The organism is Paenibacillus sp. FA6 (assembly GCF_051550225.1).
Classification (GTDB): domain Bacteria; phylum Bacillota; class Bacilli; order Paenibacillales; family Paenibacillaceae; genus Paenibacillus_AQ.
The window spans coordinates 519042-576712 of sequence record NZ_CP188820.1 but is presented as its reverse complement, the minus strand read 5'-3'; the positions used below and the strand labels follow the sequence as shown (position 1 = coordinate 576712).

Here is a 57671-nt window from a genome sequence, read left to right as displayed (position 1 = left end):
TGTACCGTTTGGACCCATGATGGCGTGAACTTCTCCGCCTTTCATCTCCAAGTTGATACCTTTTAGTATTTCCTTACCTTCAATTGATGCTTTAAGTCCTTCGATGACGAAATTTGTAGTCATATTTGTTATTCCCTCCGTTTTTTATATTGGTTAAAAAAATAAAAGCTATATTTGGAATCGTATTCTCTCTCCAGTTTCAAGTATGAGTTACGTTCTTTATACTTATTCTAAACTAAATCCAAATGATTCTCAATGATTCTCACTTATTTCTTTTTATTAAAGTAATTATCCATCTATTATTAATGACTCCTTCACAAGGAAAATGGACTTGGCCAAGTGGATCAGCCAAGCCCAACTATCATTATTTATTCATATGGGCAACTCTTTGCTTAATTTATCCTAATAATGAACGAAGCATCCACATATGCTTCTCGAAGTCACCCTTGATACCAGTCAGAATATCTGCTGTTACATGATCAGTGGCTTGCTCTGCCAATTGGATGCCTTCAATTAATTCTTCCGACACCGTAGCTAAATCTTCAATCATATTTTGCACCATTTTACCCGCGTCCTCATTACCCTCAGCTTCTTGAATTGTAGTCATATCCAGGAATTCCTTCATCGTCGCCACTGGACTTCCTTTAATAGTCAATAAGCGTTCTGCCACTTCGTCCATCTTCAAAGTGATATCATTATATAATTCTTCGAATTTCTCATGTAATGTAAAGAATTTATCACCACGGACATACCAATGATAATTATGTGCCTTTACATATAATACGTTTAAGTTAGCTACTTGTTGATTTAACACTTGTTCTAAAGTTGTCTTTTGTGTTTTAGCTGAAGTTGCCTTTACCATATTAATCGCTTCCTTTTCTATAATTGAATTAGATAAGATTTGCTCATAACTATATCTTACCCCTATCCCATGCCATTTGAAACATTGGAGCACCATTCAGTATTTTATATTGTACAAATGTTGAAGTATCTCTCTTAAGACCTACGACATATGGACTATTTTTTTTCCCATTTTAATGGTATAGTCTATAAACGATATAAGATTTCAATGATAGGCTGGGGGACATATGAATATCAGACAAGACAATGAGGATATAGGTTATTTATTCAATGTCGATATATTAATCAAGAACCAATCCAATGCTATTGCACTTCAATTGTTAATTGAAATGATGAATCAAAGTGAACATATTTTGGATTTCAGAGTCAAATCCGGAATGAAGCTTGGTGGAATTATAGATACCCTTCTGGAAATAAAGAATAATCCACCGACCACTCAAACGAATATACCCAACTCCACAGCATCCAATCACAATAAAATTGGTAAAGGGGAAAAGTCGGTATCTCAATCTAGGGTAGTAAAACCTATAATTCAGCGCTCCACTCCAAAGCTTATTTCTCCAAACACAAAACCAATTGAAGACCCTAGGAACTGGATTAGGTCATGTATTATAGACAATCGACTAGTACGTTTGACAGCAAATCGGCAGGGTCAACACTTCAATATTCCATGTCGTATATTGAATTTCGATGAAGAAAAGCAATATATTAATATTTATCATGTTGATGAGAAACAAGTTTATAGCTTTAACCTAAATGAAATTGATTCCTTTGATAGTTAGACTATTTTAGTATTCAGTAGGATCATTAATAAACGGCTGCGTCGTCCATTATTAAGGACAGCACAGCCGTTTATTATATTGGATGATCATTTCTTCGATTGAACAATCGCTAATAAGAAGTAAATCCAACCCGCAATGAAAGCTACTCCACCTAGAGGCGTAATGGCTCCCAGTACTTTAATACCACTGATACTTAATACATACAAGCTACCCGAGAATAACATTATTCCAACTATAAATAAGCAACCTGCCCAGTACAGCTTTCTAGATTCTCCGATCTGCCCTGCCGTTAATCCGAGAAGTATAAGAGCAAGCCCATGAATCATATGATATTGTACACCTGTCTCATATACACCTATTGCCGCTTCACCAATTCTAGGCTCCAATAAATGAGCCCCGAAAGCCCCAATCATAACAGAGAGGGCCATCAATATAATTCCCCACTTCATAAATCCTTGTCGCAAGAAAGTCCAACTCCTCTACCTATAATCTAAACCTCTTTAGCTATGATAACGTATACCTTAATCCTTTGCCACCTTCCTTTCTTTAGGAGGGATAAATAACAATCCTTGATTTTTCCAGTCAAATATGGAAAAGTATTAGTATATTGAAATTTGTTAAGGAGAGATCAACGATGGACCCCATTGAATTACATCGTCCAACACCTGAACTAGCACCAATACCCCTCAAACATTCTGGGCTTGGTATCGCTTCCTTTGTTCTAGCTATAGTCAGTTTATTAGGCTATATAGCTTCTGTAGCCCTAATAGGCGCCAAGATCTCACCATATTTAAATGGTGAAGGGCTTCCCGCTTCAAGTGAGGAACTGTTTCAGATCGTAGGTGGCGTTGTTTTACTCGCTTTATTATTCGTATTATTAAATGTGATTGGTTTTGTTCTAGGTATTATTGGTGTAGTCTTAAAGAATAGAATGAAAATATTTGCGATATTCGGCTTGATTATGAATGGTGTCATCGTGCTATGTCTAGCTTTACTTTTTATTATCATTGTTATAAACGCTACAATTTAATCAATACATGATAAGGGAGAATCACATGCCAAATATTAAAATTTTCGTAGATAGTACAAGTGATTTACCCACCTCTTGGATTGAACAATTCAATATTGGCATCGTGCCTTTATACGTCGTCTTTGGAGAACAATCGTTGAAAGATGGCTTAGAGATTACGCCCGTTGATCTTTATCAGAAGGTTTCCGAGAATGGAACCCTACCGAAAACGGCTGCACCCTCACCTGCTGACTTTATTGCTGCATTCACTCCCTACATAGAACAAGGTGATCAGATTCTATTCATCAGTCTTTCTTCAGAGCTTTCTGCAACTTATCAGAATGCAATCATCGCTGCTGATGATTTCCCAGCAGACCAGATTACTGTATTCGATTCTTTGAACTTATCTTCCTCCATTGCGCTTTTAGTTATGAAAGCCGTTCACGCTGCTGAATCCGGGAGCTCATTGGAGGAAATCGTCACACTGCTGGAAGTTGTAAGACCTGAAATAGAAGCCGAGTTTGTTGTAGATACGCTCGAATACCTCTACAAAGGCGGGCGCTGCTCTGGTATGCAAAACCTCATCGGTAGCCTTCTAAAGATTCGTCCTATTATTAAAGTATCAGAGGGTAAAATGACTCCATCCGTTCGGGTTCGCGGTAAACGTGAAAAGGCTGTGGATATGCTATTACAAAACGCCCTTAATAAGAAAGACCTCATGGATCAGGATCTCATTATCGTCGTTCACTCCCTAGCAGAAGATGACGCCCTTCGTGTTCAAGCCAGTCTTCAACAGCACACGGAGGCTAAAGTAGTACTTGCCACCGCAGGCTGTGTCGTTTCTTGCCATTGTGGACCGCAAACCATTGGTATCATGTATTCCAAGAAACCCCAATAGATGTAGTTCAAAAAGTCCTCTTTTGATCACGAAGCATAGCAGGAGGAGTATTCGACATCGAAGATTGAATTCAGCCGGTCCTTCCGGTGCTCACGTAGGTACTGCCTACGCTCCGCTCCTCACTCCCTTGCTTCATCCAATCTTCTCGGTGCTGAAAACCTGACTTTTTGAACTCGAACTAATAAATAATTTCGAGAAACGACTTCACGGATCTATTACAGATCTGGGAGTCGTTTTTGTGTATTCGATGGTGAGCTTCAGATTTATTCCCGTTCTTCCTCACATATCATGCCTTCCAGTGAATATACTTACTTAACAACTATACTTACCGCATATTGCAGTGGGAGGTGCTCCGTCATGTCAATGTCACACCAACCTTATTCGTTCGTCGTTTCCCGCGAAGACTGGTCTCTACACCGAAAAGGCTATCAAGACCAAGTTCGGCATCAACAAAAAGTACGAGATGTCATTAAACAAAACTTGCCTGATCTCATTACTGAAGAGAATATTATCATGTCCGACGGCAAACAGATCATCAAAGTTCCAATCCGAAGTCTGGATGAATATCGTTTTATTTATAATTATCAGAAGCAGAAACACATCGGACAGGGTGATGGGGAAAGCCAGGTTGGAGATATACTCGGCCGTGATCCTGTACAGAAGCCTGGCAAGGGAGACAAAGCAGGTGATCAACCGGGATTAGATACTGTTGATGCCGAGATCAGCATTGAAGAGATTGAGAATATGCTTTTTGAAGAATTAGCCCTTCCCAACTTACAACAGAAAGATAAGGAGCAGATCGAGACCCACAAGATTGTATTTAATGATGTTCGTAAAAAGGGTATGATGTCTAATCTCGATAAGAAAAGAACGATTCTAGAAAATTTAAGAAGAAATGCTACAACTGGAAATCCTGGCATTCACGGTATTAATCCAGATGACTTAAGGTACAAAACATGGGATGACATTGTCGTTCCTGAATCCAATGCGGTCATCATCGCTATGATGGATACCTCTGGGAGCATGGGTTCTTTTGAGAAATATTGCGCTCGCAGCTTCTTCTTCTGGATGAATCGGTTCTTGCGTAAGCAATATGAAAAGGTTGAGATTGTGTTCATCGCACATCATACAGAAGCTAAAGAAGTTACCGAGAATGAGTTCTTCACACGCGGTGAAAGTGGCGGTACCATCTGTTCATCAGCCTACCAGAAAGCGCTTGAGATTATTGATCAGCGATATCCCCCTGCTAAATTCAATATTTATCCTTTTCACTTCTCAGATGGAGATAATCTATCATCCGACAATGAACGTTGTGTAAAATTAATTGGTGAGTTACTCAAAGTAAGTAATGTATTCGGTTATGGGGAAGTTAATCAGTACAATCGAAGCAGCACCTTGATGTCTGCCTATCGCAATATAAAAGTAGAACAATTTATGTATTATGTCATTAAGGAGAAGGGCGAGGTATATCAAGCATTGAAGAGCTTCTTTCAAAAACGTGAGGGTGTGCAGAGTTAATATAACAGACATTTCTAAGCCACATGGAGTATTAACTTACATGTGGTTTTTTTCGAATTTTTCTCTCCTCCTCACCATATTTGAATTCTATCAATCTTATCTTATAATTATTGATTAATTCATTCTCAGACAGCGACGTAGCAGTCTTGCCTCTCCCCACTTTCTCTTCTTTTATTACATTAGGAAATAAATAATTGTATCCGCTGTTTTCAATCATATCCTCCATATTGTAATCTTCCTCTCTTATAGTAAGAAAAATCCTTACTGGCTCTTCATTTTCGAACAAAATAACTTCCTCATTCCCACTCGCTAAGGTTTGTTTCCATTTAATAGTTTTATCACTACCAATACCGCCTTCAAAACCAAATCCATCAAATTCAACAATAACTTTATCATCTACAATCATTCTCTGACCATTGATTTCATACTCCAAGTAAAAAGGAAACTCTCCATAAGTATATGTAGGTTTAGGAGGATTTTTTTCAAATAAAGAATAAGTATATATTAAAATCCAAGGGCCTGTAGTACATGCGACTGTAAGAAGCATGGCTATTAATAAGACTATTAGTGATCGCTTCAGTTAATATCCCTCCAATTTATTATATACTGAGTTCCCTTCTATGATAGTTAGTTGAATGAGGGTTGAAATTACAAGTCCTTGTTTAATACCCAAGAGCCTTAAATTCATTAATGCAAGGAAATTTGCTACTACAGTAATTAACACTAACTCCATATGAATGTTCTCCTTACTTAATGTTATCGAGATCTTTTTTCAACTCTTATAGATCCTTATCGTTCCAAATCCAATCATGATAATATTTAATTTTTGGATACATGTATCTAGCTAGATGTAGAGATATACTACCCGCTTGGGTATTTATGTATATAGATTATATCGTCATATAGCTAAAAAAAATAAACCACACGGAGTATATACTCACATGCGGTAATAGTTTCTCTAATCACTCACTACTTTTCACCATATAAAACTCGCTGGGTCTGTCTCCCTACATAACCATAACTGGCAAGACAGCCTAACCGGGTATATTTAGGTTTATGTTCTAGTAACTCGCCTTCCAATGAATAAAAACAATATTGTGTCTCATAATCATCGAAGAAACCATAATCAACACTTGCTTCTTTTAAAGTCACTGCCTGATTACCTATAGTTTCGAAATAGCCCTGTTTCCAACCTTGAAAATTCACTTGAAATTATATCGTGGTAATGGATTGAACCTTCCACTTTGTTATTACAACATTCTCATAATGAAGAACATCTAATATATCTTGAGAGAGTAAATGTAATTCATCCATTTTTTCAGATTTTTTTATAACTCGAATCATCGCTCTTCGAATATTCCATTAATTGATATGGAGAAATCTCACGGCTATTATTAGAATAAGACCAGTGGCTTAAGAGGGATTTAATGCCCATAATATTTGATTCAAACAAATTAAAGTCAGGTTCATTATAGATATCCTCAATATTTTGCCACTTCATAGAATCACCTCTAAATTTAGAACCCAGGAGATAATTGTCTCCCCTTCATTAGGGAACTCGATCCTCATTTTAATGTTATCATATTAAAAAGAAACCACAATACGAGTGTTACTCGCATTGTGGTTAGATAATTTTTGTTCTACTCCAGTCTACTTGAAGTTCCTGCCCTAATATCGATTTCAAATTTCTCCTCAGGCAAGCCGAGATCTTCTGTCGTGTACATTATATAATGAGAAGAATTTTTCGTCGTTTCAAGCATCACCCAGTGATTAACCTCACTAACCCCAATTGCTGCAATCTTACGCAACTGAACATCAACTGGAATGTACATTTCCTCTCCCGAGCCAACATCCTTTAGGTAGAGCCTCGCATGACTGTTTTTTTGAAATAAATTAATTAAATCAATTCGATATTCATACTTTTCGTCTGTTGTGATCTTTATTGAGTCACTTTTTATCTTTTCGTTCGCCCAACCGTGAGTACTGACGCTTTGAATCAGGGCGGCAGAGAGTAGCGTTGATATCACTAGGACAACACAGATTCCAACATAATCTAATCCGCTCGTTGGAGCCCACCCTTTAATGAGTAATATAGTTAAAAATACAGCGAACAATAGAATTGGAATACCCGCACCACCTAATGTGGTAGTTCCTATAATATCCATTCCACGTTGGAAATATGCTGTTGATCCTAGAAGAAACCAAACAAATGATGAAGCACTAAATATTATTATTGCTATCAATATAAGCCGGAACCATACTCGCATACTTGCCCCTCCTTTTGAATGAACAAACATTAGCACAACTATCTCTCTAATATTGGCTCAATATATTATTTCTAGATGTCTATGTTGCTGTGCATAATTGAATGAGCTTGAATTTTGGTGCCGAATTTCTCAGCATCTTTGCCCCGCACATTATCTGCACCTTTAAATTTGCGTGTAAAAGGAGACCATAATGACCACTCACTTCCTCCAAAATCTCCTTGGACTGCATCCCTTTCATTCCTTTTCCTTTTACTTATCTATCCATTCTTGCGTAGTAGGTACCCGATATTAGCCGGATACATGGCTCACCTTACTCCAATTTATAAGATTATTAACTGAATACTCATGCTATCATGTGAGTACAGTTTATTCGGGGAAATAGTTATTGGCGGATTGTAAGTATGGATTCAGTGCATTCGGCACTAGGTAGCCCACAAAAAAAATTTCCTTGAAAGGCACGAAGCCAATCAAGGAAATAAATGTATAAATCTTCAATTTCTAAAATCCTTATAATGCTCAACCTTTTGTGCAAAATCACAAGCCTTTTCAAAATCACCACTTGTATAAAGTCTAGTTAATGTGGTACCCTCTTCCTCCCAATCAGGACCATACTGTAGCAGGTAATCTACGAACGATTCATAATATAATTTGTTTCTTTTATCTAAAAATATCAGTCTCTGATACAGCTTAATTACACAAGGTATCGGAAGAAAAAAGTGCTCATTTTCATAATCTATCACTTCTTCCAAACAGTCTGTATCGTTGGTATTCTCAATTTCCGAGAATAAATTATCAGATAAAGATTTAAGAATATTCCTCATGTTCTTTACTTCTTTATGTTCAAACTGCGACCAATCTTTATTTATTAACAAACATATTTGTTCAACTATGTCTTGAAGAGCCATGTTTTATGTTCTCCTCTCATATTATTTTGGATAATACGTAGAAACTCTTATAATTCCATCGTATTCCTTAGCAGTATAACCTACAGTACTTCCGTTAACTTGCACTGTCCGTTCAATTGTTTTCGAGGAACTCGGGAATTTCACTCCAGCTTTAATCGCAGATTGCACATCAGTAAGTATACCTGATTCGATTTCATCCATTGTACCGACATTCCGTACACTTCCTGTTCTATGTCCACTTTCACGATAACCATGCTCACTATTTATTTCTACTTTTATTCCTCCAACTTTGAAAGTGCGTTTTAGAGTAGCCCCTTCACCTTTTGTGCTGATTGGAGAGAGTTTACTTTTAACCGTACCATTAGAAGTCTTGGTACCTCTTTTACCTGCACTGCCACCTGCCATTCCCATACCGAGTAACGCGATATATTCTGCTTCTTTCGATTTAAAATAAGCACTTACTAGCTGTTCTCTTGCCCAATCCGAATTGCCTGCGTTATTAGTATAGGCACTAGTTCCCGTTAACAAGTCGTATAAGTAATTGTAACGATTTTCGTCCATGATGGAATAGAAATCGTAATGATTCTGTAAAAAACCTTATGTAACTTATAATTTAAATTATTTCTGTTTGAATTCGTTCTCTCCCTAGCATCGTTCAGTAAGCCTCTAAGTTCCTGTATGTCATAGGGTTCAAATTTAAAATTTCCACTCGGATCCGTATACCTCAACGGATTATTCTCCACATACGTATACAAATTCAACGTCTGAGGATTCTTAATATCCCCTTCATACGTATCCTCATTAATAAGCCGTCCAACGCTCGAATCCAAGTAACGTGCTCTCGCATACGTATACCCGCTATTAAAATCCAATCCTAACCCGGTGTAGCCAAACAAGTTGTCTGGTCCTGCCCAGTTCATATCAAACTTCTCTGGATCTTCCGCTACGCCGAATTCATCGTAGTGATAACGTGCTGAGACACTTCCATCTGCGCCTAGAAGGCCAATCGCACTTCCACGAACATCACTCATGTAATACAGTGTCTTCGGTGTGGTATTGCCTGCGGCTCCACTTGCTCCTGGGGTTGGTTCCCAATCGGTACTTGCATCTGCACTTGGCAGATAGCTCATGCTGATTCGTTCTCCACCAGCTCCGTAGACATAAGACTGCTTCCACTTGTTCCCGCTCGCATCCGTTGCCATTAATGGCTCTGGTAAACTTAACGTTATATCGTTAGCGAAGTAGATATCCATCTGTTGCTTCTTGTATTGTGGTTCCCAACCATCTCGCAACCCTGCTGGATTCGTGTTTGGGTAATTGCTCTTCTTCGTACCCGTGCCCAACGTAGAGTATTCTACAGTTACGAATTAATTTGAAAAAACCGTAAGATAACGAAGATAACAAACAACAGGTCAATCATGGTAGTATCTGACCATAATCGACCTGTTTTATGTAACGCTTTAGCGTTAATTAGGTTATACTTTTCAAGCATTTACGTGCGTACAAAGGAAATCAAGAAATTCTTGTAGCGGTATTACATGGGTTAAGTGTGTTATTGGTTGCATGATGAGTTCATTCGACACTGGGTAGCCCCCACCTAAAAAAGAAACCTTGAATGGCATTAAGCCAATCAAGGTCTTGTTGTACTAAATTTCAATTAAATTCCAAAGTTCTAATATACTTTTCTCATCAATTCGACCTTCCCTGAACAATTCCTCTGATGTCAGAAATGATTGAGTAAAACTATCTTTTCCTCTTGTTAAGTAGTATCCTTCTTTGTTTGTACTAATCCAGTACTCTTCATCTTGATAATAAAATTGGAACTCTTCGCCCCATCCTACTCGTTGGACTAATTCATTATACTCCAAATTCAAACACTCCTTTACTTACTCCTACTTGGATTGCCATCTTTATCATAAGTCCATGTATGTTCGTGTGGAGCTTCCGGATGAGTTTTAGGATTCTTATGATGAGTATAATCTACGTCTCTTACAGCCTTTCCATCAGACCCATACCATCTTCTCGTTAGTATTTCACCAGTTTGCTTGTCTAAGATATCCACCGATGAATTTGGTGTCCCATTTTTAGGATTTGGAACTGGTGTAGTAGTCGTATGGCTTGAAGTAGGCGTAACATCAATGGTCTTACCTTTATTAGATGTCAACATCTGTTTCGGAATATTACCCTTACCCTTAGAAGTCTTGTTACCTACATTTCTTTTACCTCCAATGCCACCTGCCATTCCCATACCGAGTAACGCAATATATTCTGCCTCTTTCGATTTAAAATAAGCACTTACTAGCTGTTCTCTTGCCCAATCAGAATTACCTGCATTATTAGTATAGGCACTAGTTCCCGTTAACAAGTCGTATAAGTAATTGTACCGGTTTTCGCCCATGATGGAATAAAATTCGTAATGATTCTGTATAAAATTCTTGTGTAACTGATAATATTTGTTTGTTCTGCTAGATTTCGATAACTTCCTAGCATCATCCAGTAAAATATTAAGTTCTAAATAATCAGAGGTTTTAAATTCGTAATAATGCCCACTCGGATCCGTATACCTCAATGGATTATTATACACATACGTATACAAATTCAACGTCTGCAGATTCTTAATATCCCCTTCATACGTATCCTCACTAATAAACCGTCCTACTTCAGAGTCAAAATAACGCGCACGAGCATAAGAATGACCGCTATTAAAGTCATATCCTAACCCAGTATAACCGAACAAGTTATCCGGTCCCGCCCAGTTCAAGTCGAACTTCTCTGAGTTTTTCGCTACCCCGAACTCGTCATAGTGGTATCGCGCTGAAACATTTGTCAGTGACCTTCTCGCCCTCCATATCGCATTAGGGTATTCTACAGTTGCGATAGATTTGAAAAAACCGCAAGAAAACGAAGGTAACAAATAACAGGTTAATCATGCTGTTATCTGACCATAAACAACCTGTTATTTGTAACGGTATTACGTTATCTAGGGTATATTATTCAAGCTTTCCTTGTGCGTACAAGAGAAATCAATAAAATTTTTGTAGCGGTATTACATGAGTTAAGTATGTTTTTGGTTGAATGGTGGGTTCATTCTGCACTGAGTAGCCCTCACCATAAAAAAAGAAACCTTGAAAGGCATGAAGCCAAACAAGGTTAAATTGAACTATTCCACCAGATATATTATAAAGGGTTTTGCTTTTCCTTCTACAACTACTTCTGTCACTTCTTCTTGCCAAAAAGGCAATATAACACTGGAAAAACCATCAATAACTGCTTTTTGGGATAATAAATCTTGACTCAAAAAATCCTTGTAGCTATAAATAAATAACACATATCCATCTTTATTAAGCCAATCCAAGTCTCTCATCCAGTCATTATAACTATCTATACTGCGAGATGGAAAAGGAAATTGAAAAACACTTGACATTGTAGTTAAAAAATCTGGTAATTGCTGAACATCACTGCTGTCTATCTCAGCAATATATAAAGAGTTGTCATTTTCAATCATTTTCTTGATATCAATCATTTCGTTGAATGAAACGTAATGTATTTTGTTTTCCATAGTTAATCCCCTTTTAATTAACTCTAATAAATTCTGGTAATTCCGTTGGACTTTTTATATCTCCATAATGGCTATCGGTATAATAAATTGATCCATCTGAACCTTTAACAAACCTTTCTGCATCTCTGCTTGCACCTGTTTTGTTATTCACATCAAACTCTTTGTAAGTAATAGGTTTCCCAGATGAATCTGTCGCGGGAAGCTTACCATTACTATTTTGGTAAGTACCACCCGCTTTTGTTCCTGTAGTTTGCCCTGCGACATTACCATTCCAACCATTTTTGCTATATTGGTTATAAGAATTTTGAACGTTACTCGGCAATTTATTAATGCTACTAGAGGCAATAGAATTTCCCGTGCCCTTAGAAGACTTGTTACCTACACTTCTTTTACCTCCAATGCCACCTGCCATTCCCATACCGAGTAACGCAATATATTCTGCCTCTTTCGATTTCTGGAAATCACCTAATAATTGTGCTTTTGCCCAGTCCGATTTTCCCGCAATATTACCATAGATACTAGTTCCCGTTATCAAGTCGAATAAGTAATTGTAACGGTTTTCACCCATGACGGATTTAAAGTCGTATCGATCCCGTATGGTATCCTTGTGTAACTGATAATATTTGTTTGTTCTGCTAGATTTCGATAACTTCCTAGCATCATCCAGTAAAATATTAAGTTCTAAATAATCAGAGGTTTTAAATTCGTAATAATGTCCACTCGGATCCACATACCTCAACGGATTATTAGCCACATACGTATACAAATTCAACGCCTGCGGATTCTTAATATCCCCTTCATACGTATCCTCACTAATAAAGCGTCCTACTTCAGAGTCAAGATAACGCGCACGTGCGTAAGAATGACCACTATTGAAGTCATATCCTAACCCAGTATAACCGAACATGTTATCCGGTCCTGCCCAGTTCAGATCGAACTTCTCTGGATCTTTCGCTACCCCGAACTCATCATAGTGGTAACGTGCTGAGACACTACCATCTGCGCCTAGGAGGCCTATCGCACTTCCACGAACATCACTCATGTAATAGAGTGTCTTCGGTGTGGTGTTGCCTGCGGCTCCACTTGCTCCTGGGGATGGTTCCCAATCAGTACTTGCATCTGCACTTGGCAGATAGCTCATACTGATTCGTTCCCCACCAGCTCCGTAGACATAGGACTGCTTCCACTTGTTCCCGCTCGCATCCGTTGCCATTAATGGCTCTGGTAAACTTAACGTTATATCGTTAGTGAAGTAGATGTCCATTTGTTGCTTCTTGTACTGCGGTTCCCAACCATCTCGCAATCCTGCGGGATTACTGCTTGGGTAATTACTCTGCTTCATACCCGTACCCAACGTTATGCTCATGGATACGCGATTGCTATCTCCATCATAACCATACGAAGTCTGATCTCCCGAGTAGTTCGTGTTCCCGATGAGACGGTTGGCTCCATCCCAACGATTAGATTCTATCGTCTGTGGACCAGAAAGTGCCATACTCATCAGACTATTTAGAGTATCCAGACTATCTAATGCTGTCGGATCGATTCCATATACATTCGCCGTAACGCTCAATCCAGTTAATGGGTCAACAACCCCTGGATCGATGACGCCTCCAATACTTGCATTTGGATCTACAATGCCTGTTGCATTGGGATCGATACCTACGTTCGGATCAATTTCCAACCCATACACACTATCCAATACTCCTGAATTGATAGCGTTACTCATTGTCGATGTAATCCCCATCCGCAGACTATTCATCGCAGCTACACTATCGATTCCGACGACGTCTAGCAAATTCCCACGTAGATCGTACGTGTAATCTCTATAGTCGCTTCCCTTGGACCAACTCATCAGTTTATTCGCTGCATCGTAGGTATAATCCTCTGTGGAGAGGATACCAGCATCATTGACCGCTACACTCAAACGGTTCCCTACAGCATCATAGCTGTAATTCGTTGTTGCACTGTTTAACTTCTGCACTTGGGTCAATTGGTCCAAGGCATCGTACATGTAATCTACTATTTCTGCAGGCTGTGTAGCACCTGTTGGGTTATCTTCATCACTTCCACCTGACTGGCGTTCGCTATGAAGTTGGTTCCCTGCTGGGTCATAGGTGTACTTCAATTGTTCTAGTAATGTGCTGCCAGGACCTTGATGCTGAATCTCTAGAACTTGTCCCACCGCATCGTAGTTATATGTGCTTTGCGTGTTGTTCGGTAGAGATTTACTAGCTAATCTACCATTGGCATCATAGGTATAGTTCGTCTTCAGACCTGTTCCATCTGTGACTTCTTCAATCTGACCGGATTTATCGTATGAATAACTGACTACGGTGTTGTCTGGATAGATGATCCGACTACGGTCACCCGTCGCTGTCCATTCATAACGAATGTTCTTATCGTTTCCATCAATGACTTCCGTTAGACGATTTAGAGCATCGAAGGTATAACGGGTGTCACCTGAACTATCTTTCATTAATGTACGTCGACCTGCAAGGTCATAACTGTAACTTACCTGTTGACCATCACCGTATATAATTTGATCTAGACGGTTAACAGCATCATAGCTGTATGAGGTCGCTAACTGATCTGGATATAGTGGTCGCATTATCCCTTTGAAACTTTGCGAACTCTTCACGTCCATCACGACCCGCATACCGTATCAATCGCTTCAACAATTTACATAGTTGCGATTGATTTGAAAATCCGCGAGAAAAAAAGATAACAAAAAATAGGTCAGTCATGTTGATGAATGACCATAATCGACTTTTCTAATGTATCTGTATTGCGTTATTTAGGTTATAAAATTCAGGCATGACCGTGCGTACAAACGGATTGAAGAAATTCTTGTAGCGGTATTACATGGGTTAAGTGTGTTATTAGTTGAATAGTAGGTTCAATCGGCACTGGCCCCCCTTATAAAGTGGTTGTACGTACTATTTAATTTGTTAAAACATCATATAGAGTTTACGAGCACTATGTCTATCCAGTAAATTATTTTAGGTTTATTCGTCACTAGGTAGCCCCACCAAATAGAGAAAACCTTGAAAGGCATTAGCCAATCAAGGTTTCAAAGGTGTTCCTACCAATTTCCTCTCTCAAAATCTGGATTATCTATTTCTTTGATATATACTGATATCCATAAAACTGTTTGTTTAACGGGGTCTGTTTCAAGGTAAACTCCTTTAGAACTACAATACACTTCTTCAAAATCATCATATACAAAACTTGGCTCTAGCTTTATAACATCATCAATATGCATTCCAACCCTAATTTTATTAAATAAAGCACCTTTATAGTTACTTGTAGCAGTTATTTTAAATAACTTACCATTTAATAAATTAAACCATAAATCTATTGAGTTATCTATTTCATACCTTATTAAATATTTCCCTAATAGTTTCGGTTGTTTACCATATTGTTCTATCATTGAATAGAACTCATTGATGTGGCTATATAGCTTTATACCTCCCATTCCTTCCCAAGGGACGATAGGTGCTTGTAAATCAATCAAATATATTACCTCCCTGTAAAAATAATAGTAGCATTTTCCTTTCCATCAGTTTTATAAGTGTTCTTTGTTCCATTTACAATTTTAATTGTACCCTGGTCACTAGTACTAATTTTTATATAAGGATTATCCCCATGTCTGCCTCCACCAGGTGAGACTTGTAATTGTGTTATATTTCTCCCGTTACCAGGATTATTGATTTGAATTATTTGTGCACCAGAGCGTGATTTAGTAGAGGCTTTTACAGTAACATTATAACCTTGACTCTTTAAAATTCCAGCAATTTCATCCACACTTTTCCCACTAAATACACTCGGGTTTGATTTTATTGAGTTAACAGTAACTCTACCATTACTAATAACATTACCTATACCCTTAGAAGTCTTGTTAACTACATTTCTTTTACCTCCAATGCCACCTGCCATTCCCATACCGAGTAACGCGATATATTCTGCTTCTTTCGATTTAAAATAAGCACTTACTAGCTGTTCTCTTGCCCAATCCGAATTGCCTGCGTTATTAGTATAGGCACTAGTTCCCGTTAACAAGTCGTATAAGTAATTGTAACGATTCTCGTCCATGATGGAATAGAAATCGTAATGATTCTGTAAAAAAACCTTGTGTAACTTATAATTTAAATTATTTCTGTTTGAATTCGTTCTCTCCCTAGCATCGTTCAGTAAGCCTCTAAGTTCCTGTATGTCATAGGGTTCAAATTTAAAATTTCCACTCGGATCCGTATACCTCAACGGATTATTCTCCACATACGTATACAAATTCAACGTCTGAGGATTCTTAATATCCCCTTCATACGTATCCTCACTAATAAACCGCCCAACGCTCGAATCCAAGTAACGTGCTCTCGCATACGTATACCCGCTATTAAAATCCAATCCTAACCCGGTGTAGCCAAACAAGTTGTCTGGTCCTGCCCAGTTCATATCAAACTTCTCTGGATCTTCCGCTACGCCGAATTCATCGTAGTGATAACGTGCTGAGACACTTCCATCTGCGCCTAGAAGGCCAATCGCACTTCCACGAACATCACTCATGTAATACAGTGTCTTCGGTATGGTGTTGCCTGCGGCTCCGCTGGCTCCTGGGGTTGGTTCCCAATCGGTACTTGCATCTGCACTTGGCAGATAACTCATACTGATTCGTTCTCCACCCGCTCCGTAGACATAAGACTGCTTCCACTTGTTCCCGCTCGCATCCGTTGCCATTAATGGTTCTGGTAAGCTTAGCGTTGTATCGTTCGTGAAGTAGATGTCCATTTGTTGCTTCTTGTACTGCGGTTCCCATCCATCACGCAACCCTGCTGGATTGGTGCTTGGGTAATTACTTTGTTTCGTACCCGTACCCAACGTTATGCTCATGGATACGCGATTGCTATCTCCATCATAACCATAGGATGTCTGATCTCCCGAATAGTTGGTGTTCCCAATTAGACGGTTGGCTCCATCCCAACGATTGGATTCGATCGTCCGTGGACCTGTTAAGGCCATACTATTTAGGCTAGCTTGGCTATTTAGCGCTGCCGGATCGATTCCGTATACATTCGACGTAACACTCAATCCAGTTAATGGGTCTACTACCCATGGATCAATGACGCCTCCAACACTTGCGTTTGGATCTACAATGCCTGTTGCATTCGGATCGACTACTACTCCTCCTCCGATACTTGCATTCGGATCAAGGCTCAGCCCGGTGTTCGGGTCAATTCCCAATCCATACACACTATCCAATACGCCTGAATGGATAGTGTTACCCATTGTCGAAGTAATCCCCATCCGCAAACTATTAAGAGCCGCTGCGCTATCGATTCCGACGACGTCTAGCAAATTACCACGTAGATCATACGTGTAATCTCTATAGTCGCTTCCCTTGGACCAACTCATCAGTTTATTCGCTGCATCGTAGGTATAATCCTCCGTGGAGAGATAACCTGCCTCATTGACCACTACACTCAAACGGTTCCCTACTGCGTCATAGCTGTAATTCGTTGTTGCACTGTTCAATTTCTGTACTTGGGTCAATTGGTCCAAGGCATCGTACATGTAATCTACTATTTCTGCAGGCTGTGTAGCACCTGTTGGGTTATCTTCATCACTTCCACCTGACTGGCGTTCGCTATGAAGTTGGTTCCCTGCTGGGTCATAGGTGTACTTCAATTGTTCTAGTAATGTGCCCCCAGGTCCTTGGTGCTGAATCTCTAGTACTTGTCCCACCGCATCGTAGTTATACGTGCTTTGCGTGTTGTTCGGTAGAGATTTACTAGCTAATCTACCATTGGCATCATAGGTATAGTTCGTCTTCAGACCTGTTCCATCTGTGACTTGTTCAATCTGACCGGATTTGTCATATGAATAACTGACTACGGTGTTGTCTGGATAGATGATCCGACTACGGTCACCCGTCGCTGTCCATTCATAACGAATGTTCTTATCGTTTCCATCAATGACTTCCGTTAGACGATTTAGAGCATCGAAGGTATAACGGGTGTCACCTGAACTATCTTTCATTAATGTACGGCGACCTGCAAGGTCATAACTGTAACTTACCTGTTGACCATCACCATATATCATCTGATTCAGACGGTTAACAGTATCATAGCTGTATGAGGTCGCTAACTGATCTGGATATACCATGGATGTCTGATTCCCATTGGCATCGTACGTAATACGAGTTATTTCTTGTAATGGATTCACAGACTGTTCCACTTGATTCAATTTATTGTAGCTATAAGATGTGACATGTCCTAACGCATCGGTCTTCGTAAGGAGATTACCCAATGCGTCATACGTATAACTCGTAGCATTCCCTGCTGCATTGGTTACTTTCGTCAAGCTTCCAAGAATGTCATATTCGAACTGGGTTTCTTGGTTTTTCGCATCTAGAATGAGATTGACTTGACCCAGTGCATCATAGGCATAGGTCGTCTCATGACCTAAGGCATTTCTTATGCTTGTATTACGATCAACGACATCATATTCATAATGTGTCTTGCTACCGCTTGGCTCTTGCACATCTGTCACACGTCCACGGGTATCACGAGTCATCGTTGTCTTGCGATTCATCGGATCAATACTTCCGACTTCAAGTCCCCGTTCATCATAGATCGTCTGCCACTTCGTATTCTCTATCATCGTGGAGAGGGTATTCCCATTCTTATCATATTCATATTGGGTCGCGATGCCTAAAGCATCTGTCTTCGTTGTTAATCTACCTAATGCGTCATAATCGTACCAAGTAATATTGCCAAGCGGGTTCGTTTCTTTCTTTAATTGCCCGTTCGCATCATATTGATACAGTGTAGTGGCTCCGATCGCATCTGTGACCGTGATCAACTGATTCCGGCTGTTATACGTATAGTGTGTCGTATTCCCTTTGGCATCCGTAGATGTCAATTGGTTACCCGCAGCATCGTACGTATATGACGTCACATGCCCTTCAGGATCCGTTGACTTCACCATCTGACCCATGCTGTCATATTGATACTTCGTTACGCCACCATTCTCATTCTGCTCTTCTATGACATTCCCAACGGCATCATAGACCGTAGCTCTCGTATGTTGAAGTGCGTCTACTATGGATGTCAGTCGGTTCACATCGTAATCATAAGTAGTCGTTCCACCTGAAGCATTACGCTGGGTTATGACATTGCCATTGTCGTCATAAGTCGCACTTGATGTCTGCTGTAGTGCATCTTCTTGAGCAATCATACGCCCCTTCAGATCGTATTGTATCTTACCGAGGATACCTTGCGTGTCACTCGTCTCCGTTACTCTGTGTAGAGGATCACGGGTCACTTGGGTTACGTACCCCGTTGGATCTTGAATAGCTTGGACGAATCCAGCCGTATCATTGGTAATGGTCGTAATTGCCCCTAAGGCATCTTTCATTGCCGTTGGGATACCGCGACTATCATGATCAACCGTTGTGATATTCCCTAAAGTATCGACGGTTTCCGTAAGATTTCCGGTCCCATCATAACTGTAAGTGTTCGTGTAGCCGAGGGAATCAATAACCTCGACAGGTCTATTCATGGCATTATAACGAATCATAGTAGATTCGCGATTACCATCCACGGACTGTAGAACATTCCCTCGTTCGTCGAATAACATTTGCTGAATGCTGCCATTCCCATCCTTTACAGTAATCAATCGATCAGATTCATCATAATTAAGCTCTGTAGTAGAGCCATCCGCATTCCGAATCTCAGACATTAAGAAACGATCGTTCCATGCATACGAGGTCTTATGATTCAATGCATCACTATGCGTCGTCTCACTCACCGAGGTCAGCGTAGAAGAAACACCTACAGGAGTACCCCCAGTCTGACCTACTCCAGTCACATTCGAGACTGAACTCGTTCCATCAACAGGATATGTGAGAATGGTCTTCCCTGCACCTATTCCTGATTGGACCTGCGGTGTCTGATTCGGGGTCATATCTCCACCGATTGCGAATACGCCGCCTGTCTTAACTTTCATCTGATTATTAACGCTCACATTGTCTCTTACGAACAGATCTCCACCCGGTATGTTGATATCGGCTACCAGATTGTTCGAGACCATTCCGCCAAGGACCATTTCATTAGCTATATTCATAATCACTTCGGTATTAATGTGTAATTCGCCTTTAACGACAACTCGTTTCGCATCTACCGTAAGTTCTCCACTATTATATGTCAGACTTCCCGCATACAACGTATCTGCTACGGTAATAACCGAATCATTATTAAGATGAAGCGTTCCATCAACCCATATATTTCCGTAGTTATTACCTACACTATTCGCATTTAACTTCAGCTTCGTATTGGCATTCAATCCGTGTTTCAAGATCAATGTACCATATATCGTTATCGTCATATCTTTATTCGTATTCATGCCATCAGCAATGAGTACGACCGGCTTGGTTGGGCTTCCCAACGTAACGCCATTCTCAACATTCAGTTGTCCCGTCTTAATCACGACGGGATTACTATTGCTTGCCTGTATGGCTGCCTGAACGGCGCTCATATCGGAGCTAACAGAAACAGCCGATTGCTCATACACGCTCATTTTCGCATGAATATCTGAGACTAGACTTCCCATATAACCAGTGATGGCCGGCTTCAGACCGTCAACGATCATATAAGGGGGAGCGTTGCGTAAGTTATGCATCGTTCCGGATAGTAGCACTTTGTCTGAATCCGCAATATCTCTTCCATTGTTAGGATTTATACTTACTGGACCACTCGGGAGTGGGTCCTCTTCTTCTCCACGAATGACTGGAGCCACCTTACCTGTATAGCTCGAAGTACTCTTCGATCCGTAAAAATCAATAAAGCTAGTCGTACGCATATGTTGATCATATGTGACACTCATGGATGCAGTCTGATTAGGATCTGTCACGCCAGTGACGTGATGCTCACTGTCGTACGTGAACTTTGTGACAGCTCCATTCACATCCGTGAAAGAGGTCATATCGTTAGCAGCTGAGTAACCATATTGAAGCTTCCGATTGGTATGGTCCGTCACCGTTGTCAATTGTTTGTTTCCATTGTAAGCAAGTGTGAGCGAAGCGCCTTCCGTCGTAACAGCTTGTAATAGCTTACCTTGATAGCTGAATGTAATCTGATTATGATTGCTATCGACGATCGATGTCAGAAGTCCATCTGTATTGAACCCATAATGTTCACCCTGTGGTGTCTGTAATTCATAACCACCTGATGCTTGTGACAGGGTTAGATCAGTCCCACGCGGTGTAAGATAACGTCCACCCGTCAGCGGAACGAATTCATATCTAGCACCATCGGGTTGCATGAGTTCCATCTTTCCATCGATAGGTGTAAGCGACCATTCATAAGAATGATGCCAGCCAAGTCCGAGAGCCCCTTCATAAGGGTCACGACTAAGATAGTTCAATCCGAATTGAAGTGGCATTAATGCCTGAAGTACCAACTGATCCGTAGTGAACGTAAAGTCTCCCCGGGCTGGTTCTACGTAATCCTGCCCCATTGGATTCACAATCCGTAGACGTTTCTTAATTGCTGCTTCCGTGAATTGCGTAAGATCACCTTGTGTGATCGGCTCGATCAGTTCTGGATCTTGCAACAGCAAGGATGTCACGCCTGTAATTGTTCCTAGCACATTTGCCGTAACATGATTAAGTGTAGCTACTTCCACTGCCTTAGCTCTTGTGGAAGCTACAGAATCCGTTGCATAGTAGTAACTTGCTAATGCTTCCCAAGTCAATGGAAAGGAAGGGATAGAATATTTCATAACCTTAAGTACTTCCGAGTAACTGGATACTAAATTGCCACTTTGGGCTCTTGCTGTAATATGAGCGATCTTACCGGCATCCAAGATGACCTCGCTACTCCATTGACCCTGAGCGTTAACCGGTAAACTAGTTACACTCTGTTTCTGATTCCCTTGAGAATAACGAATCTCCAGGTCAATCGTCGTACCTGACTCGGAAGTTCCCTTCACTAGTGTACGATTGGCAGATGAACCAGGTACTACCGTGATCGTTGAAGGTGCCTTCGGCTGTACAGAGTTCTTAATCTCGAAACTTCCAATCTGTCCATAATAGACACCAACGCCATTATACGTTGCGGGTGATACACAGATGTTATAGCGTCCTTCAGGAAGAGCTACACTACCTATTTTACCGTCCCACTTCTCGACATGTTCAACATATATTCCGTTCACCTTCGTGGCATAGTCGCCACTTGCTATCAAACCTAATAGCTGAGGAGCTGCACCGTTCGGTTGAGGTTTACACACATTAATGTTCGTTGGATGGCTAGTCTGTCCACTATCCGCTGCATTGAAGCTGAAACGAATCTCGGTAGTTTCCCCTTTATCCGTATTAATCTCACTTGGGACAACCCGCACGTTAGTCGAAGCCAAAGCTGTCGATGTGAACAAGTCTACTCCTGGAAATAGTGGAACTGAGGTTACTAGTAGCATGAATGCAAGTGTCATAGAAATCATCTTATTCTGTCTAGATTTACCCCATCGGCGAATCGTTCTTAAAAGGATCTTCAATGTATTCTCTCCCTATTCTTTATTATAAAAGTTGAAGCTTAAGCATTAACCGATAGATGACCGTCGCAGCTTGCGCTCTTGTGGATGTCTGAAGCGGTTCTAACTTATCTCCATTACCTTCAATCAACTTTAGATTGATAGCATCGATAACGAACGGCTTCGCCCAAGCACTGACAGAAGCATGATCGATAAACTTAGTAAGATCGGAGGACTGCCCCTCTTGTTCAGCACCTTGAAGTCTGCTTCCTGCGGCACGCATCATCATCGCCATCATCTGTTCACGCGTGAGGGCTGCATCTGGATGGAATGCTCCATGATCTCCTTCAACAATACCTGCTGCAGCGGCTGCTTCGACCCACCCATAGCTCCAGTTCTTCGATTGCACATCTGAGAATGTGGATGAAGATGAGAATATAGGTTCCATGCCCATCGCACTTACAAGTAATTTCGTGAATTGTGCTCGTGTAAGCTTGCCATTCGGAACGAAAACGTCTTCGCTCATGCCATTAATAATTCCCCTAGAGGACAATACGTCTATGGATTGAGATGCCCAATGTCCTGAAATATCAGGGAAAGTCACTTCACGCAACATTACTGCGTATATCCCAGGCTCTTGAATTGAAGCTTGTACAAAGCCATCCTTCACACCTGTTATTCCACCAATATAAGTCCAGTACGAATGCACTACGTCATATTTATAAATACCAAGCTTCTCGTGTTCGGATCTCCATTTGGTTGAATCTTTATAACCTAACGTAAGTTGAACTGCTTGTCCGAACCTAGAATCTGTCTCTACTTGCCATGCTGAATTATCTGATTCCATGGATCTCCCCAACTCATCACGAAGTGGTCTATTGTCTATACTCACTTGAGATAGACTAACCTTAGAGTCCTTTGTAAACACACCTGCTGTGATATTCAATTGAGCCATGCCATCCTTAGAGGCCACATGTCCACCTTTCGCGCCAATCACGGCACTTTCTGTCGATAACACCTTGTTACCCGTTCCCTGAGTAACCACAGGTTGAGAAGATGCTTGATCATCAGAAGGTCCTGTTGACGGTTGTTCAGATGAACTACCATCCGTATTAATGACACCGAACGAATTATCCTGCGTGCTGTATACTAACTTATCCCCGTTAAATCCAATATATTGTCTATCTGGGCCTGAACCCGCCACTGTATACGGCGATGAAGTGGTAAGATTAACTCCCTTCACCACCGGCTGTCCATTCACCTGCTCCATATATACAGCCCGAGTATCACCGATCGACATAAATGAATAATCTACATCTTTGACACTCATGGGAGCCAAATCTTGAGGCTGTGCTGTAAGATCGGTGAGTGACATCACAACGAACTTGCTCTCAGATGACCCATTCTTCTGTTTCCACAAGACGTAACTGCCGTTCGTGACGAACCAATCAACATCATTGGAGCCACCTAGATTAATAAGCGATCTTGTAACACCAGTACTTAGAGTAAGCATACTGAGGCCACCATCTCTTGCGTTTCTATAGACGACATTACCGTTCGCAAGTACAGGGAATTTCCCTTCTCCCAGTCTAATCTCTGTTCCCGTCTGTAAATCTTGATATATCATGTTTCCATACTGTTTTCTCTCGAACCAGACCGCACCGTTACTATCAACGGAGGGATTACCGTATTCTGCTGTCCGTGCATTCAGCTTCTGCTGAATACCCGACTGGAGATCATAACTATAAATATCCCAGTTCAGGGTTGATGGATCCTGCGTACCTTTATCTGCCCAGATGACCCTATCCCCTTTGATGTAGGGAGCATCTTTCGCTGTCTTACTGGTAGTGAGTACTTTCTGTTGCTTCGTAGCCTCATTGCGGTAATAGATCTGTTTGTTACCGTCACCATCTTGTTCCATCCATATGATCCGATCCCCTGACACACTGAAATCTGTTCGATTCGATGCCGTTGCGCTCTCTGCATGTATTTCACTAGGCATCGCGACTGGGAATAATACGCTACTGATACACATAGATAGCGCCACCATTAGCGGGATCATTCTCACTTTAGTTAGGATATTGACTGACTTCATTTTCATCTTCTTCTCTCCTCATTCTCATGTAGCACATACCAACTAATAAATTGGTAATAGTTCCTCCGAATCAGAAAATTTCCCGATTCACTCGATCTTTGTATGTACTCTTATTACTACAGTCTCATTTCATCATTCTTTATCCCTGCATTTCACTAGGACAAAGTGGTATATTTTGACGAATCTTAATATCTATCGGAATAATATCCCAATAAAAGAAGAAGTGAACAATAATCACATCTTAAGACCTACATATTTCGACATTTAAACATAGAAAAAACGCGACAAAAGTCGGATTTCACTTTTGTCGCGTTTAGGCATGAATGCATTTATCTATTCATCGTATTACTTCTTATAGTAAACGAACAGTTGAGCCTGGCTCTGCTACAGATTTCAGGAACTGACTGATTGTTTAGGCACAATTTCTGACTTATGTCCATAACTGGATTTATCTTCATTAAAAATGGAATAGCGACCCCTACCCATCTTTTTAGCTTGGTACATCGCTAAATCCGCCTCTTCCATTAACTTCAGGCGGTCAATCTTCCTGTCTTGACGAAGCGTAATCCCAATACTTCCCGTTATAGATAAATGATGTCCCTTAATCACAAAAGATCTTTTAAATTTCTCCAAAATAGCTTGTGCTAACAACTCCGCCTTTTTAAGATCAGAATTCGGAAGCATGATAATAAATTCATCGCCACCTATTCGAAATACCTGCATGCCCTTATGATTAACCTGAAGCAGACGCCAACCTACTTCTTTCAAAAGTTGATCCCCTGCCTGATGCCCATATTCATCATTAACATCTTTGAAATAGTCTAAATCCAGAAATAGAACTGCCATATTTCCCTTCACAGGGTATTGGTTCCAGAACCGATCCAAGCCATTACGATTGATCAATCCTGTTACCGTATCCAGATATGCTAGCCTCTTCAATGTAACTCTCTCTATAAACATCATTCGTAATATAACCATTAAACATATCGAAATCATTATGAGTATCATTAAAATCATCTTTTATCACCAGCCTGAGTTATTCATGAAGTTAGCATACGATATCATTCTATACAATTTCTATACAATACTCTTTGTTATAAATTTCGGGATAGTAAAACTAACCGTTGTTCCCTCACCTGATATACTTCGGATTAGTAACCCTCTGCCATAAATTTGCTTCAAACGCCGATCTGTGTTGAGCAGACCTATTCCTTTCTTTTGATGAGAGCGGCTATCTAATATGCTGTTTAACTTCTGCTCATCCATCCCCACTCCATTATCCATGATTGAAATTTCTACATAACCGTCATTCTCAGAGATTGTAATGGTTATCATTCCTCCACGGGTCCGTGTCAGAACACCATGTCTCACGGCATTTTCTACAAGGGGCTGAATAGAAAGCGGTGGAAGTTCTATCGTTATATCTTGTTGCACATTCCACACCACTTGAAGCCTCTCTCCAAAGCGTTCTTGTTCAATGTACACATAGGATCGAAGCAGTTCTAGTTCATGTTCCAATGGAACAACACGCATCATATTCTTATCATCAAAGCTTTTCCTTAAATAATTTCCAAATTCATCAAGTAAAACAACCATTCTTGTTGTATCCGAGTCACTAAGTGAAGCGATCGTATTTAAAGTATTGAATAGGAAATGAGGCTGGATTTGAGCTTGGAGCCACGCTCCCTCCATTCGAAGTTTCTCAGTTACTGACTGCTTCAAATCAGTTAATGCACGGACTCTGGTTTTTATCTCCAATCCCCCTACCGGTTTTGTCACATAATCGTTAGCGCCTGACAGAAATCCGGTATATATATCTTCCGATTGACTTCTAGCAGTTAAGAGCAGAATCGGTAACTCCGAAATAGAGAACTTCTCTCGTATCGTTCGTGTCAATTCATATCCCGACATGTCTGGCATCATCACATCAGCAATAATGAGATCCCATTCTCCCTTACCCAACCAAATTAAAGCTTCTTTCCCACTGGTTACTGCGGTAATATCATAATAATCTTCGGTGAGTATATTTCTTAATATTTTCAAATTAACGGGATCATCGTCTACAGCTAATACCCGCGGTCTCCGCATATCAGAAATAGACTTCGGGGAGGTCAAAGCACTGCTAGATTCAGCTATCCCCTGAGATATTATCACGTGATCAGTCATTAGATCTTCTTCTACCGAATCGGTTATTTGTTGTTCCAAGACGTTAGAGTCAATGGGTAGTGCGAAACTGAACACCGATCCTAGACCGAGAGACGACTGAACTTCCAGTGTTCCTCCGTGAAGCTCTACTAACTGCTTACAAATGCTCAAGCCGAGTCCAAGACCACCACCCATGGCAATCATACTAGAATCCGCCTGTTCATATGGCTGAAAGATTCGCTGCTGCACATCTTCTTCTATACCAATACCTGAATCTTTAATCTGAATATAGGCCATTCCATTCCGAATATCACTATGAACAACTATGAATCCCTCGTTCGTATACTTAATAGCATTATGAAGGAGATTGAATAGAATTTGAACGAGTCGATTCTCGTCTGCAATGATGTTGGGAAAAGGTTCGGCGATATCCATCCGCAATTCTATTGGCTTACCTTCTGTCATGTAGCGAAGTATGTCGAATACACCGGAAACCACACCCTTGAGATTGAGGCTCTGCTTATTCAAGTGAATATTGTGTTCCTTCAGCCGCGTAACATCAAGTAAATCATTAACCATATGCGACATACGCTGACCTAGAGTAGTAATCAGTTCTAGATTACCTTTACTTTTCTCATCTAGGGATTGCCTTCCATCCTCCAGAACCGTCTGAGCCATATTGATCATCCCATGTAGAGGATTACGTAATTCATGAGAGGTATTCGCTAGAAAATCATCTTTGAGCTTATCAGACTTTTTCAGTTGTTCAGCTAGCTTCTCCGCCCTCTCAGAGGTCTGCGAAAAACTTATAAAGCAAAATGAAGCCAAACCCAAAAAGGCGATAATAAGATCAAACGGATAGTAAGGTACATCATTCCAAAATTGGGTCTTCAAAAATCCTCCCAAAATAATATTGATTGATATAGCTATCGCTGATAATAATAGAAAAATAGCACCAACCTCTCCATTCATAATAGCTCGCAACGCTAGGAACGGAACAAGTATTATTGCTAATAGCATGACAATAGTAAGAATCGGCACTATATTCATGAGGAAATATACCGGTAAATTTATGATGACTAATGAACTTAAACCACATAGAATAGCAAACCAGCGATAGTACTTTCCATCCTGCTCATTGGACAGTACCTTTTTCATAAACAAAATAAAAAAAACGGAGGATCCAATATAAGAAATAATTCTGACTTTTACCGTCCATTCTAGATTAATCGGTATCCATACGAGAAGTAATTTATCGTCATCAACCAAGGTCGAAATTAACATACAAAAAGTAATTGCACCTAAATACGCTAATTCTTTCTTTCGAGAACCAAGAACATATAAAATACATGCGTATACACCGTGTAGTAGCAGAACAATACTAACCATCATCTGCATACTTTCTGAAAGAACCTTCTCATTAGCTACTGCATCTAAAGTCCCGAATTTGATAGACTGTATGATGCCACCTGAACTCGGAAATTGATAATTAGACACATGAATGATAATCTCTATCTCAGTACCATCTGTATGAAAAGAAGACATTGTGGGGATATTTCGCGATTTATTATCCTTTGCCGTTGCTGTAGGTTGTCCAATTTCCTTGTACAATTGTCCATTGATGAATAATCTGGATGCCGTTTGAATATTCGGTATACGAATCCCGTACAATTGCTTATCTTCATTAACCAGAACACGTAACCGATAGGTTCCGAAACCGTATGCGGAATTTGTACCTGTGGAGCTGTCCCAATTATCTGGAACTTGAATCCACTCTTTGTGTGAGTTCGTATCAGAAGATTCCGTAACCTCAGGCTTTACAAAAAGGCTAGGATAAAACTCCCATTGACCGTCTAGAGTTATCGTCTGCTGATTACTGAATTTCCAATTTCGCAAGTCTAAAACTCCGCGATCAGCATGAGGATGATCCGGAGTCAAATGAAAATACATAAATATCATTCGCAAGGTAATAAGTAGAAGTATGAACAAGATGGTAATCAGTGTAATTTTCCCTCTTGATATCAAGTTTGTTATTTTCGACAATAGTTATACATTTCCTTTGTATAGAAAGATAAAGTCATTCTAGCATTACCGTTCATCTCTGTGCAAGAGTGAGTTCTATTGCCTTTAAATACCTATGTCTACTTTCTTCCGCCAGTACGAAATACTTTCTGATCTCTATTCGTCACCTGGCGTAAGCTTTGGCTCACTTCTCTAAGTAGCGTATCGCCTACCTGATGTCCATACGTATCGTTGACTTTTTTGAAAAGATCCAGATCTAAGCACAGTTCTCTCATGAGCCACCCAACGTATAACAGCAATTAAAATGATCAATATAGCAAATGCTGTATACTGTCCGATTTCTTGAAAGTTTATTTCTTTCATTTCCTCATCACCTATCATATCTCACTATAAATACATTCTATTCAGTATAAAGTATGCTTCTATACATTTTCTCTACAGATTGCTTTGACGTAATTTACAATCATTATTTCGCTATGCTATTCGACATATTTAAAAGAGGCTATCACCTCATCGCTTAAGGGATAGCCTCTTTTGGTATTCAAGTATTTCCTTTACTTATTTGGCAAACGTCTTTTCCTGAAGAACAACGTTGCACCCAGAATAATGAAGGAAGATCCAGTCAATTGAAGCGCTAGATGACTTGATTCTCCCGTTTGTGGAAGCTTCTCACCGGTTTGGGCACCAGTGTTCTTAGTAACCCCATCCGTTCCACCTCTAGGTATATCATTCACATCCACTTCAACTAATACTTCCTCTTCATTTCCATCTTTATCTGTCACAATGATCGTGAATGAGTCTTTACCGACATATCCTTTGTCTGGTGTATACACCCAATTCCCTTTCGGATCGATCGTAACTTTTCCGTTCTTAGGTTGTTCACCGATCTTCGGTGTGTTATCTTTCGGAACTTCAATCTTGCCTTTGACAGGCGTTTCTTTCGGTGTGACTACTTTCTCATCAGGTGTCACTGGTTTCTTCGGTTCAGTAGGGTCTACTGGTACCACCGGTTCTGGTTTTTCCGGTTTATTCGGTTCTACCGGTACATCTAGAGTTGGCTCAGTTGGCTCTATCGGAGTTCCCCCTCCACCGCCGCCGCCATTAGGTCCACCTGGATTTACGGTAGCTGGAATTCTGTTATTTACTTTTTCAACTTGTACAGATTCTGTTTGTGTCGTAGTAATCTCGAAATCTACTGGTTCTTTATCTAAAACATAACCAAATGGTGCTTTTACTTCAACAAGCTGATATTTATTTGGTTCTAAGTCCTCTAACAATAGTTCACCATTAATATCAGTGGTTAGCTTAGATACATCTATACCTGTGACAGCTTCGAATACAAAATCTCCATTTTGATCAAAGATCTTTGTTTCTACTCTTAATTCAAATATAGCTCCTGGAAGCTTGTGACTTTTGATCAAATTATATTTCGTTAATTTGACTGAACGATCATTTTCTTTATTTTCGATCGTCTTTGTTGTTTCTGGTTGGTTAATTGCAACATCAGTTTCAGCTTTTTCAATAACATAACCTTCAGCTTTTGTCTCAACCAATGTATAGGTAGCATACGGTAAGTTTGTGAACTCGATTACGCCGTTTACATCAGTTATTTTCGTAGCGACAACATTCTTTTCACTATCACGGAGTTCAAATTCTACCCCTGGTATAATCGATTGGTCCTTAGCATTCACTTTTGTGATTATAAGCTTACCACCCGTACCTTGTGCGTTCGGTTGGTCACTTAACACTAATACTTCAGTTTGATTTGCAACAATTTTAACAGGGATTGGTGTAGCATCTACGACATAATAATCCGGTGCTGTTATCTCAATTAATTCATAATCTCCTGGGTCCAAATCACCTCTGGCAATTTTCCCATCTACACTCGTTGTTAGTGTGTCGATAAGCACTCCATTCAATTTCAATTCAAACACTGCGCCCTTTAATTTTTCACTAAAATCTGCAGCATCTACCTTCGTTAATTCAAATCCTTGACGAATAACTTTGTTAACAATCTTAAATGGTTCAGTAGGATCTTTAAATTTAATTTCTTTACCTGTTGGATCAACTGCATATTCAGGGTCCATCAGATAACCCGAAGGTACGGATACTTCTTTCAGTTTGTAAGGTAGACCTTCATTCTTATCATTGTACTTATACTCTCTAGATGTCTTAGCTTCTCCTTGTCCATCTGTTATAAGTGACTCTAACAATGTCGATCCAGATGCGTTATATAGTTCGAATTTGACTCCTGGTATCGGCTGATCTAAATCATCTACTTTGACAATTTGGATGCTCTTTTTTCCTGCAGACGCTCCTCCACCAGCTCCAGCTAAAGAAATTTTTACTCCATTCATATTATCTGAGCCTTTTACTGAGGACGATTGACCCTGAAATTGAGCATTATTTTCAATTCTTTCGCCACTGTCAGCATTAATATAAGACTCATATTCTAAAATGTAGGCAGCATTCAATGAATTCAGTAATTTAAGCGTAAATGTGTTACCTGTTACTACTAATTTATAGTCTTCTTCGTCTACCAGACCATTCTTTGTAGATACATTACCTGTATTATCCGTAGGTATACTCGTTTTGTAGAGCTTTATCGTATCTCCAAGCAATATTTGATTGTCGGATAATGTATCGGTTAGTTCTGATCCAGCTGCCACGTAAGATTGGCTAGGGTTAATATTGATTGTCCAAGAAGCAATATCCGATCCTGAAGTTTTTTGTTTACCTGTTTTTCTGATGTACTCTCCACCGTTTTTAGGTGTTACACCAATTGATTTGCTGAAACGTTGAGTTCCACCGTCACCGTCATGCAACGTTGCGTTATTAGAATACGTACCTTGGACTGGAAAGCTACCATCAAGACTTGTTTTGTATTCAACGCGATATGCAGTTTCGCCAATATCGCCAAGATTCAATACAAAACCTTTACCATCATCATTTAGTATAAATTCCCCACCTGTTAGTATAACTTCGCCACCAACATCTGTAACTTTGTTACTAACTGGATCAAGGGTTAACTTACTTACTTTCAATGAATTTTCTACAAATGTTTGATCACCTGTATAATTATCTTTGATGATCGCATCTTTAATGTCAAAGAGGTTATAGTTCACATCAATCATCCAAGTGATTGTCTTGTCTTTGGCGTTATAATCCCCTCTTTTATTACCGTTCTCAATCGTATAACTTTCCGCCGTTACAGAATCAGACTTTGTAATTTCTGTTGGATCCGGTGTTACACCAGGTTCTTTCCAACCTAATGTTGCTGTATTCACGTATTTATTATCTGTTGGCATTCCTGCCGTAGGATCGAACGATGTTGTGTACGTGATTACGTATTTTGAATTAATCTCCAATGGAGGCAATTGCGATTTCAGTTTAATTATAAATCCTTGTTCATATTGAGCGTCTCCAGCATTTACTGCAAGCTCAAAATCAGTATCTACAATCGGGTCTCCATTAATCTTTACACTAGTTGGATCTAACTTCATATGTCTTCCAGCGTAATTATCTGTAATGACGACGTCAGTCATATCCTTCATGTCTTGATTCAGAACAAGTTCCCAATTAATTGTTTTCGCATTGAAATTAGAACCAACTACACTTTTAGCAAAGATAATTTCTTTGATATCCTTTTTCCCTGTTTTAAAGGTTCCATCGCCCATCTTTACAGTATTGGAAACTGTTTCGTCCTTATAGATGCGGGCTTGCGCCTGAGTTTGATATACGATTTCATAAGCTTTAGTTATTGGATTTTTAAAGTGTAATTTGAAACCACCATCAAAATCAGTACCAATACCTGTTACCTCATATTCACTCGGATTAACCGGAACCGTATTAGGTGTACCTGTACCACTACTATTGATCAGCACTTCATACACGGTCACTTTACCATCAAGGACCTTTTGTTTCGTCACATTAGTCGAATCAAATGTATCCTCTATCCATGCAGCGGATTGTGGAATTGTTTGTTGATTATAATTATATTGAACTTTCCAAGTAATAGTTTGTGTTTTCGAATCGTAAGCACTATCTTGACCTGATTTTGATAGGGGCTCATTGAAACTCACAGTCGCCTTACCTATAACAGTTTCATTGATAGCTCCACTATTACCAGTAAGCGTCACTTCATTTGCGAAGACTTTCCCTTTAAAAGGTGCTGTCGTTGGTGCTTTAACACTTGTCGTGTATGTCACTCTATACGCTTTAGTGATATCACCATCGACACCATCAGCACTTTCGATACCTATAAAATCCATCGGAAATGCTGATCTATTGTAAACTGGAGTTCCTTCCTTGACCGTTCCATCCAATTGAATGATCAACGGAGATACTGTGATATTTCCTTTAAGTGTAAGATCGGTTGGAAGGTTATCATCCAACAATGCACCTTTAATCAATTTTTCCCCTTGGTTAAAATCAACCGTCCATACAATTTCATCTGAATTAAAATTCTTGTTATTGGCTAACCCAGTCTTCGTCAAGCCATCCGTTGCATTATTAGCAAAATGAACATCAATCGTAGCACCCGCTGTCCCAACGAAATCGAACTCAATTGGTTGCTCCAAACCATCACCGAATTTAGATTGGTCATATTTAATCCATACATAGAAATTACCCTCTAATTGTGCACCAACAATACTATCATTAAATGTGAATACTACCTCGCCTGTCTCTGAAACTACATACGTTCCAACGTCACCATCTAAATCCCCCTTTAGCTCTGTTCCAATCTTTAATTGAGCAGGAAGTTGAAATGTATAGGTCGAACCATCATCATAACTATGGGATTCATTAGGTAGTGACCAATCAAATAGGACAGCTACTTCATCTTTAATACTTGGTCGAATATTCGGTGCATTTATTTCATTACCTTGTGGAGTCAGAATTCCCCCCACATACGTAGGCTTTTTGTCATACATCTTAACACCTGTAATGATTTTGTCTGTAATCGGTGCACCCACAGCCAATAGGCTCATCTTAGCACTATCTCCATAAGTATCCTCGGTAACAGTACTCCGGATCCCATTCTCCGAACCTTCAAGCTCATTACTAGCAATAGCCATTGAAGCAGGTAATACAAGATTTAATACTAAAGCTACAACCATGAATAAATATAATAATTTACTATGTTTCTTCATATTAATTCCTCATCTCACATTTTATTTGTCAACACAATGCCTTTTAGCAGAGTTTATGTACTCAAAAGCAATCACTCCTTCTCTTCATCGCTTCTAATCTATTATTTTCCCTTTAATAATAATGCGATGAGTGGGGTTGATCATTGGATCACAGGTAACCAAGGTGAGTTCTTTATCTTCACCATTGCCTTCTAACACCCATACTTCTTCGGGTTTGACACGTAGCTTCTCTGTAACTGTATATTCAAATTGTTGTTCACCATTATCGACTTGTATCTTATCGCCTTCAACAACCTCATTAAGTCTATTGAAGTTCCTTCCATACGTACGGTTTCTGTGTCCTGCGAGAGCATAGTTTCCAACCCGGCCCATTGTCCCCGTATTGGCGATACTAGCAATCGTAGTCTTCATATTCTCCTTCGTTGCTCCATGAAGAATGGGCAATTGTAAACCAATGGTACTGATACGTAGAATACCTTCCATATTCTCATCGTTACTAGATGTCCTCTCTTGCAGATCATCTACCACATCTTCAAGATCGACGTTATCAGATAACGTATCCTCAGCCATCTCTTCGGATAATTCATCTCCATTATCAATATTGTTAAGACTCTTCTGCCATTCCGCAACCAACTTCTGCTGCTGGTAATTCTCATACATTTCAGATAATTTGGGATAGTTGAGCATCATCATTCCCATAACTATTAGTAGTACGGGGACCATTTTCACCCTTTTTCTCATATTATGTACATTCCTAACCTTTGATTTATTAGATGGCTATCGCAATTATTCGATAAATTCTACCAATTTCTATTATAAATATCACATCTCAACAAATTCTCAACAATAACTAACCACCCTAAGGAAATAATATTGGTCTTTATTTCATAAAAATAAATACATTCCATTTTATTTCCAAGTTCCTGCTTTAATTTCCTTTTTGTTCGTTATCCATTTGTGTTTCATTTTCTGTATGATTCCCACTTTCTTCTTCTCTTTTAGAATACGTCTCGTGCCCTGTATCAGCAGCTTATATCTATATTCGTCCGTATAACTGAGTTTATGAACTTCTTCAAAATAATCAGCATTCAAATTGTAACGACCCCTTTATGCTATCTCCTAGTGTCTTTATATCTTCATATTCAAGTATAAGATTGCTATCTATACAATATCTAGACAGTACAAAAAGACCCTGCTATCTACATTTGTAGAAAACAGGGTCTTTCCCATTGCTCACAAGACATTCAAGATTCAATTAACTTTCCTTGCCATTGTTTATACCACTCTGAAATATACGCACTAGGCGGTTCATTAAATTCATCCAGTAGATTCCTAATCAGAGAATGATACTGTCGATTTACCAATATATCATTATCCATAGACGCATATATTTTCATCAGAATAAAATAAGCCTTCTCCTCTTGCACATGCCGATTACATATTTCAATATACCAAAAAGTAGCCTTATCTAGCTGATCGTGTTCTACGTACCAGTCTGCGATCTCATAAGAAATACTGAGCCACAAATCCTTAAGCCGTTGACGCTCGCTTTCAGCCCACCAATAATCATATTCCTGTAAGTAATCTCCAGAATATAATTTCATGATTTCTATATAGTTATCTAATGATTCAATTGATAGAGGTGAAGCTGAACCTAATCTAGTCTCCCATTCTTCTACGTCTAACAGAACATGATCGATATTCAGTACATAACCTTCCATTGAGTTCACAATTTGAAAATGTTCATCATAGGGTGCCAATGTTTTTCGTATGTGATAAATAGCAGTATATAACTGTGAATATACTTTGTCCTGTTCATACTCTGGCCACAGCAGATCAATCAATACAGATTTACGAACTAATTGACCACGATGTTGTAGTAAATATAGGAACAATTCCTGCGCTTTTGACGTCCGCCATTGAATCACAGAGAATAGATTATTAGACACTTCGACGGTGACTTGCCTAAATATATTCATCCTCATTCTATTAGTATAACTCACAACTTGATCTTGTTTAGATTCTACGTATCCGGTAATGCGTTCCATCGTTTTGTTCAACCGATCAAATCTAATAGGTTTCACTATATAATCCAATGCATTCAGTTCAAAAGCCTTAACGGCATATTCATTATATGCCGTTACAAACACAATATATATATCTGGCTTCTTCTCCAGAATCTGTTCTGCTAACTCAATCCCATTTATTTCTGGTAAGTTGATATCCAAAAAAACTAAATCCACATCTTGAAGAAGAATCTCTCTTCTTCCAACAATCGGATCTATAAATTTACCTATTATTTCTATGTTTGAAAGTTTCATAAGTTGGCGCTCTAAATAATCTACAGCAAGCTGTTCATCATCTACAAGAATCACTTTCATTAAGAACATACTCCTTATTTGTGGAATTGGGTAACACTGAATTCCTTATGTTAACAATATCATGATTTCTAAAAACAAAGAAGCCACGAACATATTGTTCAAGGCTTCTCATAAATATTATCATTAGTACTGTTTGGTTGCCGAATACTTTGTTGCATCTTTGATCATCGTAAACGCTGTTGTAGTACCGTTCCAGCCTGCATCAGTCGTTGTATCGATAGTAACCCATTTATTGTTCACATATACTTCATTCCAAGCGTGATAGGTATCCACATAACTAGTCGTACCCATAACAAGCTTAGTAGGAATATCTACACTCCGAAGCATCGCTGCGAACAAAGTAGAATACCCATAGCAAATATCTTTCTTCGACGACAATGTCTGATCGATCTGAGGGAAATAATCTGCAGGAACATTCGCTGCTAGTTTATGATCATATTTAATATTATTAATGACATAATTATAAATTATGGTTACCTTCTCGGTATCCGTTTTTACATTTTCCGTTAATTCTTTCGCCTTTTTAATGGCTTGATTCGTATCATTCCAATTCACATTCTGAATCGAGTTCAAATATACTGTTGCGCTATCACTCAGATCAAGCGTGATCGTATCTGTGTGTACAACTCGATATTTGTTTCCCGTTGCTTGTTCAAGAATGCTAACTGTATAATTACCGTTGCCCAATTGAAGGGGAAATACTTCCGCTTGCTTGCTAACCGTTAAATCATAAGTATATTTCTCCTCGCCCTTAACGATTACGAGTTTTGTCTGAACTTTCGCCTTCACGTCGTACTTCACACTAATAATTCCCTTGTCTACATTAGCTTCATCTAACCAGCTAGTCCCTACTGCAGCACGGACTGTTACTCCATTAAATAAAGAGATCACTATCACAAGTGTCGCCACAAATAGCATGAATTTCCGCACAAATAAAACTCCCTTCGGTGGCTAGGCTACCATCTTAACAAGAAGGCCCTATAGCTTTGCGTCCCTACCTTTCGATAGGTTTGCCGTTATCGTAATAAAGTTCTGTATCTGCCTATCGTATCATAACCCTCTGTTATAACAAAGTTATTCTTCTAAGTCCTATCGGACATAAGTGCTATAATGGGAAGATCATTTCGATTCTATCACTCGCAGAGGAAGTTGAATTTATGATTGTAGACATCATGTTAGAAGTCGTATTACCCGTATTCGTACTCATTGGAATTGGATCTTGGATGCAGCGCGTATTCCGCCTAGACCTATATACTTTAGCCAAAATAAACTTTTACTGTATCACACCTGCTGCTGTCTTCATGAGTATGTATCATTCAGATATATCAGGAGAGCTACTGGGGACAATCACGCTATTCTACGCACTATATGTTCTTATCCTCTACTTGATTGGTTCACTGCTATCCCGTTATATGAAGCTTAGCAAGGGGATGAAGGCCGCATTCAATAATAGTATTATGCTGGATAATTCGGGGAACTACGGCATGCCTGTCAACGCTTTAGTCTTTAATGGTGATCCATTAGCCTCCTCCATTCAAGCATTAATCATGTCACTTCAGAGCCTACTGACCTTTACATATGGTGTGCTCTCTATCCAAGGGGCGAAGCTTAAAGGAAACTACAGAAGTGTATTGATTGGTTTTCTCAAAATGCCTGTCCCCTACGCATTAGGTATCGGATTGCTCCTTCGTGCGCTGAAGGCTCCTCTTCCAATCTTTATCTCTCAACCGCTAACCTATGCACAGCAATCCATGGTCGCTGTCGCATTGCTAACGCTTGGAGCACAAATCGTGAAATATCCGTTACGCTTGTATCGGTTAGATGTGTATGTGAGTGTATTCGTGCGCCTTCTGATCGGACCCGCAATTGGTTGTTTACTCGTATACACTTTGGGGTTACATGGTATCCCCGCACAAGCTTTACTCATCGCTTCAGGTATGCCAACAGGCGTTAACTCATCCATTCTGGCTGAAGAGTATCATAACGAACCCGATTTCGCCGCACAAACCGTGTTGATTTCCACTTTATTGAATGTCGTCACGATTACTGCGTTGATCTCTTTGGCGAGAACTTTTTAAGGATCAACATATAAGTAGTATCAACAAAGGTCTGATAAAGCAAAAGCAGCTCTCTTCTGACGAGGAATGAGCTGCTCTTTTAGATTTCCAATCCCTTTTACCTTATGCAGAGAACCTTTACGGTTCAGCATTTTGTTGTGGACCCATTGAATATGTCTCCAAGACCGGAGTCTTAATGTGACTGCAGTATATCATGACTACGGAGTTCAAGAGTCTACGTAATTCCCTATCAAATAACCTTCCGCTTCACAGCGACAAACGGCGCTCGCTCATGTCCTATTAACGTTCTATCTGCCTTAACGATGACATCCTTATCAATAATAGCCTGTTCGATGGAGGTGTTCTCATGGATCACACCGTTCTGCATCACAATACTATTTCTTACGGTCGCACCTTTACGAATATGGACCCCACGAAATAGAATGGAGTTCTCGACACGCCCTTCAATGACACATCCATTGGCCACCATGGAATTACTTGTATGACCGGAAGCTAAGTGTCGTGCTGGGGGCTCATCTTTTATTTTCGTATAAATAAGTCCTGGCTTAAAGAATAACTCTCTCCACACATTCGGATTCAGAAGATTCATGCTGTGCTTGTAGTAACTGTTCAATGTATTAATAACTCCTAGATACCCCTGATGCGAATAACCATATATATTCAACCGACCAAGATTGGCACGAATCGCATCCTTCATAAGGCTATGATGACCTTCTGCTAAAGATGCTTCTATTAGATCTAGCAGTAGACTTTTCTTAAGAAAGAACATCTCCATGGATACCTTATCGCCATGCGGTGATGAATTCGGTTCCCAGATCGACGTCACTCGACCTTTATCATCCATTCCAATCCGTGTTGAGAATGAATCGACATCACTCGTATCTTTATATACTACGGTGATGTCTGCTCTAGTGCTATTGTGGAATTCCTGTAATCCGTTAAAGTCGATATTACATACCATGTAGCTTCGGGAGATCAAGACATACTCCTCACTACTTCGATGTAGATAATCTCTATGAGCATTTAATGCGTGTAAATCTCCATTGGAACCATCCAGACCTTCCTTCATAGGAGGAAGAATGAACAGCCCAGACCTTTTTCTGTCTAGATCCCATTCCTTCCCTGATCCTAAATGATCCATTAATGAACGATATTTCGTATGTGTGAATATTCCAACATTCGTAATTCCAGAGTTAACCATACTTGATAGAATGAAATCAATGAGGCGGTAGCGACCGGCAAACGGAACAGATCCGATATTTCGATGATACGTAAGTTCTTCCAACTGATCTGTCTCATTCACCATATTGATAATTCCCATAACATTCTTCATGTCAACATCTGCTCCTTCAAGTGTAAGAATTCCGAAGGGATTGATTCATGATTTCCTACAAGAGTAACTTCATCAGTGTCAGGTGACCCTACTTTACTTCCATCCCCAATGATGGATCCTTCACCTACGATAGCTTTATAGATCGTTACATTCTCTCCAATTTTGGCATTAGGCATGATAACGGAATCGATGATCACACTCCCCACTCCAATCTCAACGCCATAGAACAAGACTGAGTGCTTCACTTCTCCAAATACAATGCAGCCTTCATTCACAAGAGAATTAACAATGTTAGCAGAATCTGCGATATATTGAGGGGGTTGATTCGGATTCAGAGAGTAAATACGCCACTTACGATCATCTAATTTCAGAGTAGTCTCATCATCCAACAAGTCCATATTCGCTTCCCACAGGCTATCAATCGTCCCGACATCTTTCCAGTATCCCTCGAAAGGATAGGCCGATAATTGTATACCATCTTCCAACATCGTAGGAATAATATCTTTCCCGAAATCATGACTGGATTGCGCCTCGGCGGCATCATTCTCCAAGTATTGTTTCAGCGTCTTCCATGTGTACATATACACCCCCATGGAGGCGAGATTGCTTGTACTATCCTTTGGTTTCTCCTGAAATTGAGTCACTCTATGCTTATCATCCACGCTTAGAATTCCGAAACGGTTCACATCTTTCCATTCGACTTCAATAACAGCGATCGTTGCATCAGCTTTTTGTTCTTTGTGAAAATGTAGCATTCGCTCATAATCCATTTTGTAAATATGGTCACCAGATATAATAAGTACATATTCAGGATTGTATTGTTCAATATAATCGATGTTCTGATATATAGCATCTGCGGTTCCTTTGTACCAATCCCCACCTTTTCGCTTGATAAATGGAGGTAGAATCGAGACTCCACCTTCTTTACGATCCAAATCCCATGGTTTTCCAATACCGATATAGTGGTTCAATACTTGAGGATGATACTGCGTTAATACCCCAACTGTATCAATACCTGAATTCGTGCAATTACTGAGTGTGAAATCGATAATACGATACTTGCCACCGAAGAACACAGCAGGTTTAGCTATTTTTCTAGTTAGCTTTCCTAAGCGTTTCCCCTCTCCTCCAGCTAATAGCATGGCTATGCATTCCTTTTTCTTCATCACATAACCCTCCCTCACGACATTCGAATCCTTCTCCCGCTTCGTACTATATTCAGAGTATCCGTCTATATCCTAAATGGGATAGTACTGCAAATATATGTGAGCTTGGACAGGATTATGACTGCCGATTGACAACATCCGTCCTTCTTATAGGTCTTAGGGCATACATTTAACTCAATTTTATTCGTATATATTCCGATAGTATTTAGATAGACACATAAAAGGAGAGAAACACATGAAGAAGTTCTTTGAAAAGATCAGAAATTATCGAAAAAATCAAACCATTACCCAGCAACTCATCCTGATGCTAGTAGTCGTAACACTCGTAAGTATTGGGTCAGGAACCAGCAATATTATATCCAACCGAGCGGTATCAGAGAGCATCAAGGATTCACAATATGCAACAGAACAAGAAAAGAGTTACGTAGAAGTAGCTGATAAAATGCAACGGGATCTAATATGGATGATCGATATGATAGAGACTGGAAACAGAGATAATCGAGTAAGTATGCTGCAGGATATCGAAAGCCTTCCTCAGGAAATGGAATCTCTTACTTTACAATTCAGTGCTTTTGACAAGTACTTAAATTTAACCGAAGGTACATTTGTGAATTACGTTAATGTTCTAAATATGGTCTATGCTACCTTGCTTGAAGTCCATCCACAGATAACACCTGAACTCACGGACTTCGATAGGCGCATATTAAAACAGAAACTCATGAGTACCTACACTTCAGTTTTATCTTATAGTAAGTCCACGATAAATGATAAATTCCAGGAAGTGTTACAAGAAAATCAGACTATTCTAAGCCAAAGTGTATCTAGAGCCAACATAGCCATCTATATTAGTAGTGCAATCCTTATCCTTATACCGTTCTTGATGATTATGAACTTTATCACTAGAATTCGAAAAGGATTATCAGGCATCATGAGTCGTATTGATTCCTATCAAAATAGTGACTTCACTTATGAAGGGAATTTAATTCGTAGTGATGAATTCGGCACGATAGATCAGAAGCTCGCTGTCATGGGAACCAATCTTCGGAATACGATTCAATCTACCCTCGACATTAGCAACAATGTCATGAAGATATCGCAACGTATGGAAGACATTGCTCAAGATAACAAAGAAGCGTCTATTACAGTGAAGAAGGAAATTGATGATAGCGCACCCGTTCTTTTATCTCAACTGGACGAGACCACATCTATATCTGCAGTAACCGAGCAAGTGTCTGCTAGTTCTCAGCAAATCACGGCATCCAGTGAATATATTAATGACAATATGCAGTTAATGAAAGATTCTTCACACGTTGGTGTCAAGCATATGAATGAGGTCGTTAAATTAGTTGATCGGACGGGAAATGAATTTGAACAGTTAATGCAGGTGTTCGATACGATGTCCGAACGATATAACCATATCGAACAGACCCTGTCCGGCATTCAAAATGTGAATACCCAGACCAATCTATTATCCTTGAATGCCTCGATCGAAGCAGCTAGAGCGGGTGAACATGGAAGAGGATTTGCTGTTGTTGCTGATGAAATTCGTAAATTATCGGAGAATACCAAATCACTCTCTGAGGAGATTAATACAGACCTAGTGCTTATCCATTCGAATATGACCTCTTGTGGACAAAGTCTAGCTACCTTCTCAAGTGTTATTCAGGAAACGAAAGTTATTTCTGAAAAGTCTAGCACAACATTCCAAGAGTTGGAATCACAAAGTTCCATTCTAGCTGGTCAAGTTAGTGAAATCACGGTGGCCATTGGTGAAATCTCCATGAGTATGGGTAATATTGTTAATTCAGTTGAGACATTATCCACCTCATCCTCTGAGGTAAATACACGTATTCAACTTGTAAGTGAAGTTTCTCAAGGTCAGAATGAAATATCCGATCAATTATATGAACTAACCCACACATTAAAGAATGCTTCAACAAGCTTAAAAGAAAGCACAGACACTTTTAAGGTGTAACTCAATCATGATTCTATAACAAACGGCCCCATACGCGAGTTACCTGCGTGCGCGGGGCCGTTTATTATTACACTTCTACTTTCCGATCAATTAGTTTCACCATGATATAAAGGAAGGCTATGGAACAGATCAGTTCAAAGATAAACATCCCTATAGAGTTACCTGAGAAATACATTGAGTTAAAATCAGTATTTGTTGACATGCCACTTGCTGCATTATCAAATTCAACCGAAAAAATTCGAATTAATCCCCCATTATACTCCCCAAAAAATTTAGATTCTATCCAGGTTAGCCCATTCACAATAAGGAAAAAGGATACGATTCCGATCCAAAAGCTTCCCTTCCTACGAATACTAGCAGCAATTGTGATCGCTAAGAAGATCGTAATCAGTACATGAATAATCATCCAAAACACGCTGAATAGAGTCATTATCGTATCTAAGGGATACATTCTAATTTGGTCCATAATAATTTCTATATGTCCAAAAGCCGATAGGTATACATATCCATGAATGGCCGCTACGAACCCCAATATCAATAAACATCCCCCCCCCATCACAATAGGCGATAGAATGGACTTTAACGTATGCACAGGCAATAATTTACGGTGATAGGCTTTGAGATTATAACTAAAAGTACGAATCGGTGTTATAAATAGAAACACTCCGGCGATAATATAAGCAAAAATAGTGAGCCATGTTAATAACATATTGTTTTCAATGAATAGCATGATCGATACCTGCACAAGAATGAGTACAGCCATAACACCTAGTAACCTGCTTGTATTTCGTTTAAAGTCATATTTCAACAATTTCATCATTCTGCATACACCTCTTTAAACATGTCATCAACGCTTTTTCCATATTTAATACGTATATTCTCCACTTCTTCTTGCATGACAATCTCTCCTTCACGGATGAAGACAACTTCATCAAAGATCCGCTCAATATCACGCACAAGGTGAGTTGAGATAATCAGACTACTATCTTCATTGTAGTACTCTACAATAGCATCTAATATTTTGCCCCGAGCGACTGGGTCCACTCCACCAATCGGCTCATCCAGCAAATAAAGCCGTGCTTTACGTGACAATGCCAATGTTAGTTGTAACCTTTCACTCATCCCTTTGGACAACACACTGACACGATCACTTTCATTCAATTTCATGAATTGAAGCATTTCACGCGCTTTCGAACTATCGAAGTCGTCATAGAAATCTTGAAAAAAGGTAATAGCATCACGGACCTTCATCCATGATTCCGTCAAGGGTCGATCTGGCATGAAGGACACTAACCCTTTGCTGTTCAATCCTACAGGTGTTCCCGCTACGGATATGGTCCCTCTAGATGGCTGTAACAACCCAGAGACCATCTTCATGAGCGTACTCTTCCCACTTCCATTACTCCCAAGGAGACCTACAATTTTCCCCGTTCCGATCTCAAGGGATACATCATTCAAAGCGCGTTTCGATCCGTAAGTCTTCGTTACATCATTCATTTGCAATAAACTATTCACGTAGGTTCGCTCCTCTCTCTTGATTCGAGTCTGATTCAGGGCCTGCCGTTACCGCCTCGGCTACGATAGATACGATATCTTGATTTGCAAATCCAAGTTCCTGCATGCCATTAATAAATCGATCTAGCAAATCTCCTGCCATTTCCTTCTTCATCTCCATAATTTTAGATTCCTCACTTGTCACGTATCTTCCGAGACCACGTCTCGTCTCAACAACTTCTTCCCGCTCTAGCTCCTGAAAGGTCCGCTGAATCGTATTCGGATTAATCTGTAATTCAGCTGCTAATTCCCGAACCGATATTATTTTGTCGCCAGCCTTTAGTGAACCTGTTACGATCTGTCTCTTGATATAATTCATGATTTGTAAATAAATCGGCTGATTATTGTCAAATTCAATACTCACGATAGGTTGATCTCCTTTCCTCAGTGTCACTGTTATACCTAAATAGTACACTATGAATGTAGTGTTGTAAAGCCCCTTTTAAAAAAACCAGAACAATTAAAACCTCAGCACCTGATACCTGTTGAATAACGGTAACTTGGCTTCCCAATGTTCTCCATTATATTTTCCACATGATATAATGATTTTATCATTGTAGAATGAATGCGGTAATCGCTTATGAATAGCTTGACGAGGGAGAAGATCGCCTTGGAAATAAGGGTAGAACAACCCATTCATGAAGTCGTTGAAGTTTGTCTGTTAGCTGGGAAAATCATGCTGCAAAGCGGGGCAGAAACTTATCGCGTAGAAGATACCATGTCCCGAATAGCATCCTCATTTAATCTTCTAAACTCCCATAGTTTTGTGATGCCAACCGGAATTATTTTCCAACCCAATGGCGTTGAATCAGCCAAGCTGATCCGAATAGTAGAACGGACAACCGACCTTCAGAAAGTGAATGCAGTAAACGGCATTTCAAGACAACTAAGCAATGGAGAACTCTCCATTCAAGAAGCACATCACATGCTCTGCAAGATTGACAAAGAGTCTCACGCCTACTCGATAGCATTCCAAATTGCTGCGGCTTCCATTGCGAGTGCTTGCTTCACCATCATGTTTCAAGGCACATGGCCTGATTTCGTTCCCGCTATGATTTGTGGCGGATTAGGTTATACCACCTTTATCTATTTCCATCGCTTGGTAAAGGTGAAGTTTTTCGCCGAATTGATCGCAGCTTTCCTGATCGGTATAGTCTCTTTCTTACTGACCTCAGCAAATTTTGGGCAATCAGTGAATACAATCATCATCGGTTCCGTCATGCCACTGGTTCCAGGTCTACTTATCACAAATGCGATACGTGATTTAATGGCGGGGCATCTTGTTTCCGGGCTGTCTAGAGGAGCTGAGGCGTTCCTAACTGCTTTTGCTATTGGAACAGGTGTTGCTATTGTTTTCACTATTTTTCATTGAAAGAGGTCTGATCAACATGTTAGTTCAAATAGTCACCAGTTTCATTGCATCTGCCGCCTTTGCCATTCTCTTCAATGCCCCCAAAAGATCCCTACTTCAGTGCGGACTTGTTGGCACACTCAGTTGGATGCTCTATACTCTGTTACTAGAACATGCTGATGATGTGTTGGCTGCACTTGTGGCCACCTTCCTCGTTGGCGTAGTTTGCCAAATATTTGCGAAGTTTTATAAAATGCCTGTTATTATTTTTAGCATATCAGGCATTATTCCATTGGTTCCAGGTGGGCTTGCTTATAATGCTATGCGCAGTTTCGTGCAGAATGATTATACCGCTGCCGTTCAATTCGGCGTTCAAGCCTTCCTACTCGCTGGATCCATCGCCTTAGGTCTCGTATTATCAGAAGTACTGAATCAATCCTTCCGTAAGAATACTCCCCCTATGCACTAGATTTCTCTTGACTTTGAAAATGATAATCATTATCATTGTTTTGAGTAGAACTAATAGACTATATAAGGTGGGGAACGATTTGAATTATAGACAACAATCATTCAAGAAAAGGTTCAGTTTATTATTTGTCAGTATGATGGCAGTAACCTTATTGTTAAGTGCATGCGGAAATAACAGTGTTACAACAACGAATACAAAGGAACCACAACAGAATACAACGGCAGATAACTCAACTAAAAATAGTGAAACTATAGTTCCCGTCGAAAAGACAGTAACAGATGGTATGGGTCATAAGGTCGTTATCCCGGCCAATCCTCAACGAATTATTGGTTCCTATCTAGAAGACCATCTTGTTACTCTTGGTATTACACCAGTAGCACAATGGTCCGTTGCCAATGGTATACAAGATTACCTAGCAACTGGATTGAAAGATGTTCCTACAATTAGCTATGATTTACCTCCCGAATCAGTTGCAAGTTTTACCCCTGATCTCATCATTATTGGAGCTGAATCACAAGTACAGAACGGTCTCTATGAGCAATACTCCAAAATCGCACCTACCTATGTATTGGATTCTGAAGTACTTGCAGATTGGAGAACATCACTCACTACCCTTGCTGAAATATTAAATAAAACAGAAGTAGCTGAGAAAGCCCTCCAAGATTATGATCAAAAGGTAGCCGATACGAAAGCAAAGCTTACTGAAGCCATTGAGCAACAATCTGCTGCCATTCTTTGGTTGACGGGTAAACAATTCTTTTTGGTTGATGAAACAGTATCTAGTGGTTCCGTATTATATGGTGATCTAGGTATGACTCCACCGAATTTAGTGACTGAAATTCCTCAAGATGCAAGAGCATCATGGAATCCCATTTCGCTAGAGAAGCTAGCACAGCTAGATGCAGACCATATTTTCCTTGTCAACAGTGATAAGGGCCAAGCAGATGATACAACTCAAGGTACCATTTGGGCGAATCTTCCTGCGGTGAAAGCTGGACATGTATATGAAATGGAATCCACAAGTAGTTGGTTATATAGCGGATATATCGCTGGTGAACAAGTTATGGATGATGTGTTAAAGAGCCTTACGAAGTAGTGCAGAGGATGAATTCTGTATAGCACACAAAGAAATGGATAGAGTGATCAGAGTACATCTGATTCTCTATCCATTTTGCTTACATCGTACGAAAGTTCTCTTCTGGTATGTAAAATGATGTGAATTTTTCTCCAGATTGAAAGCCTAATTCATGATATATCCTTTCTGCATTCAATCCAATAGTTACGAACAATCTTAGAACGGGACAATCATCTTTTAATTCACTTAATGCCTTCTTCAACATATAAGTCGCTAATCCTTTACCTTGATAATTTGGATGAACAACGATATCCTCTATTAAAGGATACTTCGCATGGATAGATATTAGGCAGAAAGCAATTAATTCATTGTTGTCCGCATATAGACAAGTAGATGATTTTTTTAATATTGAATTAGATTCAATTTCCTCTAAATTGGATTTATATTGGATTACTTCATCTTCTATCTTAATTGAGTCCCCATATATAACTTGGTTATAAATGGATTCAAGACTATTGACTCTAGCTAGATATGAAATCTCAGCCATATTTTTTTCATCACCATTTTTAGGTCTCATTTCTAAATACTTATTATCCAAGGTAATATTGAATTTTTCAGTAGGACGAATCATACAGCATCTAGTCATATGTTTCCAAAATCCCAATTTACTGAAATCCTCATAATATGATGGTAGTCCCCATAACATTATTTTCTTACTTCTATCAGACCACTTTATTAATAAATTCTTTAACAATTTCAATACTTCATAACTATCCATGAATGGTGGTTCAATGAAGAATGAATTCATAAAATTGGGTCCAATTCCGACCCCCCCAATTCTTTTTCCGCCTTTTTTAATCCAGTATCCGTTGTTTCCGGGATTTGAAAAGAGTACCCTCTCATCCCAGTTCAGAACCCCTTCTACATTATCGGCGTCATAGGTTGCCAGATATATTGCATATTGTTGTGCATCCGCCTTCTCAATTGTAAATTCATCCGACAATTTATATATATCTTGATTTTCCGACCAGGCTACTAGTTTCACAATACCCCTCCTTCATCAGCTTATCTTTAATTTCAAAAATTAAAATCATAGATAAACCTACTAGAACTCAATCATACCAGGTTTATCTATGGGTTTCATATTTCTAGTTTCTAGCGTGGATTTATTACTTACTTTCTTGTAAGTCATATATATAAATATATCAACAATCACATTGATAGGATTGTTCAAACTATCTTTTCAAAAAGACTAACTTTCTCCATACAAACTCAAATGGTCCATAGTTATATTTCTTCATAATAATTGTTGATAGATACACCTGAATAATCAGGAATACGATACAATAAATGAACCGCACCAAAAACGAATAGCCAAGCAGTCCTTTTCCAAAATAACTTCCTAGGCGCTAATCCCTTCTTCTCCTGACTTCTCATAAAATAATCGAATACCAGCTTCATCTCGTATTCATTGAGTTTGAAGGTGTTTCCGTAAATTCCTGAAAAATAAGTTAAGTGGAATAATCCTGTCTTATTATTGAATAGCTTTGGTTCCTCAATCAAGTACCCTACCTGATGATTGTCTGCAACTGATCCATCATAGGTTTGAATGTTTTGCGTTATAATCTTCATCAGAGTACTTTTTCCAGCGCCGTTTCTTCCAATCAGACCAACGATTTCTCCCTGATTAAAATTCAAAGAGATATCTTTTAAAATTATTGAATTTCCATATCGCTTAGTTAGCATATTTACTAGCATTGTCTAATCCTCCATCCGTGGCTAGATCTCACTCTCTACTTTTCCTTATGAAAAATCCTTTTTATATTGGACTGCCAAGTAAATTCCACCAGCGAAAAATGCTAGCGTATATTTGAACAAGAAAAAGATGTTCCACATATATTCTTTTGGAAAAATTATGTCACATAGAACAATTACCACCAGCATATAGAAACTGCTTTTCAAAAAGATTGTGTTTGTACGTTCGTCTTCTCGCCCAATCATCTTATAAAATGCATAGAGCATAATCATACTAACCATAAGCAGTAACAAAGAAACCCCAAGGAGAATATTCCAATTTCCCGGAGATTGTTCAGCCCAGGATTTTAAAGGGGGAAAAATTGCGTTGTGGATATCTGAGAAATACTTACTTATCATTTTGATCAATTCCTTTCCCATAAGTAAAAATATCGTTTACTTCAACTTTAAAAAAATCGGCAATTCGAAAAGCTAACAGCAGAGTCGGAACATAATTTCCTTTTTCCATTACGAAGATGGTTTGTTTGGATACCCCGACTTTCTCTGCTAATTCTTGCTGAGACATTCTGGCAAGTACACGATATTCATAAACCTTATTGGATATCGAATCACCAAAATCTTTCTTCATGACCATCACCTCTTGAATCAAATTATAAACTCAATTTTAATAAAAGTAAAGTAAACTTATACAAAGTCAGCGAATACATTTATTTTTACTTAGATTACTTTGATTTAACAAGATCCAGAGTGCAGAAAGAACCTGACGAAATTCATGATTCCGTCAGGTTCACATATCGATCTGGTGTAATTTATGGTTTTTGGTGGTGCATTTTATGATATTCAGTGGTGCAAAAAACGGTTAGAGTGGTGCAATCGGGTGATAATATTCACTGTAAATTTTGATTGAACTCTTTATTCGCATAGTGATATGTAGTCTTATTTTCACCAATAACACAATACTTCCATTCCCCACCATAAGCACCTCATCAATCTAATGCAAAAAGAAACACTCCTCTTGTAAAATGAAAGTATTACCAATCAAATACAAGAAGGGTGTTTCTTATGAAAAAGAATACCATATTACCTCATGTGATTCAAAAACTTGTTTCCCCGGAAGAACTTGATTACTGTCTAGATAACATATAAAGAAAATAAGGGGCACCAATGATAGCCACCACAATTCCAGCGGGTATTTCTGTTGGCTGCAAAATGGCTCTTCCAAGCGTATCCGCAAGAAGAAGCATAAGGGCTCCCACTAATGCAGATGTTGGTAATAAATACTTATGCTGTGGGCCAATCAGACGACGGGCTACATGTGGACCAATTAACCCAACGAAGGCAATTCCTCCACTCACTGACACACAAGAGGCGGCTAACGCAATGGCGACCGCAAGCAATTTGAGACGCTCCCTCTCCACTGGAATACCAAGCCCGGTAGCGAGCTTATCACCGAATCCTAGCACATCCAACACGCGAGACTTATAGAACGCATATGGCAGTAGGATGATAAGCCAAGGCGCTAATGCTAGAACGAAATCCCAACTACTCCCCCATATTCTCCCTACAAGCCATACTGCGATCATGTCATAGTTGTTGTGACTTAGGCGAAGAGAGAGGATCGTTAATATGGCACCAAGTCCGGCTGATACAGCAATTCCCACGAGAATTAGGCGGATCGGGATCAGACCATCTTGTTTGCTATATGCTAACAAATAAATGATAGCACCGGCTATACTAGCACCCAGAAGTGCAAGGAATGGCATCAATAAAGTTGGTGCTTGCATATTACTCGGAAAGAAAGAAATAAACAGCACAACAGCTAAGCCAGCACCTATCGTAATGCCAAGCAAGCCTGGATCGGCTAGCGGATTACGAGTAATCCCTTGCAGTATGCAACCCGAAACAGCAAGTCCCGCGCCCACAAGAATCGAAATTACAATTCGCGGAAGTCTAAATTCAATCAATATTAATCTCTGGAAATCTGTCCCTTTGCCCAAGATCGTATTTAATACTTCCAGCGGTGATAGTGTTGATACACCCGTATTCATGCTAATTATAAATGTCAGGACAATGAGGATTACCAATATAAACATGACAATCATCCGATGTCTCTTCTTCTTTAATTTCTCCGTTGGGTCCGCTTTAACTACACTCATGAAAGATTCCTCCCTTCTTTACGCGCTACATAAAGGAAGAATGGAACACCGACGATAGCGATTAAAGCACCAATAGGTGACTCAAACGGAGCATTAATCATTCTCGCACCAATATCGGCAACAGTTAATAGAATTCCACCAAGCACAGCCGAACACGGAATAATCCATCGATAATCCACACCTACGAGAAATCGAGCGAAGTGGGGAACGACAAGCCCTACAAAGGCGATCGGACCAGCAATCGATACAGATACACCTGCCAAAATGAGGACAACAAGTGCTCCCAACATTTTTACAACGGTCATTTGCTGACCTAGACCCTTAGCTACTTCCTCTCCTAGGCTTAGTATGGTAATGGAGCGTGATAGAAGCAGCGCCCCTACCAATCCAACAATCATCCATGGCGCGATCATTTCTAATTGAGCCCATGTCACACCTGCTGTTCCACCAGCGAACCAGAAGGCTAAGTCCTGACTCAGTTTAGAATAGATGGCGATGCCTTCGCTAAGTGCGGTGAATAGTGCACTTACTGCGGCACCTGCAAGCACGAGCCTGATCGGAGTCATTCCTTTCCGTGAAAGTCCGCCAATCCCATACACTAAGATCATACTCATAGCGGCTCCTACGAAGGATAATAGAATCGTCCAGTTATAAGATAACGTAGGAAAAAATGCGAAACAGATCGCTACCATAAATATAGCCCCTGCATTAATACCGAGAATTCCAGAATCCGCCATCGGATTCCTCGTCATCCCTTGCATCACGGCCCCTGCTACTGCAAATCCTGCCCCGACTAAGATATCTGCTAACGCTCTTGGTATACGTATTTCATGGATAATTCCATGATCCGTTATGCTGGAGTTGTAATGAAAGATAGCATCCCATACAGTCTGAAACGGAATATTGACCGCACCAACGGATATCGATAGCATCAGTCCTAAAATTAACAGTACTGTTCCTCCAATGAGTACAGCGATAGCCATTCTAGGTCGAGTACGAATAGGTTGATTCGTAGACATCTCTATTTCATTCATAGATTTAAACATATGGATTCCCTCTTCTAGCTATATGTAGCTCCTATAATTGATAATCATTATCACTCAATAGTTTATCAGTTGCTTATTATAGTGTCCATCTTTAAATAACAATAAATATCACGTATAATAGAAGATAAGCCAATTCCAAGGAGGAATGTACACATGTCAATAAGTAAAGCAAAGAAAATTCGACTCAAACTCGAGAAACAAGGAAAGATCAACCCAGAGCTCATGCGTGGATCTTGGATGGGAATCAATCCTGTCGTCCAAACATTGCCAACACTACAACAGAAACGCACACAACTCCATAATAAACACAAAAGGAATCCAGCCATCGAGAGCAGCGATTCCTTTTTATATGTTTATTTTAATAGAATCCGACTAATCTCTTCGTAGTTCCCTACAATATAATCGGGGATATGTTCAGACTCCGGTTGAGTATTCCGATGATTGAACCACAGCATCTTCCATCCTGCATTCATCGCTCCCACAACATCATTACGCCACGTATCTCCGATATAATAACTATGCTCCGCAGTCGTTCCCGTAACTTTATTCACATGGACGAATAACCGTGAATCAGGCTTATCAATGCCCACACCACCCGAAACAAATATATGATCCGCTGGAACCACATGATCCAATGATAACGATCTTATTTTGCCCATTTGATGTTCTAAAGGTCCATTCGTAATTAACCCAACGACAACTCCATTACTCTGTAGCTGCTTAATTAATTCAATTGCCCCCGCGAATGGCTGGATCTCAAATTGTTTCCCAAGATATTGCGCCTGGATTTCTTCTGCCTGTTCCTTATCGAGGTATATACCGAACTCTTCGAGTGCGAGAATATATCGCTGACTTCGCATTTCCTCTAGAATACTAGCACCATCTTCAGTATTCACATCTCGATTTCGCTCCGTAAGAAGATCACTGTAATATCTGACTCGATGATACACCTTTTCATAAGGGAAGTCCTCTCCCAAAGTAAGCACATGTTGTAGTGCAAATCGAAGCGGATCCAGATGGTCATAGAGCGTGTCATCCACATCAAAAAACACCCCTATAGGTGAGTCAAGTTGTCCCAATTGAGGCTTCCTCCTTACTTAATTATGTTGATCCCTCTTCTGGATCTCGTGTACACCCATGACAATAGCCACCAACTCATAACTTTCTAAATCCTTAGACTCATTAATCAGACGAAAGGCTCCTGTTTGTAACCAGCTATTTATTCTAGCAAAAGAAGCTATGAACTCACCATGACTACCCTGAATACTATATTCTTTCGAAAATGCCGGCGACGTTATCTCAAAGACTCCCCGTCTTCCAGCATCATATTCGTACTTTTTCGTGAGGAAACTCATTCGTCTGCGAAGCACGCCTAACTCTCCATCTCTTCCATCAGATATAACCCATTTATTTAATAACATACGAAACTTCCCCATACATACGATCTGTCCGTCGTTATCAAATACTTCTAATGAAGAAGTGAAGGTCGATTTCAAGTCAATCTTGCCCACCACTTCTCCACCATTATTCATTATATCTGAAACACCTGAGCTGAAAATTTTATCTTTAAAATATAATTCCAATAGTCATCGCTCCCTCGGATAATATCGAATTCCTTAGAGGATGCTCCTCTTATTTCGATGAATCTACGAGTTTGAAATCATCATAATGAAAAGCTGGAGCGACCACACAAGTAACCAATGTTGGCTCATCGCCCAATGTTCTCGTCATCTGCCATACACCAGCCGGTACTAATGCCTGAGGGACTTGTCCCTTCTCAATATCCATACCAAGAATGATCTTCTCACCCGCTTCTGGATTCTCACCCGATCCACCCAAAGTCAGTTCGATCGGACTTCCAGAATGATGTAACCATAATTCATCCGATAGCACGCCATGCCATGCAGATTCTTCACCTGGATGTAGTAGGAAATAAACGGAACTTGCAGCAGCCCTTGCACCCGAATATTGTGAACCTAAAACAGCCTTAGGAATTTCATACGACGCTTTCCAAATTTCCTTATACCAACCACCTTCAACATGCGGTTCTAGATTCAATAATTGTACCAAGGGTGATAGTTGTTTCGTCATTTAAAATTCTCTCCATTCTATTTAATGTAAGTGTTCAAAAAGTCGAATTTTTAGCACTAAAGTGGATGCTTACGATGCTGCGTTTCTTCGAAACGCTTCAGAAGATTGGATGAAGATAGGGAATGAGGAGCGGAGCGTAGGCAATACCTACGTGAGCACCTGAAATGTTTCCGAAGGAAACATACCTCGTAAGCATATGCTAGGACCGGCTGAATTCAATCTTCGATGTCGAATACGCCCCTTGATATACTTCGTGATCAAAAGATGACTTTTTGAACTACCTCTTATATTCTCTTCATCTTACTACAAGCTGTCCCATCTTGCCCACATCTCCCTTGGATTCAATTCATAAATCTCATTTTCCCTATACATGAATTGGTGCATAATGAACTCCCGACGAATCGTTGCGAAATCTTCGTGAAATGGTTTAATGAAGTGATTGATTTCCTTCTCTGTATACTTCCTACCGTTCTCTAACTGACTGACTAGATACTCAAGAACGATTAACTTCTTCTTCAATTGAGCAGGTATCTGTTTTATTTTCCCCTCTGACGTAAAAAAGTTATTTATGACTGATTCTTGTAATTTCTTATGTTGATTTTCCATAAGGTCTACGCCTCCATTATTTTCACTTGTTCTTGTATTTCGGTAGATGACATCGATAATAGCTTTTGAATTATTGTGGATGAAATAATCATTTAAAGAAAAGTAGATCGTGTTCTTATCTCTGCGTTCTTGGATCAGACTAGTTTCACGTAACTTATTAGCATGATGGGTTATAGTAGCTGGAGTAACACTAAGCTTCTCAGCTAACACTTGACCATTGCATTCACCGTCAGCAAGTATGATCAGGATCTTTATTCTAGTTGGATCTGCAAGAGCTTTATGATAGCGCACTAATTTATCAAGTTGCATCGTCTAAATACCTCATTCCATCTAATTTAGTAACCATCTAATTAGATAACAGTTAAATTAGATGATAGTAAAATAGTTTATTTTTGTCAAGCTTAAGAGAAACGCCTTGCGCCGCCCTTGGCGAAAGAGTTAGTTCCATCCCCTTCTTTGATTTTACTCCTACGGGGCTTCCACTACCTAATATCCACTACCTACTTAACAACTACCTAATATATCCGTCTACTCCAATCACCAACAGATGCATAAAGTACACTTAAATTCGGCCATATTCCCCTATCACTAAGTTTAGTTGCATAAATGGCATCTAATTACTGGAGAGTCCTCTTTTCTCACTATTCCCCCTGTTTTAACTGCCATTTCTGCAACTATATCTTCGTTACCCACCCTTTTCTTCCGAGTAAGTACCATTTCTGCAACTATTCCATCTTATTCTAGCAACCTTCATGTATGAAGCGTCTTTCCTTATGATGGAGCCTAGTGGGATGCCCTGTAATAGTTGATATATTTTTTCTACTCCAACGCCCACCGCTGACGAACAGAGTTTATCGTCTGTCCTGTTTCCACCGCTCCCTTCATTAGAATAGATAAATAATGATCCTGTGACGCTTCGGCCAAACTATAGAAAGAGGCTCCTTCACCCGCCGCATATAAACCCATTTTATAAAGACAGGTAGCGATCGCAATCTCATCGTCAGATAATCTGCCTTGAATAAATGGGTTCTGATATAGCCACTCTCCACCAAGCTGAATACCCCTGTGATAATATCCTTCCAGATTTCCGTTATGACCCATGTCTACTCTGCGAAGCTTATTATACATTGGGGTCTGGTAATCCGCTAAATAGCTCACTTCCTGATTCATGATCTCTCCTCGATCCCCCCGTACTAATATGCGGTTCTTACGAATCCAAGAAAAGTACTGATCTCCCGTAAAATCGAATACAGCGAGTCGATCTCCAAATTGTAATGTTATGAGTTCCTGAACTGAATTTTCCCGTTCTTCACTAGACGGTGGACCCTGACGGTTTGGACCTTTGATTAATGGAGATACAAATCGCTGACCAGAGATTATTGCATCTTCATATCTGATTCCAAGTAAGTGACGAATTAGACTTATTCCGTGATATCCGTGTGCCACAGATACCTGTACTTGTGATATGTCTCCAAGCTTTCCCGATCGAGCTAAAGCAATTGCCGCAGCATGCATCGGCTGGAATAGATACTGCTCTGTAATTTCAACCTTGGCACCCTTTCGGATAGTCTTGTTTAGCTGGATTAATCCTTCAATATCTGGCGCGGGAGGCGTTTCAGCTAAGACTGGAATATCCATGTTACTCAATTGAATAATCAATTGTGGATTGGCTTCCCATGTCACCGACAACACCGCAAATGAATAATCAACCTGATCGACAAATTCATCGAAAGTACTAACCGTACGAACACCCCATTGTTGTTCCATGGCTCGTGCCTTCTTCTCATCACGAATAAATATGCGACTTACTGCGAATTTCTCCGGTAGTTCCTTAGCAATACGGAGGTAGAACTCCGCTCTCCAACCCCCACCAATAATCCCAAAGATGATCTTATCCATCATTCAATTACCTCCTGCTAATTCATATAAATCCTCAATGTTGTATAACAAACTCGTCCAACTTCTCTCCAACAACATCGTAGGCCTGGAAAGTTAGGGTGTCGCCTTCGATCTTAACTCCAGCAAACATCTGTTTTTCATTTTGGAAATGGACCTGATGATAGAATTGATCTTCCTTCTTCTCGTTGAACTTTTGTCCTGCTGTATTCGGAACGACATATACAGTCCCCTCACGGTTGTTCACGATGTTACTGCCATCTCCGACGATCGTACCCTCTCGCAAAGGATATGAACGTGAATATTCATGATTATGACCTTGTAGCACAAGATCCACCTTGTATTTATCAAAGATCGATACCCAATCTTTTACTTTCCCATTCGTCTTGCCCCCATAGGGTCCTCTGTGCATAGCTACAATCTTCCAAGGTTTATCCGTATCTGCGAGATCTTGCTCTAACCACTTCGTTTGCTCTTTCATATTTGACTCCGTATTTAAGACAACAATATGTGCTGACCCGTAATCAAATGAGTAAGTTGTTCCTTCAATCGAATTCTCCGCACCGTTATCCGGTAGGTTAAAATGCGCTATATACCGATCTGCCACACCATCCACTTCATCATGATTCCCAGTGACAGGCATCAATGGCACTTGCGTTAACCACTTTGTAGCTTTTCCGAAAAAATGATCCCAGGCGAGTTCATCCTCAGGGTCTTCCGTTAAATCGCCATTATGAACGATAAACCTCGCATTCGGGAATGTCTCAAATGCTTTATTTAATGTCATTCCCCAAAGTTCGAAATCCTCTTCCGTTATACCCTGAGAATCAGCCACATTAATGAATGTAAACTCATCCAGTTCTTCCGCTTCCGTCGTAAATGTTACGGGTACACTCCACTCCTTGTCCTTCCCACTCCCAACACGATAAGAATACGTTGTTTCAGGCTCAAGCTTGCTTACCTCAGCTTTGTGAACACCTTGATCTCCATGACTATCC

At 39.8% G+C, this 57671-nt stretch carries 52 protein-coding genes and 1 riboswitch (2 of these 53 cut by a window edge); of the genes, 10 read left to right on the top strand and 42 right to left on the bottom strand.

All coding sequences use genetic code 11. The features are described 5' to 3' along the window. Together sufC and ACP8HI_RS02610 are read right to left on the bottom strand one after the other, a co-directional pair. Nucleotides 1-123: the start of a Fe-S cluster assembly ATPase SufC gene (gene sufC, locus ACP8HI_RS02615; RefSeq protein WP_438349589.1), read on the bottom strand. It extends 660 nt beyond the left edge of the window; only the first 123 of its 783 coding nucleotides appear in the window; the start codon lies at nt 121-123; its stop codon lies beyond the left edge, outside the window. Between the two features lie 274 nt (nt 124-397). Beyond that, on the bottom strand, nt 398-862 hold the full coding sequence (locus ACP8HI_RS02610; protein ID WP_438349588.1) for a Dps family protein: 465 nt from the start codon (nt 860-862) through the stop codon (nt 398-400). 226 nt (nt 863-1088) lie between these two features. On the opposite strand from ACP8HI_RS02610, the gene ACP8HI_RS02605 reads away from it, so the two are divergent. Beyond that, nucleotides 1089-1643 (top strand): hypothetical protein, encoded by a 555-nt coding sequence (locus tag ACP8HI_RS02605; RefSeq protein ID WP_438349587.1) that lies wholly within the window; start codon nt 1089-1091, stop codon nt 1641-1643. An 86-nt stretch (nt 1644-1729) separates the two neighbouring features. Here ACP8HI_RS02605 and ACP8HI_RS02600 read toward each other — a convergent pair whose 3' ends face one another. Then, on the bottom strand, nt 1730-2107 hold the full coding sequence (locus tag ACP8HI_RS02600) for a DUF423 domain-containing protein (RefSeq protein WP_438349586.1): 378 nt from the start codon (nt 2105-2107) through the stop codon (nt 1730-1732). Nucleotides 2108-2277: 170 nt separating this feature from the next. Here ACP8HI_RS02600 and ACP8HI_RS02595 point away from each other — a divergent pair, with 170 nt between their 5' ends. The 3 genes from ACP8HI_RS02595 to yhbH all read left to right on the top strand — a co-directional run bounded on the left by ACP8HI_RS02595 (nt 2278) and on the right by yhbH (nt 5068). Then, nucleotides 2278-2673 (top strand): hypothetical protein, encoded by a 396-nt coding sequence (locus tag ACP8HI_RS02595; protein ID WP_438349585.1) that lies wholly within the window; start codon nt 2278-2280, stop codon nt 2671-2673. Nucleotides 2674-2698: 25 nt separating this feature from the next. Continuing rightward, nucleotides 2699-3550 (top strand): DegV family protein, encoded by an 852-nt coding sequence (locus tag ACP8HI_RS02590; RefSeq protein ID WP_438349584.1) that lies wholly within the window; start codon nt 2699-2701, stop codon nt 3548-3550. Between the two features lie 357 nt (nt 3551-3907). Beyond that, nucleotides 3908-5068 carry a sporulation protein YhbH gene (yhbH, locus tag ACP8HI_RS02585; RefSeq protein ID WP_438349583.1) on the top strand — a complete coding sequence of 387 codons (1161 nt, stop codon included), beginning with the start codon at nt 3908-3910 and terminating at the stop codon, nt 5066-5068. 31 nt (nt 5069-5099) lie between these two features. Here the strand turns inward: yhbH and ACP8HI_RS02580 are convergent, their stop codons facing one another. The 21 genes from ACP8HI_RS02580 to ACP8HI_RS02480 form a co-directional block, all read right to left on the bottom strand. Next, entirely contained in the window at nt 5100-5615 is a 516-nt protein-coding gene (locus ACP8HI_RS02580) for a hypothetical protein (protein ID WP_438349582.1), read from the bottom strand. A 422-nt stretch (nt 5616-6037) separates the two neighbouring features. Continuing rightward, nucleotides 6038-6274, bottom strand: coding sequence for a hypothetical protein (locus ACP8HI_RS02575; RefSeq protein WP_438349581.1), 237 nt, complete (start codon nt 6272-6274; stop codon nt 6038-6040). Between the two features lie 434 nt (nt 6275-6708). Further along, nucleotides 6709-7335, bottom strand: coding sequence for a hypothetical protein (locus ACP8HI_RS02570; protein ID WP_438349580.1), 627 nt, complete (start codon nt 7333-7335; stop codon nt 6709-6711). 491 nt (nt 7336-7826) lie between these two features. Then, nucleotides 7827-8240, bottom strand: coding sequence for a hypothetical protein (locus ACP8HI_RS02565; protein ID WP_438349579.1), 414 nt, complete (start codon nt 8238-8240; stop codon nt 7827-7829). A 21-nt stretch (nt 8241-8261) separates the two neighbouring features. After that, nucleotides 8262-8768, bottom strand: coding sequence for a hypothetical protein (locus ACP8HI_RS02560; RefSeq protein ID WP_438349578.1), 507 nt, complete (start codon nt 8766-8768; stop codon nt 8262-8264). Then, complete coding sequence (locus ACP8HI_RS02555; RefSeq protein ID WP_438349577.1) at nt 8762-9583, bottom strand: RHS repeat-associated core domain-containing protein; 822 nt, start codon at nt 9581-9583, stop codon at nt 8762-8764. Before ACP8HI_RS02555 ends, ACP8HI_RS02560 begins: the two co-directional genes overlap by 7 nt. A gap of 303 nt (nt 9584-9886) precedes the next feature. Next, entirely contained in the window at nt 9887-10108 is a 222-nt protein-coding gene (locus tag ACP8HI_RS02550) for a hypothetical protein (protein ID WP_438349576.1), read from the bottom strand. 14 nt (nt 10109-10122) lie between these two features. Beyond that, nucleotides 10123-11154, bottom strand: coding sequence for an RHS repeat-associated core domain-containing protein (locus ACP8HI_RS02545; protein WP_438349575.1), 1032 nt, complete (start codon nt 11152-11154; stop codon nt 10123-10125). Between the two features lie 246 nt (nt 11155-11400). Further along, the gene (locus ACP8HI_RS02540; protein WP_438349574.1) at nt 11401-11799 is read right to left on the bottom strand and encodes a barstar family protein; all 399 of its coding nucleotides are present in this window, start codon (nt 11797-11799) and stop codon (nt 11401-11403) included. A gap of 13 nt (nt 11800-11812) precedes the next feature. After that, on the bottom strand, nt 11813-14410 hold the full coding sequence (locus ACP8HI_RS02535) for an RHS repeat-associated core domain-containing protein (protein ID WP_438349573.1): 2598 nt from the start codon (nt 14408-14410) through the stop codon (nt 11813-11815). Between the two features lie 474 nt (nt 14411-14884). Continuing rightward, complete coding sequence (locus ACP8HI_RS02530) at nt 14885-15316, bottom strand: hypothetical protein (protein WP_438349572.1); 432 nt, start codon at nt 15314-15316, stop codon at nt 14885-14887. A gap of 5 nt (nt 15317-15321) precedes the next feature. After that, nucleotides 15322-22350, bottom strand: a complete 7029-nt coding sequence (locus ACP8HI_RS02525) for an RHS repeat-associated core domain-containing protein (protein WP_438349571.1) — start codon at nt 22348-22350, stop codon at nt 15322-15324. A gap of 22 nt (nt 22351-22372) precedes the next feature. Then, a complete protein-coding gene (locus tag ACP8HI_RS02520) occupies nt 22373-24427 on the bottom strand; it encodes an S-layer homology domain-containing protein (RefSeq protein ID WP_438349570.1) in 2055 nt (684 codons plus the stop codon). 387 nt (nt 24428-24814) lie between these two features. Continuing rightward, complete coding sequence (locus tag ACP8HI_RS02515; RefSeq protein WP_438349569.1) at nt 24815-25417, bottom strand: diguanylate cyclase domain-containing protein; 603 nt, start codon at nt 25415-25417, stop codon at nt 24815-24817. An 81-nt stretch (nt 25418-25498) separates the two neighbouring features. Beyond that, nucleotides 25499-28609, bottom strand: a complete 3111-nt coding sequence (locus ACP8HI_RS02510; protein ID WP_438349568.1) for an ATP-binding protein — start codon at nt 28607-28609, stop codon at nt 25499-25501. Nucleotides 28610-28707: 98 nt separating this feature from the next. Further along, the gene (locus ACP8HI_RS02505) at nt 28708-28863 is read right to left on the bottom strand and encodes a diguanylate cyclase domain-containing protein (protein ID WP_438349567.1); all 156 of its coding nucleotides are present in this window, start codon (nt 28861-28863) and stop codon (nt 28708-28710) included. 279 nt (nt 28864-29142) lie between these two features. Further along, nucleotides 29143-33741 (bottom strand): SpaA isopeptide-forming pilin-related protein, encoded by a 4599-nt coding sequence (locus tag ACP8HI_RS02500; RefSeq protein ID WP_438349566.1) that lies wholly within the window; start codon nt 33739-33741, stop codon nt 29143-29145. Nucleotides 33742-33834: 93 nt separating this feature from the next. Further along, entirely contained in the window at nt 33835-34440 is a 606-nt protein-coding gene (locus ACP8HI_RS02495) for a class D sortase (protein WP_438349565.1), read from the bottom strand. A gap of 210 nt (nt 34441-34650) precedes the next feature. Continuing rightward, nucleotides 34651-34833, bottom strand: coding sequence for a hypothetical protein (locus tag ACP8HI_RS02490; RefSeq protein ID WP_438349564.1), 183 nt, complete (start codon nt 34831-34833; stop codon nt 34651-34653). A 152-nt stretch (nt 34834-34985) separates the two neighbouring features. Then, on the bottom strand, nt 34986-36122 hold the full coding sequence (locus ACP8HI_RS02485) for a response regulator (protein WP_438349563.1): 1137 nt from the start codon (nt 36120-36122) through the stop codon (nt 34986-34988). 123 nt (nt 36123-36245) lie between these two features. Further along, nucleotides 36246-37052 (bottom strand): transglutaminase domain-containing protein, encoded by an 807-nt coding sequence (locus ACP8HI_RS02480; protein WP_438349562.1) that lies wholly within the window; start codon nt 37050-37052, stop codon nt 36246-36248. Between the two features lie 13 nt (nt 37053-37065). Further along, nucleotides 37066-37147: riboswitch (cyclic di-GMP riboswitch) on the bottom strand. A 132-nt stretch (nt 37148-37279) separates the two neighbouring features. Between ACP8HI_RS02480 and ACP8HI_RS02475 the strand changes: the two genes are divergently transcribed. Beyond that, nucleotides 37280-38200: an AEC family transporter gene (locus ACP8HI_RS02475; protein ID WP_438349561.1), complete on the top strand. Its 921-nt coding sequence runs from the start codon at nt 37280-37282 to the stop codon at nt 38198-38200. A gap of 229 nt (nt 38201-38429) precedes the next feature. Here ACP8HI_RS02475 and glgD read toward each other — a convergent pair whose 3' ends face one another. Further along, the gene (gene glgD, locus ACP8HI_RS02470) at nt 38430-39533 is read right to left on the bottom strand and encodes a glucose-1-phosphate adenylyltransferase subunit GlgD (RefSeq protein WP_438349560.1); all 1104 of its coding nucleotides are present in this window, start codon (nt 39531-39533) and stop codon (nt 38430-38432) included. Further along, a complete protein-coding gene (locus tag ACP8HI_RS02465; protein WP_438349559.1) occupies nt 39530-40699 on the bottom strand; it encodes a glucose-1-phosphate adenylyltransferase in 1170 nt (389 codons plus the stop codon). Before ACP8HI_RS02465 ends, glgD begins: the two co-directional genes overlap by 4 nt. A 235-nt stretch (nt 40700-40934) precedes the next feature. On the opposite strand from ACP8HI_RS02465, the gene ACP8HI_RS02460 reads away from it, so the two are divergent. Next, nucleotides 40935-42674: a methyl-accepting chemotaxis protein gene (locus ACP8HI_RS02460; RefSeq protein ID WP_438349558.1), complete on the top strand. Its 1740-nt coding sequence runs from the start codon at nt 40935-40937 to the stop codon at nt 42672-42674. A 67-nt stretch (nt 42675-42741) separates the two neighbouring features. Here ACP8HI_RS02460 and ACP8HI_RS02455 read toward each other — a convergent pair whose 3' ends face one another. The 3 genes from ACP8HI_RS02455 to ACP8HI_RS02445 are packed head-to-tail and all read right to left on the bottom strand — an operon-like array spanning nt 42742 to nt 44592. After that, nucleotides 42742-43494 carry a hypothetical protein gene (locus ACP8HI_RS02455; RefSeq protein ID WP_438349557.1) on the bottom strand — a complete coding sequence of 251 codons (753 nt, stop codon included), beginning with the start codon at nt 43492-43494 and terminating at the stop codon, nt 42742-42744. Beyond that, a complete protein-coding gene (locus tag ACP8HI_RS02450) occupies nt 43491-44189 on the bottom strand; it encodes an ABC transporter ATP-binding protein (protein ID WP_438349556.1) in 699 nt (232 codons plus the stop codon). The genes ACP8HI_RS02455 and ACP8HI_RS02450 overlap by 4 nt, the downstream gene beginning before the upstream one ends. Beyond that, nucleotides 44182-44592 (bottom strand): GntR family transcriptional regulator, encoded by a 411-nt coding sequence (locus ACP8HI_RS02445; RefSeq protein ID WP_438349555.1) that lies wholly within the window; start codon nt 44590-44592, stop codon nt 44182-44184. The genes ACP8HI_RS02450 and ACP8HI_RS02445 overlap by 8 nt, the downstream gene beginning before the upstream one ends. 246 nt (nt 44593-44838) lie before the next feature. Here ACP8HI_RS02445 and ACP8HI_RS02440 point away from each other — a divergent pair, with 246 nt between their 5' ends. From ACP8HI_RS02440 to ACP8HI_RS02430, 3 genes are all read left to right on the top strand, one after another. After that, nucleotides 44839-45600 carry a threonine/serine exporter family protein gene (locus tag ACP8HI_RS02440; RefSeq protein WP_438349554.1) on the top strand — a complete coding sequence of 254 codons (762 nt, stop codon included), beginning with the start codon at nt 44839-44841 and terminating at the stop codon, nt 45598-45600. Nucleotides 45601-45616: 16 nt separating this feature from the next. Then, nucleotides 45617-46048 (top strand): threonine/serine exporter family protein, encoded by a 432-nt coding sequence (locus tag ACP8HI_RS02435; protein ID WP_438349553.1) that lies wholly within the window; start codon nt 45617-45619, stop codon nt 46046-46048. A gap of 79 nt (nt 46049-46127) precedes the next feature. Further along, nucleotides 46128-47144: an ABC transporter substrate-binding protein gene (locus ACP8HI_RS02430; RefSeq protein WP_438349552.1), complete on the top strand. Its 1017-nt coding sequence runs from the start codon at nt 46128-46130 to the stop codon at nt 47142-47144. A 79-nt stretch (nt 47145-47223) separates the two neighbouring features. Here the strand turns inward: ACP8HI_RS02430 and ACP8HI_RS02425 are convergent, their stop codons facing one another. From ACP8HI_RS02425 to ACP8HI_RS02395, 7 genes are all read right to left on the bottom strand, one after another. Then, nucleotides 47224-48168 carry a GNAT family N-acetyltransferase gene (locus ACP8HI_RS02425; RefSeq protein WP_438349551.1) on the bottom strand — a complete coding sequence of 315 codons (945 nt, stop codon included), beginning with the start codon at nt 48166-48168 and terminating at the stop codon, nt 47224-47226. Nucleotides 48169-48358: 190 nt separating this feature from the next. Further along, nucleotides 48359-48445, bottom strand: a complete 87-nt coding sequence (locus ACP8HI_RS02420) for a DUF418 domain-containing protein (RefSeq protein WP_438351683.1) — start codon at nt 48443-48445, stop codon at nt 48359-48361. Beyond that, nucleotides 48411-48881, bottom strand: a complete 471-nt coding sequence (locus tag ACP8HI_RS02415; protein ID WP_438349550.1) for an ATP-binding cassette domain-containing protein — start codon at nt 48879-48881, stop codon at nt 48411-48413. Before ACP8HI_RS02415 ends, ACP8HI_RS02420 begins: the two co-directional genes overlap by 35 nt. Nucleotides 48882-48926: 45 nt before the next feature. Then, the gene (locus ACP8HI_RS02410) at nt 48927-49277 is read right to left on the bottom strand and encodes a DUF2178 domain-containing protein (protein ID WP_438351682.1); all 351 of its coding nucleotides are present in this window, start codon (nt 49275-49277) and stop codon (nt 48927-48929) included. Beyond that, complete coding sequence (locus ACP8HI_RS02405; RefSeq protein ID WP_438349549.1) at nt 49267-49506, bottom strand: helix-turn-helix transcriptional regulator; 240 nt, start codon at nt 49504-49506, stop codon at nt 49267-49269. Before ACP8HI_RS02405 ends, ACP8HI_RS02410 begins: the two co-directional genes overlap by 11 nt. Before the next feature lie 496 nt (nt 49507-50002). Next, nucleotides 50003-51034 carry a FecCD family ABC transporter permease gene (locus ACP8HI_RS02400; RefSeq protein ID WP_438349548.1) on the bottom strand — a complete coding sequence of 344 codons (1032 nt, stop codon included), beginning with the start codon at nt 51032-51034 and terminating at the stop codon, nt 50003-50005. Then, nucleotides 51031-52080 carry a FecCD family ABC transporter permease gene (locus ACP8HI_RS02395; protein ID WP_438349547.1) on the bottom strand — a complete coding sequence of 350 codons (1050 nt, stop codon included), beginning with the start codon at nt 52078-52080 and terminating at the stop codon, nt 51031-51033. The genes ACP8HI_RS02400 and ACP8HI_RS02395 overlap by 4 nt, the downstream gene beginning before the upstream one ends. Nucleotides 52081-52233: 153 nt before the next feature. On the opposite strand from ACP8HI_RS02395, the gene ACP8HI_RS02390 reads away from it, so the two are divergent. Beyond that, nucleotides 52234-52467, top strand: coding sequence for a hypothetical protein (locus tag ACP8HI_RS02390; RefSeq protein ID WP_438349546.1), 234 nt, complete (start codon nt 52234-52236; stop codon nt 52465-52467). Here the strand turns inward: ACP8HI_RS02390 and ACP8HI_RS02385 are convergent. The 6 genes from ACP8HI_RS02385 to ACP8HI_RS02360 form a co-directional block, all read right to left on the bottom strand. Then, nucleotides 52434-53159, bottom strand: a complete 726-nt coding sequence (locus ACP8HI_RS02385; RefSeq protein ID WP_438349545.1) for an HAD family hydrolase — start codon at nt 53157-53159, stop codon at nt 52434-52436. The two genes, ACP8HI_RS02390 and ACP8HI_RS02385, sit on opposite strands and share 34 nt — an antisense overlap. An 18-nt stretch (nt 53160-53177) precedes the next feature. Continuing rightward, nucleotides 53178-53663, bottom strand: coding sequence for a hypothetical protein (locus ACP8HI_RS02380; protein WP_438349544.1), 486 nt, complete (start codon nt 53661-53663; stop codon nt 53178-53180). 49 nt (nt 53664-53712) lie between these two features. After that, a complete protein-coding gene (locus ACP8HI_RS02375) occupies nt 53713-54171 on the bottom strand; it encodes a cupin domain-containing protein (protein WP_438349543.1) in 459 nt (152 codons plus the stop codon). Nucleotides 54172-54474: 303 nt separating this feature from the next. Then, nucleotides 54475-55086 carry a metalloregulator ArsR/SmtB family transcription factor gene (locus ACP8HI_RS02370; RefSeq protein WP_438349542.1) on the bottom strand — a complete coding sequence of 204 codons (612 nt, stop codon included), beginning with the start codon at nt 55084-55086 and terminating at the stop codon, nt 54475-54477. A gap of 510 nt (nt 55087-55596) precedes the next feature. Continuing rightward, nucleotides 55597-56679 (bottom strand): Gfo/Idh/MocA family protein, encoded by a 1083-nt coding sequence (locus tag ACP8HI_RS02365; RefSeq protein ID WP_438349541.1) that lies wholly within the window; start codon nt 56677-56679, stop codon nt 55597-55599. Between the two features lie 31 nt (nt 56680-56710). Beyond that, nucleotides 56711-57671 carry the 3' portion of a metallophosphoesterase gene (locus ACP8HI_RS02360; protein ID WP_438349540.1) on the bottom strand. It continues 275 nt past the right edge of the window, so the window shows 961 of its 1236 coding nt (coding positions 276-1236); the start codon falls outside the window, past its right edge; its stop codon occupies nt 56711-56713.

Excerpts from the sequence above, each read along its gene's own strand:
- ACP8HI_RS02610 (WP_438349588.1), bottom strand. The coding sequence starts at position 862 with ATGGTAAAGGCAACTTCAGCTAAAACACAAAAGACAACTTTAGAACAA.
- ACP8HI_RS02605 (WP_438349587.1), top strand. The coding sequence starts at position 1,089 with ATGAATATCAGACAAGACAATGAGGATATAGGTTATTTATTCAATGTC.
- ACP8HI_RS02595 (WP_438349585.1), top strand. The coding sequence starts at position 2,278 with ATGGACCCCATTGAATTACATCGTCCAACACCTGAACTAGCACCAATA.
- ACP8HI_RS02590 (WP_438349584.1), top strand. The coding sequence starts at position 2,699 with ATGCCAAATATTAAAATTTTCGTAGATAGTACAAGTGATTTACCCACC.
- yhbH (WP_438349583.1), top strand. The coding sequence starts at position 3,908 with ATGTCAATGTCACACCAACCTTATTCGTTCGTCGTTTCCCGCGAAGAC.
- ACP8HI_RS02580 (WP_438349582.1), bottom strand. The coding sequence starts at position 5,615 with ATGCTTCTTACAGTCGCATGTACTACAGGCCCTTGGATTTTAATATAT.
- ACP8HI_RS02570 (WP_438349580.1), bottom strand. The coding sequence starts at position 7,335 with ATGCGAGTATGGTTCCGGCTTATATTGATAGCAATAATAATATTTAGT.
- ACP8HI_RS02565 (WP_438349579.1), bottom strand. The coding sequence starts at position 8,240 with ATGGCTCTTCAAGACATAGTTGAACAAATATGTTTGTTAATAAATAAA.
- ACP8HI_RS02540 (WP_438349574.1), bottom strand. The coding sequence starts at position 11,799 with ATGGAAAACAAAATACATTACGTTTCATTCAACGAAATGATTGATATC.
- ACP8HI_RS02535 (WP_438349573.1), bottom strand. The coding sequence starts at position 14,410 with ATGCGACCACTATATCCAGATCAGTTAGCGACCTCATACAGCTATGAT.
- ACP8HI_RS02520 (WP_438349570.1), bottom strand. The coding sequence starts at position 24,427 with ATGAAAATGAAGTCAGTCAATATCCTAACTAAAGTGAGAATGATCCCG.
- ACP8HI_RS02515 (WP_438349569.1), bottom strand. The coding sequence starts at position 25,417 with ATGATTTCGATATGTTTAATGGTTATATTACGAATGATGTTTATAGAG.
- ACP8HI_RS02505 (WP_438349567.1), bottom strand. The coding sequence starts at position 28,863 with ATGAGAGAACTGTGCTTAGATCTGGATCTTTTCAAAAAAGTCAACGAT.
- ACP8HI_RS02500 (WP_438349566.1), bottom strand. The coding sequence starts at position 33,741 with ATGAAGAAACATAGTAAATTATTATATTTATTCATGGTTGTAGCTTTA.
- ACP8HI_RS02495 (WP_438349565.1), bottom strand. The coding sequence starts at position 34,440 with ATGGGAATGATGATGCTCAACTATCCCAAATTATCTGAAATGTATGAG.
- ACP8HI_RS02485 (WP_438349563.1), bottom strand. The coding sequence starts at position 36,122 with ATGAAAGTGATTCTTGTAGATGATGAACAGCTTGCTGTAGATTATTTA.
- ACP8HI_RS02475 (WP_438349561.1), top strand. The coding sequence starts at position 37,280 with ATGATTGTAGACATCATGTTAGAAGTCGTATTACCCGTATTCGTACTC.
- glgD (WP_438349560.1), bottom strand. The coding sequence starts at position 39,533 with ATGAAGAATGTTATGGGAATTATCAATATGGTGAATGAGACAGATCAG.
- ACP8HI_RS02465 (WP_438349559.1), bottom strand. The coding sequence starts at position 40,699 with ATGAAGAAAAAGGAATGCATAGCCATGCTATTAGCTGGAGGAGAGGGG.
- ACP8HI_RS02460 (WP_438349558.1), top strand. The coding sequence starts at position 40,935 with ATGAAGAAGTTCTTTGAAAAGATCAGAAATTATCGAAAAAATCAAACC.
- ACP8HI_RS02455 (WP_438349557.1), bottom strand. The coding sequence starts at position 43,494 with ATGATGAAATTGTTGAAATATGACTTTAAACGAAATACAAGCAGGTTA.
- ACP8HI_RS02435 (WP_438349553.1), top strand. The coding sequence starts at position 45,617 with ATGTTAGTTCAAATAGTCACCAGTTTCATTGCATCTGCCGCCTTTGCC.
- ACP8HI_RS02415 (WP_438349550.1), bottom strand. The coding sequence starts at position 48,881 with ATGCTAGTAAATATGCTAACTAAGCGATATGGAAATTCAATAATTTTA.
- ACP8HI_RS02410 (WP_438351682.1), bottom strand. The coding sequence starts at position 49,277 with ATGATAAGTAAGTATTTCTCAGATATCCACAACGCAATTTTTCCCCCT.
- ACP8HI_RS02405 (WP_438349549.1), bottom strand. The coding sequence starts at position 49,506 with ATGAAGAAAGATTTTGGTGATTCGATATCCAATAAGGTTTATGAATAT.
- ACP8HI_RS02400 (WP_438349548.1), bottom strand. The coding sequence starts at position 51,034 with ATGAGTGTAGTTAAAGCGGACCCAACGGAGAAATTAAAGAAGAAGAGA.
- ACP8HI_RS02395 (WP_438349547.1), bottom strand. The coding sequence starts at position 52,080 with ATGTTTAAATCTATGAATGAAATAGAGATGTCTACGAATCAACCTATT.
- ACP8HI_RS02390 (WP_438349546.1), top strand. The coding sequence starts at position 52,234 with ATGTCAATAAGTAAAGCAAAGAAAATTCGACTCAAACTCGAGAAACAA.
- ACP8HI_RS02375 (WP_438349543.1), bottom strand. The coding sequence starts at position 54,171 with ATGACGAAACAACTATCACCCTTGGTACAATTATTGAATCTAGAACCG.
- ACP8HI_RS02370 (WP_438349542.1), bottom strand. The coding sequence starts at position 55,086 with ATGCAACTTGATAAATTAGTGCGCTATCATAAAGCTCTTGCAGATCCA.
- ACP8HI_RS02365 (WP_438349541.1), bottom strand. The coding sequence starts at position 56,679 with ATGATGGATAAGATCATCTTTGGGATTATTGGTGGGGGTTGGAGAGCG.